This window comes from Bacillus pumilus (assembly GCF_038738535.1).
In the GTDB taxonomy this organism is placed as follows: Bacteria; Bacillota; Bacilli; order Bacillales; family Bacillaceae; genus Bacillus.
In genome coordinates, this window is record NZ_CP046128.1 from 2,122,168 (window position 1) to 2,176,735 (window position 54,568).

Consider the following 54,568-nt stretch of genomic DNA (forward strand, 5'->3'; position numbering starts at 1 on the left):
TGCACCTTCGTTTTCGTACGTAAATTCATCAATTGTAGATTCGTCAATTAATTTAATCAGTTCATGAATTTCTTCAATTTTTAACATGGATTTGCACCCCTATGTATGGATTTATCTTTTTCTTATAGGCTAGTACTAAAAGTACATACTATAACCATCTTACAGGAGGATTTCAATGAATTCAACTACTATTGTGGCGAAGCGCCTCCCGAAAGCACCTTGGAGGGGGCGCCAAACCGCATCAAAAAACGCCCTTTTCGGCAAAGGGCGCCTGTTCATTTTTTATTGATTGGAGGGCTCAAAAGTGACAGCTACGTTATCAAGACCTCTCATTTCTTTTGTGACCATATCAATAATATCGGCCGCTTGGGACTTTGATTTTTTGTCAGAACGAACCGTGATGCTCACTTTATCTCCCTCTGCACTCACTAGCGCATCTTTATATCCTTTTGTTTTAATTAAGGTTTCGAGCTGACGCTCCGTTCCTTCTGCCTCACTAAGCGCTGTCATTTGATCATACGCTTCACTTTTTTCTTGTGCTGTTGCATCATCACTGGATACGATTTCGTTGAACTCTTCGCGCTGTTTGCTTCGTTTATCTTCAAGCTCTAATCTGTATGTTGTAAAAAGCTCATCGTCTGTTTGCTCCGACACAGCCTTTCCTTCTTCACCGCTTGTTTCGATATCCTCTTGTTTGCCATTTGTTTCTTTGTCAGTGGACTTCTCATCAGTGCCTTTTTCCGTTCCTTTGTCCGTCCCTTTTTCTGTTTCAGTCTTTTTCTCTTCCGTTCCTTTTGATTTCATATCTTCTACTGTCACTGCATTTTCACCTTGTGGAGACATGATATAGTACACACTTAAGACGACAACTAAACTTAGCATCGTTAATAGCCAAACCGTTTGTTTTTTTAACATCATTCCGAATCCTCCTTGATTTTTTTAGGGGCAACAGCCACTCTATGGCTCGGTACATCAAGCACTCGTGTAACCGCTTCAATGATGGTTTTCTTTATTTGAACGTTGTCTACTCCTTGAGCAACAACGAGGACACCTCGAATATCTGGTTTTTTCGTTTGAACCACTACAGGTGTTTCTTCATTGCCATTTTTGATGATGACGATTTCTTCTTCTTTTGTTTGATCAGTGACACTTCGCACGCCGCCTTCTTTATCAGTTTCCTCGGTCGTTGTGCTTTTATTGGATTTGTTTTTTTCAAACACTTTTAAAGAAGTTGCGTCTACATTGACCACAATCGATACATCCTCAACGCCAATGATGGTCTCTAAAATTTCTTTCAGCTGATTTTCGTATTCTTGCTCCACATCCTCAATCGAATTCTTTGATTTACTTGACGATGCCGGCTTGAATACCTCCTGCTCTTGTGAGGATGTTTTTTTAGAAGCAGGAACAGCAGCCTGTTCTTTGCTTGATGGCGGTGACAAGATCTGACTGACTAACATGAAAGATACGCCGATGATGAATACAAGCAGCAAGTAATGGTGCTTCGTTAATTTTGGTTTCCCTTCACCTTTTTCAGGCGGCTGCAAGAATGATTTCAGCTTTTGTTTCCAGTCCTTGTTATTCATGATCTGCTGCGTCACCTCCCTCAATGTTCAGCGCAATGTGCTCAGGACTCGTATTCCAAACATCAGCAAGTGTCTCTTTCACCCTCGTGATCTCTTTGCTAGAAGATTCAGCGCTTTCCTCCTTTTGCGTGGAGAGATCAATGTCCACCTTTGCCACCGTTTCTACAGCATCACCTGTGAGCGGGGAAAGAACTGCTTTGATGCGAAATTGATCCGCCTCCATATTCTGATCCAGGTGCTCCTCATCTGCCAGCACTTCTACGTGTTTCATTTCATAGCTCTCCTTCTCCAGTGGCTCCTTTGCGCTTTTTTCTAGTTGGACAGCCATTTGCTTTAAAATATATGCACGCTGAGAGGCTTGTATTTCTTTTTTTTCTAAATTCATCTGATTTTTTATTTCTTCTGACTGTGCTTCTTCCTTCCCCTTCATCAATTCCGAAAAAATTTGGTCAGGGTCTGCCCGAAATAAAGCAAAGATCGGATTGAGCATCACCACAATCAGCAGCAGGCTGACGACCATTTTGGCATACTTTTGCATGCTTGAATTGGGAAGCAGAAGATCAATGACAATCGCAAATAAGATAAAGAGAATAATACTTGTGATCCATTCCGTGAGAAAACTCAAAAGGTGTCCCTCCTTACTTCATCATCATGGTCAAGTTGCCAGCAGTGATAATGACGGTAATGCTTAAAAAAAACATGAGCGACACGACAGCAAGTGCGGCAAAGATATAAAGCACACTTTTTGAAATGACATCAAGACAGCTGATGATCGGCCCGCCTCCTAATGGCTGAAGAATGGCTGCGGCAAGCTTATATATAAGGGCTAGCGAGAGCACTTTAATCGCCGGGAAGGCGGCAATTGAAATGAGAATGGCAACGCCAACAAGTCCGACCGTATTTTTGAGTAACACAGAGGCACTGATCACGGTATCCGTCGCATCTGTAAACATTCTGCCAAGGACAGGGATGAAATTTCCGGTAATAAATTTGGCTGTACGAAGAGCGATTCCATCCGTAATTGCAGCAGATGCACCTTGCACAGAAATGACGCCAAGAAAGACAGTTAAAAAAACGGCTAACCCGCCTATCGCCACATTTCTTAACAGCTGGGCAAGCTGGGTGACCTTGTATTGTTCGGTCAGCGTACTGACAATGCTCAATATCGCAGATAAAAAGATAAGGGGAAGAACGACATATTGAATAAAAACGCCGCTCGTATTCATCAAAAATAAAATAACGGGATGAAAGAATCCGGCTGAGACAAGCCCGCCTGATGAAGCAATAAGTGCTAATAAAAGAGGAATAAGAGCAAGAATAAAACTGGTCATCGTTTGAATGGCTTCTGTTGCATAAGAAATCGCCACATGAAAGCTGTTGAGTGCAATAATGATCAGCACCATATAAACAAGAGCGTATGCGACTTTACTGACGGTGCTTTGCTCAAACGCATTCTGCAAAAGCTGCAAAAGCGAACAAAAGATGGTGAGTAAAATCAGTGTACCTAGGAGCTTTCCGTTTGCTATGACCTCGTGAAAAAGATAATGAACAAAGGCTTTCAGCCATGTTTGGGGAGACAGCTCTTTATCGCCATCAATCATTTCCTTCACTGTGCCTTTTTGGCTTTCTGGCAGAAAGCCGCCATACTCGTCCAATATGGTTTCCCAAAAGTCATTGATGGATTGAAGCTCTAATGCATCAGCCTGTCCATTCGCCACTTCCTCTGCTGCTGGTTCTTCATTTGATAAAGGTACTTTCTCTTCTGCACCTGCATGCGGAGCGATCAGCCAGAAGAAAAGCATCAGTCCCATAACAGCTGTCACCCGTTTCATTGTCATCACCTCTTTTCAATTACGTCATGGACGGGATCATACCTAAGATGGTCTCAATGATGACTGTTAAAATAGGGACTGCCATGACCAAGATGAGAATTTTGCCGCCAAGCTCTATTTTTGATGCAATGGCGCCTTGTCCAGCATCTTTTGTGAGCTGGGCGCCGAATTCTGCAATATAGGCAATGCCAATAATTTTTAAAATGGTTTCAACATACTTCATATTGACGCCGGCGCTTGCCGCAATTTTTTCAATCATCGAGATAATGGCATAGATTTGATCAATTAAATAAAGAAAAATCACACATCCTGTAAAAACAACAAGCATAAAGGCGAAGGTCGGCTTTTGTTCTTTGACGATTAATGCTAAAAAAGTAGCGATTAAACCAAGTCCAACAATTTGTATGATTTCGATTTGTAAGCCCTCCCCTATCCTTGAAATAGAAATACGGCTTTAATCTTTTTAAACAAATCATCTACAATGGTTGCCACCATAAACAAAATGTAGATAAACCCAAGCAGCGTGACCCACTGAGCGTACTCCTTTTTCCCCATTTGATCTAAAATCGTATGGAGGAATGCCACAACGATGCCTACTCCCGCAATTTGAAAAATGACGTTTACATCAACGCCCATGCTCTCGACTCCCTTCCTCTCACATCAATAAAAGAATCAGTAGTAATCCGCTTAAAAATCCGAGGCTTCTGACCATTTTTTCATTTTTCGCTTGGGCGATTTCAGCTTCCTTCTCCTCCGATTCCAAATGACCTAAAGCAAGCTTGATATACTTTTGCTGAGAAGTGACATCATGCTGGCCAAGTGTTTCTCCAAAGTGCTTCAGTGCCTCATATTCGCCTTTTTTCAAAACGGTTTTTTTCCAAACATCCTCAAGACTCTCATTCCATGCATGCCGTGCCGAAAAAGTTCCGACTTTGAGTTTTTCTGCAAATTGTTCAAATAACCGATTCACAGGAGGACCTACTTGCGACGCAATTTGCTCTGCAGCCCGCGCTAGAGGTGTTTGGCCATACATAATTTCAGCTTCAAGAGACTGGAGCGCAAACCGAAGCTGCCGAATTTGTTTCGGCCGGTCGCTATATCGTTTGGCAAACTCGAACCCTCCCCAAGTCGTAGCCGCGACAATCAAGATAGCGCCAATGAGCTTTAACATACGTCCACTCCCCGCCTCCATTTCATCTCTTGTCCGTCTTGGTCATATATCCGCCCGATCGTGCCGGGACCATTCTTGCGATTTAATTCAACATATCGTTCAAACACTCGAAGCTCCCATAACGGCTTCAATGATGGACGTTTATACACATCTTCAAGTGAATAGCCATGAGCTGAGACGATAATGGTGACCCCAGCATGAATCGCTTCTAAAAGTGCCTGTACATCCTCGCTTTTTCCGATTTCATCAACAATCATGACCTCTGGACTCATAGACCGAATCATCATCATCAAACCTTCAGCCTTTGGACATGCATCGAGCACATCAACCCGGTGTCCAAACTGGTGCTGCGGCACCCCTCTTATACATCCGGCGATTTCAGAACGCTCATCTATAATGCCTGTTTTTTTAGGAGGAATTGCTCTTCTGCCAGTACTAGCCAGTCTTGCTACATCTCGCAATAATGTCGTTTTCCCTGTTTGCGGTGGACCGATGATGAGTGTATTGCACCAGTGCTCGTCATATAAATAAGGAAGAAAGGGAAGCGCAATCCCAATTTTTTCTTTTGCGATGCGGATATTAAATGAAGAGATATCTCTTAATCCTTTGACAATGCCGTTTTCAACGATCACCTTTCCTGCAAGTCCCACCCGGTGTCCGCCAGATATGGTGATGTAGCCTTGCTTTAGCTCCTCTTCAAGTGTGTACATGCTGTAATTGCTCAGCCTGCCTAATAGCTGAGACGCATCTTCTCCTGTTGTGCGATAAGAAAGAAAGCGCGGTTTTCCTCTTTGCATCAATTCAATAGGACGATCCGTGCGAATGCGGATTTCTTCTATTTGATCCCATTCTGCTTCTTTTAGCAGTCTAAGTTCTTGTCCAATCGAGTGCGGGAGAATATCCAACAAACTCCGCAACGAATTCCCCTCCTTTTTTTCTTCTCTAAAATGTATGATGGGAGTCGTTAATTATGCCAAGCCGTTTCACTTATAAATCCCAACAAGAATAAACACGACACCAATGAAAATAAAGACGAGCTTGGCATAGGATAACTGCCCTGCAATTTGATAGATTCCAATCGTCATCGTGATAATAAAAATGAGCGGCCCAATGATCGCCAATATACTATTGATGACAACCGCTTTTCGAACGTCATTTGTGACTAAAATGAGGATGGCGGCCGTCAGTTCAATCGCGGCCGATAAGAACCTCATGCCTGCCATTGCAGCTACTGATGGGTGTATGCCTGGGAGAAATTGTTTCATATAGAACCTCCAGCTTTTTTTACACTATATGCTTGTCTAGCTGGAAGTAGTCTTGTTTTTCAGAAAGGAAGAGAGATGAATGAGAGAATTGAGAGAAGGTCTGCCTTTTGAGGAGTCTTACATGTTTTACAATAAAAAAAGACTGTAAACACGACGTTTACAGTCAAAGCGTGTAGACAAACCCTCGCATTCGGTGTCAGTCCTGCGCGCCGATGCTCACGAATGGCAAATTCGCTCCGCTTCGGTGCTCGTCCTTCCTAGACTTCAAAGGTTTTCTATCACGCTGAAAAGAAGGCAAAGGGCTAAAATAAACGTCATTTTAGCCCTTTGTCAACAATCTAAAAAGACTGTAAACACGAGGTTTACAGTCTTTCTTCGTTCATTACGCTCTTGACACGTATGAACCGTCTGATGTATTAATGACTAGTTTATCTCCTTGGTTCACAAAGAAAGGAACGTTGACGATTAAACCAGTTTCAGTTTTTGCAGGTTTTGAGCCGCCTGATGTTGTGTCACCTTTAATACCAGGCTCTGTTTCTACTACTTCTAGTTCTACCGTGTTTGGAAGTTCTACTCCAAGTGTTTCAGCACCGTACATCACAATTTGAACCGACATATTTTCTAGCAAATATTTCAGCTCATCTTTAATTTGTGTTTCACTTAGTTCAAGCTGCTCATAAGAACTTGTATCCATGAAGACATGCTGGTCGCCATTTGCGTACAAGTACTGCATTGTTTTTGTTTCAATTTGAGCTTTCGCTACTTTTTCGCCTGCACGGAATGTTTTTTCTTGAATGGCACCAGTACGCAGGTTACGCAGTTTCGAACGAACAAACGCTGCGCCTTTCCCTGGCTTTACGTGTTGGAAATCCACTACACGCCAAATACCGCCGTCCACTTCAATTGTCAGGCCTGTACGAAAATCGTTTACTGAAATCATTTTGTCATCCTCCTACATTTCACCATCATAATATGATAAGTTCTTTCGGTGAGTGGGTCAATCGTTTATTGCCGTCAGCTGTCAGGACAATATCATCCTCAATTCTCACGCCGCCGACATCCGGCAAGTAAATTCCCGGCTCAACTGTCACGACCATTCCTTCTTCTAAGACGACCTCTGATCGTGAGGAAAGGCCTGGCGCTTCATGTACTTCCATCCCTAGCCCGTGGCCAGTTGAGTGCCCGAAGTATTGACCATAGCCATACTTTTCAATGATGTCACGTGTGATGCGATCAGCTTCTTTTCCTGTTAAGCCTGGCTTGATTCTATCCACACCAGCGTTTTCTGCTTCTAATACGATATGATAAATTTCCTTTAGCTTATCGCTCGGTGTGCCGACAGCAATCGTTCTTGTCATATCAGAACAATAACCTTTATAGTAAGCACCAAAATCGAGTGTGACTAAATCACCAGATTCAATCACCTTTTCACTCGCTCTTCCGTGCGGCAGGCTTGAACGAACACCTGAGGCGACAATCATATCGAATGAAGATCCTTCAGCGCCTTCTTTTCTCATGAAAAATTCAAGCTCGTTCATGACAGCAATTTCCGTCAAGCCCGGCTTGATGTAAGTGAGAATATGATCAAAGGCGTGATCTGCAATCTTCGCAGCTTCCTCTAATATCTTAATCTCTTCACTAGACTTAATCAAGCGCAACTTTTCAACTGATTCTGAGACCGGAACAAGCTCTATATCGCCTGCTTTATCTGCATACTGCTGGTACGTGGCAAATGTCATATGATGTTGTTCAAACCCAAGGCGTTTTATCCCAAATTCCTTTGCCGTTTGGACTGCGGTTTCCACGATGTTTCCTTTATGTTCAATAATGTCGTAGCCTTTTACTTGGTCCTTTGCTTGCTCTGTATAACGGAAATCCGTGATAAAAGCTGCCTGGTCCTTTGAAACAACTGCAAGACCGGCTGAGCCAGTAAAGCTGGTCATGTACTGTAAATTAAAGCTGCTCGTAATGACAAGACCATCGATCTCTAATTCAGATAAAAGTGCTTTTAACTTTTCAAGTTTCATGATACTGCTCCCCCTTCACTCACTAAATAACGAATCGCCAATTTATACCCTTCTAAACCAAGACCAACGATTTGCCCTTGGCATACTGGAGCAAGTACAGAATGATGGCGGAATTCCTCTCTCTTATGAACGTTTGAGATATGTACTTCGACGACGGATAAAGAAATACTTGCAATGGCATCTCTCAGCGCATAGCTGTAGTGTGTAAAAGCACCCGGGTTAAACACGACTCCATCGTACTGATCTTCTGCCTCGTGGAGCGCATCAATCAAATCCCCTTCGTGATTCGATTGAAAGAACGTTAACTGGATATTGGCTCTTTCTGCAAACTGGAACAAATCCGTTTCTAAATCTGTCAGCGTCTTACTTCCGTAAACAGCCGGCTCTCTTTTGCCAAGCCTATTTAAATTGGGCCCATTCAGCACAAGAAAATGAGGCATACAACCACTCCTTCACCCTAATTCAATCTATATCGAGATCTGTTTCTTTTTCCTTAGAAACCTTTCGTTTCCAAAAATATTTTATCATATGAATAGGTGATTTACACTTTATTCTGTCTTTTTCCCGAGAGCCCTTGCAAGCTTCTGACTCGTTAATTCATTATATTCAAACGAAATACTGTACCCGACAAACATGCCATATAAAATATATAGGCAAAATGTCGTGATGATGGTGCTTTGCTGCAAATCTTGGACTTGCTTTACATCTGGGAAAATCGGATTAAATACGTAAAAAACGAGCAGCCATAAAAGCGCGCCATATATCAGCCCCATCCAATAGCCTTTGATTCGTTTTAAAACCCCATAATAAATAAAGGCTGCTCCAATCGATAAAACCCCTAAAAGCACAATACTAATAAAAGTGCCAAGTCCTCCCTTTTTCCACTCTCCGAGCACAAATGGCTGAAGGAGCATATTGGGACTCACCTCTGAGAAATGAAACATATGGGTCAGAAACCCGATAAAGCCCCAAAAAACACCGCCAACAAAGCCTGTCGCAGCTGCTCTTGCCAACAGCGATGACGTTTGTACAGACTGATTTTTTTCTTCTTGGTTTTTCTTTTCATCACGTTTCATTTGTGAACACCTCCAGCAAGTAGTATGTCCAAAATGTCATAAAAAAAAGGATTTCCATCCGTGAGTGTAAAATTTTTATAACAGGGTATACTGGCTAAAAAGAGGTAGATAGAATTCTAGTAGATAATCGACCTGTGCGCTAGTGATTTCCCCTCATTTCCTGTACAATAAAGGTATAAGGAAATGCATGTAAATTACAGGAAACAGGCAGGTTGATGAAATATGTCCAATCAAACAAAACGTCCAGCATATGGAGGGCAGGCAGTTGTCGAAGGTGTCATGTTTGGAGGTAAAAAGAACTATGTGACAGCGATTCGGCGAAAGGATCAGTCCATTGAGTTTTTGAAGCTTCCCCGGACCTCCAATAAACGAACCGCCTTTCTCAAGAAAATTCCCTTTGTCAGGGGTGTTGCTGCACTTGTTGAAGCAAGCGCAAATGGCAGTAAGCACTTGAACTTCTCCAGCGAGCGCTATGACTTAGATCCTTCAGAAGATCATACTCTTGAAAAAGAACAAAAAAGCTCGAAATTATCCATGATTTTCGGCATTGCTGTAATCGGAGTTCTCTCTCTTCTCTTTAGTAAATTTGTCTTTACCCTAGTACCTGTCTTTTTAGCTGAACTGGTGCGGCCCGTCTTTTCAGGGAATTTCGCACAAATCGCAGTGGAAACATTCTTTAAACTGGTCCTGTTATTAGGCTACATTTACTTTATTTCCATGACCCCTTTAATTAAAAGGGTATTTCAATATCATGGCGCAGAACATAAAGTCATAAACTGCTATGAACAGAATCTTGACATCACAGTGGAAAATGTCCAAAAACAATCACGGCTGCATTATCGATGCGGCAGCAGCTTTATTTTATTCACTGTCATTGTCGGAATGTTCGTCTATTTACTCGTACCGACAGATCCTTTATGGGTGAGAGTTCTGAATCGCTTGGCGCTCATTCCGGTTGTTCTGGGCATTTCATTTGAAGTGCTTCAGCTCACGAACAAACTCCGAGAAGTGCCTGTGCTTAAAGTGCTTGGCTATCCTGGCCTTTGGCTGCAATTGCTCACAACAAAAGAACCCTCTGGCGATCAAGTCGAGGTAGCCATTGCAAGTTTTAATGAACTTCTTCGTTTAGAGGAAGCGTCTGAGAAACAAGCGTCAGATTCTGCTCATCAAGTGATCTAACTTATAAATCCGGTAAATTCCTTCGGAGGTGGACAGTTATGAATCGCCGAGTACATCCTGCTTTTACCATTATTTTCGCTTTAGGTATTTTGGGATTTGTGTATTTACTCACAACGAATCCAGGCAGACTTTTTACAATGCTGCTATCAGTTGTGATCATTGGAGCGGCTCTATTTTTCCTATTTAGATGGCTGATGAATCGAAGAACTGGAACAGAGGGCAATCTTTATCGTAAAGCAGTCAAACAATCAAAACGTCGCTACCAGCAGCCTAAACCAAAAACGAAAAGCCAGATGAAAAATCGGGTCACTCATTTGCGAAGCGTGCCGACTGACCACAAGTCTAAGCCCGTCCTTCTCAAAAAGAAAAGCCAAACACAGTTAACTGTGATTGAAGGCAAGAAAAACAAAAAGAAAAATCGCGCCTTGTTTTAAAATGTCCAGCTTTTTAAAAATTGCTCGGCTTTCTGTCTGCCTAGATCGACAAGCGCCTTTTTCTTTTCTGTCATCAGATGAAAATCAGTGGCAATGACGTGTTCTACAGGAATAAAAATAACATGACGTTCGTGTTTTGTGGCAATGTGTCTTTCGTCATGAGCACCACGCATCGTTTCAAAAAGAGCGCCAAACAGTTCAAACGCATTGCGGATGGAGTGTTGAGGGCGTTCTTTTTCGTTTGGGGTTAATGTGACACCGACGAACGGTCTTTTTTTCTCTTCCGCAAACAACCAAATTGGAAAATTGCTAAGCACTCCTCCATCCACAATGGTACAAATGCCTTTTGATGACCTTAGTTTGACAGGCTCGAAAAAATACGGCAGGCTGCAACTCATCCGAATCGCCCTTGCAACGGAAAAGCGCTCTGGATTTAAGCCGTATGAAGGAAGGTCGTCTGGCAGCACGAGGATTTTCCCATTTGTTAAATCAGAGGCAACAATTTTCAGCGAATCTTTTTTGAGATCTCCAAATACGGTGACCCCTTTTCGTTTCAACACATCTGTCAGCCATTTTTCCAGCCGGTCGCCTTTGTACAGACCGAGGCGCCAGTAAATGGATACCCACCTGAGCATTTTAAACGGAATGAATTGGCATCTCCTATCAAGCAAATGATGTTCATCCATTTCATCTAAAAGCTCCCGAATCTCCTGACTTGTAAAACCTGCTGCGATGAGTGAAGCAATGATCGCTCCAGCACTTGTACCAGCAAGACGGACAAATTGATATCCTCTCGCTTCAAGCGCTTCATAGGCACCCGCAAGTGCTGCCCCTTTAATGCCTCCACCTGAGAACACACCATCTATCTTCATCAAGGAGCCCCCTTTGATATCACGCTATTAATAGTGTAAGAGCATATGCTTTCAATTAGAACTTTAATCAAAAAGGACACCCATGCTGAGGGTGTCCTTTCAGCGTGTAGACAAACCCTCGCATTCGTTGTCAGGTCTGCGCTCCGGTGCTCACGAATGTCAAATTCGCTCCGCTCCGGTACTCGTCCTTCCTAGACTGCAAAGGTTTTCAAGTCACGCTGAAAAAAAAGAAGACAAAGGGCTAAAATAAAGTTCATTTTAGCCCTTTGTCAACAATATGAAAGAACACCCTTGCTGAGGGTGTCCTTTTTCTTAAGATTCTTGATTTGTTTGTTCGTTTTTCTTTTGAATCGCTTTCAGCTGAACAGATCGCTCGTCGTTTTCTTCAAAGAATTGAACGAGATCGCCGATGCGGTCAATGCTGTTCCAGCTGAGATGATGTTCAATGCCTTCTACATCATCATAAATTTTCTCTTCATCTACACCAATGATTCTTAAAAATTGCTCTAGCAGTTCATGTCTGTATACGAGACGTTTTCCAATTTTTTTGCCTTTCGGGGTTAAAATTAGACCACGATACTTCTCATAAATGAGGTATTCATCTTTATCTAGCTTCTGAACCATTTTTGTTACAGAGGAGGGATGGACAGCGAGTGCTTCTGCAATATCAGAGACTCTGGCATATCCTTTTTCTTCTATCAGCATATATATTTGTTCAATGTAATCTTCCATACTAGGTGTAGTCATAAAACCCCTCCATAATGCACCTTTACTTAATAATCATAACAATTCTACACCATCGCCCATTAAAAAACAAGGAGTGTCCACTGTCTTAACGCTTGTAATTCCACTCGTCTGAGGCATATTTCGTTTTGGCGAGATGATGAACAAACGCTAATTCTTCATCTGTCAGCTCATAAGGCACAAGCTCAATATTTAACCCTTTTTCAAATCCTCGTTTAAACGCAACACGCGCATCGTCTATTGTACAGGTTCGGTCTGAGATTTCATTGATGGCGACCGCTTTGTTTTTAAAGCTCCGCTGCATCCGCTCTCTCACACGGTCGTTTGGATAAAGAAATAAATCGAACAATTTGTCCTCATCAAGGTCAATTAAGATGGAGCCGTGCTGGAGGATCACTCCTTTTTGTCTCGTTTGAGCACTGCCTGCTACCTTTCTGCCTTCTACGACAAGCTCATACCAGGAAGGAGCATCGAAGCATACAGACGATCTTGGATTTTTTAAGCTTTCTTTTTCTTTATCTGTACGAGGAATGGCAAAATATGCATCGAGTCCCAGTTCTTTAAAGCCCTCTAAAATGCCTTCTGAAATGACGCGGTATGCCTCTGTCACCGTCGCTGGCATTTCTGGATGTTCCTCTGACACAATCACGCTGTAGGTCAGCTCCTGATCATGAAGAACCCCCCGCCCTCCAGTTGGTCTGCGGACAAACCCAAGACCATAGCGCTCGACTGCTTCCATGTTGATTTCCTTTTCAACATGCTGAAAATACCCAACAGACAATGTCGCCGGATTCCATCCATAAAAACGGATGACAGGCGGGATGAGCTTCTCACTATGCCAATAAAGCAAGGCTTCATCCATTGCCATGTTAAAGGCTGGGTCTTGATTTCCTGTATCAATGAAACACCATTTCTCTTTTTGCATATAAAAATCCCTTCTCTTTTACGTAGTCAATGTTAGATGATGGTGATGGCCACCGGTTTTCTCTCTTCATCAGTCTATCAAATAGGGAACGAATTGAAAATAATTCTTACCATTTATGATGACAAGTTTCTTTTGCTTTACTATAATAGTATTTGTCTAAAACGTACCATCAGACAGGCTACTGTGCTGATGCTCAAGAAGGAGTCGAGTTGTATTGTCAATATTCAACTATATCGTCCTCTCACTTTGTGGACTTTTCGTTCTTTATTCCATCGGCAGCTACATTTATCAGCAGCGCATTATGAAAACGCTGACGGAAGCAGAATTTATTAAAGGTTACCGCAAAGCTCAACTCATTGATGTGAGAGAGCCAAATGAGTTTGAAGGCGGACATATTTTAGGGGCAAGAAACATCCCCCTTTCCCAGCTAAAGCAGCGCAAAAATGAAATTCGTCCTGACAAGCCTGTTTATCTCTATTGCCAAAACAATTTAAGAAGCGGAAAAGCAGCTCAAACTTTACGTAAAAACGGCTGTCGTGAGATTTATAATTTAAAAGGCGGCTTTAAAAAATGGGGCGGCCGCATCAAAACAAAGAACTAACAAAAAAGACTCTGGGAGCGTGGTCCCCCTGAGTCTTTTTTTCTTTATCTTTCAAAAACGAGGACTGGATTCCGCGCGGCCTTTGTTTCGTCCATTCGTTTGACGACCGTCGTATGCGGCGCTTCCTGTACCACTTCTGGATTCTCTTCTGCTTCTTTGGCAATCTGAATCATCGCTTCGATGAAGGCATCAAGAGTTTCTTTTGATTCTGTTTCAGTTGGTTCAATCATGATACATTCCTCTACATTGAGCGGGAAGTAGATCGTTGGCGGATGATAGCCAAAATCAAGTAATCGTTTAGCAATATCGAGTGTCCGCACACCTAATTTTTTCTGACGTTTACCTGAAAGGACAAATTCATGCTTACAGTGACGGTCAAATGGCAAATCGAAATGAGCACTTAAGCGGCGCATCATATAGTTCGCATTTAACACGGCATTATCCGTTACAGCCTTTAGGCCGTCTGGACCCATAGAGCGAATGTACGCATATGCTCTGACGTTAATGCCAAAGTTGCCATAGAACGGCTTCACGCGGCCAATTGATTCTGGTCGATCATCATCAAAGTAAAAGCGGCCTTCCTTCTTCACAAGTACCGGCTTTGGCAAGTACGGAATCAAATCCTTTTTTACACCAACAGGACCTGAACCAGGGCCTCCGCCTCCGTGTGGACCTGTAAAGGTTTTATGAAGATTTAAGTGAACGACATCAAATCCCATATCCCCCGGTCTTGCTCTGCTTAAAACGGCATTCAAGTTGGCTCCGTCATAATAAAGCTTACCGCCAGCTCCATGAACGATTTCAGCCATTTCTAAAATATTTTCTTCGAATAGGCCGAGTGTATTCGGATTCGTCAGCATTAAAGCAGCTGTTTCTTCATTGACAACACGGCGCAGGTCCTCTAAATCAACAAGCCCATTCGTATCAGATGCGACGGTAATGGTTTCAAATCCGGCCACTGTCGCAGATGCCGGGTTCGTTCCATGGGCAGAATCAGGCACAATGACTTTTGTTCGCTTATGGTCTCCTCTTGCTTCATGGTACGCACGGATCATCATGAGTCCTGTCCATTCCCCGTGTGCTCCTGCCGCAGGCTGTAATGTCACAGCGTCCATCCCAGTAATTTCTTCAAGATGAGCACCCAGGTCGTGGAGTAACTCTAATGCACCTTGCACAGTGTCTGCCTCCTGTAGTGGATGGACTTGCGCGAAGCCTGCAAGGCGTGCGACCTTTTCATTAATCTTAGGATTATATTTCATCGTACAAGAGCCAAGAGGATAAAATCCGGAATCGACCCCATGATTACGTCTTGATAATGCTGTATAATGACGCATGATATCAAGCTCAGATACTTCAGGAAGCTCAGCATCCTCATGACGGATATACGTGTCATCAAATAAAGACGGGATCTCCTGTTCAGGTACATCTAAATCAGGCAGGCTATAACCAATTCTTCCTTCTTTGGATAATTCAAAAATAAGCGGCTGATCTTGTTTATTCATGGCGATCCCCCAATTCCTTAATGAACGTATCAATTTCTTCTTTCGTTCTTAGCTCTGTTACGGCGACAAGCATGTGATGTTGAAGCTCTGGGTAGTCTATCCCTAAGTCATAGCCGCCGATGATTCCTTTTTCAAGCAATCGTTTATTGGCTTCTTTCACAGGCTCTTGTAATTTGATCACAAATTCATTAAAATGGGCCCCTTCTACATCAGCAAGCAGTCCATATGTTTGAGCCTGCGTCTTAGCATAGTGCGCTTTTTGCACGTTTTGATAGGCGATGTCTTTGATGCCTGTTTTTCCGAGTGCTGTCATGGCAACGGAAGCGGCTAATGCATTTAATGCCTGATTCGAACAAATATTGGACGTCGCTTTATCTCTCCGAATATGCTGCTCACGCGCTTGAAGGGTCAGCACAAACCCACGAACACCATTTTCGTCTTCTGTCTGCCCCACTAAACGACCTGGCACTTTTCGCATCAACTTTTTCGTCACAGCAAAATATCCGCAATGCGGTCCGCCAAACGCTGCTGGAATGCCAAACGGCTGTGCATCACCAACGACAATGTCTGCCCCAAGTTTTCCTGGCGGCGTCAGTAACCCGAGTGCAAGCGGATTGCTTGAGACAATGAACAGACTTTTCCCTTTATGCGCAATAGGTTCAATGTCTTTTAACGGTTCGACGACACCAAAAAAGTTTGGATATTGCACAAGAACTGCTGCTGTATCGTCGCAGACGGCCTTCTCTAATGCTGCTAGATCCGTCTGCCCTTTTTTCGCAGGCACTTCAACAACTTCGATGTGCTGTCCTTTGGCGTATGTTTTTAGCACTGCTCTTGATTCAGGATGAACCGTTTCAGAAACAACCACTTTTTTCTTTTTTGTATGTCCCGCAGCGAGCATCGCCGCTTCAGCTAATGCCGTCCCGCCATCATACATCGAGGAGTTAGCAAGATCCATACCCGTCAGCTCAGCAATCATTGTTTGAAATTCAAAAATGGCCTGTAATTCACCTTGCGAAATCTCCGGCTGATAAGGTGTGTATGCTGTATAAAATTCAGAACGTGAGATGACATGATCAACAATAACAGGCTGGTAATGATCATATACACCGGCACCAAGAAACGATGCATAGGAAACCGTATCTTTATTCTTTGCAGCTAATCGGGATAATTCCCTTACGAGCTCTGTTTCAGATGCGGCTGGTTTAATGTTGTATGCTCCTTTAAATCTCACTTTTTCTGGGATATCTGAAAAAAGCTCATCAATCGACTGAACGCCGATGACATCCAGCATTTCTTTTTGATCTTGCTCTGTTTGCGGCAGATACCTGTGCTTCATCCTCTATTCCCCCTCATTATTTGGCTCTTTTATAAAATGGTGTCGAGACGATTTTAGCTTTTAGACGTTTTTTGCGAACTTGTACTTCCACCTCTGCCTGAAGCTGCGCCTGAGAAGATTCGATCAAAGCAAGCCCGACATTTTTCTTTAGTGTTGGGGATTGTGTGCCCGTTGTGACAACCCCAATCTGCTTTTCTCCTGAAAAGACCGGATAGTCTGTGCGCGGAATCCCTTTATCGATCATTTCAATGCCGACAAGCTTTCGCTTCGCTCCCTCTTCTTTTTGCTTTTTGAGCGCTTCTTTGCCAATAAAATTGGCTTCTTTATCCGTTTTGACAGCAAAGCCAATCCCGCCTTCTAATGGAGAGATATCCTTTGTCAGCTCCTGGCCATAAAGCGGAAGTCTTGCTTCAAATCTCAAGGTGTCACGTGCACCGAGCCCGCACGGTATTAACCCTTTTGGCTTGCCTGCTTCTAATAAAGCCGACCAGATGTGGACCGCATCTTCTGACTGGCAGTAGATTTCAAAGCCGTCCTCCCCTGTGTAGCCCGTTCTTGAAACAAGCACTTCTTTTTGAGCGACCTCAGCTTTTGATAAAAATGTAAATGGCTTGAGAGATGTCACCTCTTCATCCGCCACATCTTTCATAATGTCAGCAGCAAGAGGTCCTTGAAGGGCTAGCAAGGCGATTTGATCAGAGACATTTTGGATCAATACGTCGTTCTCATTTTGATGCTGAAGCAGCCAATCCACATCTTTTTCAATATTTGATGCATTAATGACAAGCAAATAATTGTTCTTTTCTTTTTGATAGACGAGCAGATCATCCACCGTCCCGCCATCTTCATAGCACATGGCTGTATATAGTGCCTTACCGTCTGTCAGCTTAGACACATCATTGGTTAATAACCTTTGTAAAAAAGGAAGGGCATCTTGACCTTTGATTTCCACCTCACCCATGTGAGACACATCAAAAAGCCCTGCTTTTGTTCGAACAGCTTCATGTTCTTCTTTAATGGAAGAAAATTGGACAGGTAATTCCCAGCCCCCGAAGTCAATGGTTTTTGCGCCAAACGTTTCATACGCATGAAAAAGCGGTGTTCGTTTCAACATCAATCGTTTCCCCCTTTTTTCTTTCAGTGCAGATCACAAGCTGAATTTTCAGAAAAAAATCGCAGCAAAAAAGGACAGAGCGCTCCCTTTTATCAAAAAGAAGTCTCTGTCCTTGCACCTGAAAGTTTACAGCACAACAGCATTGTGCGTTTTCCCCTTTGGTGGTTTGCTAAAAATCGATGAGCAAACACTCTCCAGAGTTGCGTCCGGTAAGAGTACTTTTGCCTGAGAGATTCACTGAAACGATTCAGCTTGCTCCTTCGGCGCCTGCCAGTGTTAAATAACCGCCAAGTCTCTCCCCATACCATCATCCGCTCATATTCTTCACATTTATTGGACATACTATCAAAATGGGTGACTTATTTTCTAGATCACTTACCAACATCCTACCATTAGAAACGGATGAAGAGCAACAGAAAAATCATTAACATTTTTTAAACAAACATTCACTATCGTTCGCTTTTATTCATATATCTAGTCTTTTAAAGACCTCTTAAAAAATGAAGCGTTTAAATACAGAACAATTTTATCCTTAACCTATTAGAAAGGCAGGCGATCACATTGAATATTCAAACGATTTTTGATCAGGAATGGGCAAGTAAATTTCAGCAGCGGCTTGCAGCAGACGGCCCCTGGGCGAACTGGGAAATGTACCGTTTAGCGACGCAGGTCCAAAAAGTCACAGCCATTGATTCATTTGAAGGACTGCAAGCTCCCGCGCACCTGCCTGCATTCACGCCTTTAAAACATCAGCTTGAAGTAGCCAGAAGAGTCGTAGAAGAGATGAACGGAAAAGCCATTTTAGCAGATGAAGTGGGACTTGGAAAAACCGTAGAAGCAGGACTCATTATCAAAGAATACATGATTCGTGGACTTGCAAAAAAAATTCTCATACTTGTCCCCGCCTCCCTTGTGTCTCAATGGGTACAGGAGCTGCGGACGAAATTTTACATTGATGCTGTCGAACAAAAAAAGAGCTACGTGTGGGAGCAGTGTGACGTCGTGGTTTCCTCCATTGATACAGCCAAAAGACAGCCGCATCGAGACACCATTTTATCAATTGCCTACGATATGGTCATTATTGATGAAGCACACAAACTGAAAAACAATAAAACGAAAAACTATGAATTTGTGAGAAATCTAAATAAGAAATTCTGCCTGCTGCTGACAGCGACACCTATCCAAAACCGTATCGGAGAAATATTTAATCTCGTTTCCCTTCTGAAGCCAGGCCACCTCGGGAATGAACATCAGTTTAAAGATGTCTTTGCCAAAAAGGATTTACAGCTTGAAGACCACGACCGATTAAAACAGCTTGTGAATAAAGTGATGATTCGTAACCGAAGGCAAGACACAGGCATCGAGTGGACAAAACGGCATGTCAAAACGATTTCCATTGATTTCTCTCCAACGGAACAAGCTTTGTATGATGAAATCTGCAAGCTGAAAGAGAACCCGTCTTATGCAAAGCACATGTTTTCCATCATGACCTTGGAACGAGAATGCTGTTCAAGCCGCGAGGCGGTCTATATGACGATTAAAAAAATGCAGGAAGATGAAAAACATATCCTTGGATCCTCTGCTATAGCGCAAATTATGGAGAAAATCAATCAAGTTCAGCAAAACACAAAGGCGCTTGAAGTCGTCAAGCTTATTCAGCAGTTAAATGAAAAGGTCATTATTTTCACCGAATACCGCGCGACACAAATTTATTTACAATGGTTTCTTCAGCAAAATGGCATCAGCTCCGTTCCTTTTCGAGGCGGCTTTAAGCGGGGCAAAAAAGATTGGATGAAAGATTTATTTAGAGAACGGGCGCAAGTGTTAATTGCGACAGAAGCGGGCGGCGAAGGAATCAACCTTCAGTTTTGTAACCAAATCATCAACTACGATCTTCCGTGGAACCCGATGCGTCTAGAACAGCGAATTGGACGTATCCACCGCCTTGGACAAGAGCGAGATGTCCACATTTACAATATGGCAACAAACGGAACCGTTGAGGAACATATCTTAAAGCTTTTATATGAAAAAATTCAGCTGTTTGAAAACGTCATTGGCGATCTAGATGATATTTTAACGCGAATAGATATCAAAGATGCCGAAACAGAACTACATCAGATTCTCTTTCAGCACGAATCAGACGGAGACATGAAAAAGAAATTAACCCAGTTTGCTTCCTATTTATCAGAAGCAAAAACACCACTTTTAGAAAAAAGACAGCAAGGCTCATAAAGGAGAGTTGATCAATGGAGCAGCGTGACATACATACCTTTCTTCTCCGTTTCTTTCAGGCAAATCAATGCGACATACTAGAAGAAAGTGCAGGACATATGACCGTACAACTAACCATCGATATGGATAAATTGATTATGAACCGCCCTTTTTATTGGCACTGGCTTGAAAAAACTGGTGGTGTACCAGAGCCGCGGCAATTGACCCTCATCACCGATCAAAAAAAAGTGGATGATACGATTGAGGGTGAATTTATCCACTTCGGCTCCCCTCGTTTATTTCAAATATTTGAAGCTGTCAAACAGCAGGGCCGTTTTATCCGTCTCTATGAACGAGTCACTCCGCTCACGAACAACCAGATCGCACTCGAGCCATGGCTTGGTCTCAATGTGAAAATTTCTTATCTCGCAGATCGAAAGAAGGATAAGCTTTTATCACTAGGACTTCATCTAATACGCGGAGAAGTCGTTGAACAATTTCAAGAAAAGCTGGAAACCCGTGAGCTGTCATCTCAAATTCCCGATTATTGCTTTACAATGAGTACAATGATCAAGCCAGAAAGCGGGGTCAAACGGCTCTATAGTCTAATGGAGCGTTACGCCCATGAGGAACCAGACAATTGGGCGGTGAGAGCTGTTCAAAAATGGAAAGAAGACACTGAACTTTTAAACCAATTTTATGAAGGGACTTCAGACACATCTGTAGAATATGAAATAGAAAGACAAGCACTCAAAACTTTATACGAACCAAAAATCAGTCTTACGATTGAAAATGGCGGACTTTTTTACTTACAGCAAAAAAGAGGAGGTTGACCCATAGGTCCCCTCCCTTTCATGTGACATACAATTTTCGATCAGCCAAAAGCAACGTTTGTCTGTTTGTATTGGGCGGAAAAATGACGCAAGCAAACTATGAGGTCTTACCACCTGTGTCTTTCCATTTCATGCGTTAAGTGCCTGAAATACATGATTCAGTATTTTAGGAGGGTATTTGTATGGAAAAGAAAACGAACATATTAGACAGTGAATGGGTTCAATTATTACTTGAAGCTCGTAAAGCAGGGCTAACAGTTGAAGAAGTCCGTCAATTCCTCAAATCAAGTGAAAAGTCCTCTGAGTCTCACCCTCTGGTAAGAAGTCATTCTATCAAACCTTTCTGAATGTGCTATAATATCGAAAGGAAGGTGATGACATTGATTGGCCAGCGTATTAAACAATACCGCAATGAAAAAGGCTACTCACTATCAGAACTGGCCGAAAAGGCTGGGGTAGCGAAGTCTTATTTAAGCTCAATAGAAAGAAACTTGCAAACAAACCCCTCCATTCAATTTCTTGAAAAAGTCTCCGCTGTTCTGGACGTCTCGGTTCATACACTGTTACACGAAAAAGATGAAACCGAATACGATGGTCAATTAGATAGTGAATGGGAAAAACTAGTTCGAGATGCAATGACATCAGGGGTTTCGAAAAAGCAATTTCGTGAATTTTTAGATTATCAAATCTGGAAAAAAAATCAAGAAGAGGAGTAAAGCGCACATTTTAGCGCATACTCCTCCAATTGCTATGCAGAGCTTGATATCAGTCTAAAGACTGGCTTTATTTTTTATCTTCGCTGTGTGCTTTTTCGTTTTCTTTCACGTAGCCTTTTTCATCCGTATGCTTTTTGGGATTGATCGTTAAACCATTCCACTGAGTCGCTTCGAAGGAAAGATCAATTTGAATCGCATCGCCTTGGTATTTATTTTGGATATAGTGACCAGCTTTATCCTTCGTCTGGTCATTGACAAATTCAATGATCATTTCCATTTTATCGTAATCAAACGGGTTCTTTGGAATGCCGTCATACTCTGGAGCCACTGTTCCATCAACAGTTGCTACATTAATCTTCCCACTTTCATGTAAAAACTTCTCATCGACGGCATGACGAAGCTTTTCAAATGCGGTCTGATCCTGTTTTGACGTTAGTTGATGCAAGTCAAGCAGGTTTGCATGGTCTAAGATAATATTTTTCGGATAACCATTTCCACCTTCGGCTCCAACCGTAAGAACACTCACCTGAAACTGGCTGAGAAATTCTTCAGCTGTATTCTTACCGCCATTCTTCGCGGAAGCTCCGTCTTGAAACTGGCTGTAATCAAGACTCATCAGCACTTGATTGATCGCAAGCGATCCTTTATTTTCAAAATGAAATTCTTTCTTGATCCGATCACCAGGTTTTAAGTTCGCAAGGTTGATGGCGCCGGAGTTCTCTTTTGCTGATAAATCCAGCTCTCCTGTCGAGTAGACCGCGTTTGCCTTTTCTACATCGTTAAACGCCGCCCATGTCCCCCCGCCGATTAATGCAAGGCCTAAAGCCCCTGATAATACACCTAAACGAATTGATCTTTTCTTTGCCATGAATGAACCCCCTAATAAATTGTTTTATTGAAACCTAATTAGGTTACAAACGAAAATTTAAGCTTGTTCCTCTGACATATGTAAATCAGCCGTGTGTCTTCGGTGTTTTGCAGCGCCCACAAAATGAAGAGTGGAATAAACGAGCAGCATCACACCTGGTATAATGAGCAGCAACGCAGTTCCAGCCGAAGTCCCTGCATACGAAAGAAGCTTTCCTGCATAAGGAATGTTCACACCCGTATACTGCGCAGCCACCTGATCCGCTTTTACTAGCGTGCCGTCCTGATACATATTGTGGTCACCTTTCGTCTCAAAGGCTTTATTTGCTCCCTTTCCTTTCACCCCAACAATTCGGTGGGTCACATAAGACTGGTCCTGCTTCGTTTGAAACGTGATAATATCTCCTTTTTTAAGTGCCTCCGGTGAAGTCACTTCTTTTACGACAATGAGTGAGCCAGTCGAAAATTCCGGTTCCATTGATCCAGATAATACTTGCTTGAATTGATAACCGAAAATCTGTGGATCTCCCCCAGTAGTTCTTGAAGACAATACGACAATAATACATGCAATCATCACCGTGAACACCACCAGATAAAGAATACTTCCAGACATCTTCATCCATTTTTTCATGACCTCTTCTCCCCTTCGCCTATCATTGTTTCCTTTAGAAGACAGCTCCATTTAGGATGCCTTTTCTTGACACTTTGCGAGCTGCATATGTTTAGACCATATGAATGCTTCTTCAGATCCACCAAAACCTTTAGGATAATAGATTTTAAACGCATAGATTCCATTCGTTTTTGCTTTATCTGTCGTGACAGTCGTTGTTTCTTGTGAAAGAAGGGACTGTATAGAGCCTTTTTCAAGAATATGACCATCTTGTAACGGCTTCTGCTCACTTTTTACTTTATGTAATTCCCATTTCCATTCAGAGTGTGCAATAGGTTGTCCACTATTTTTTAGTGTCATGCTCAGCTTTTGAGGCGCGCAGACTGTTCCTTTGTTCATCGTTTGATCGATGAGTTCCAAATGACTTCTATCCCATTTGGTAGGCTGACAATGCTGATCCGTCTGTTCAAAATTTTCGCATGTTTTCATGACAAAGTTTGAGTGCTCAACATCGTTAAAAGAAGCGTTCGTTGTTGAGATCAAAAGAGATGTGAAAATCAAACAAATGGCACAAAAGAGTACAAAGAGCGACTGTTTCATTCATTCTCCAACTCCTTGAACGATTGTTCTTTAATAAGAACGATTACATACAGTATAAGGAAATACCTATAAAACCCAAAACGTCAAATTAGTCCATTTTGTTCGTAAACAAGAACCATTACGAGAAAATTCTTCCATTTTCTCATTCTTTCGCCGTATTCAATAATTTTTTGTGTGACATTTGTACTTCTTAAAAATTTACATAAAAGTGCAGCATTTGGTCAGAATAATAACAGGTGAGGTGATGTGAAGTGAAATATGGAAAGATGATAATCATGCTCAGTTTACTGTTGAGCCCTATGATACACGACGCCAATCCTGCGGATGCGAAAGGTTTCACTGCCGCCGCAGATCAATGGGAAACACGGGCAGTCAAAGAAGCAAAGAAACGATATCCGCTGGCACAAGTCTTATTCAAACAAAAAGTATGGGACCGTCATCGTGAGAAGGAATCTGTGAAACAGTATCATATTACGTTAAAAGACCACACCAAAGAATTTGGGGTATTTGTCACTATTTCTTATAACCCTTACTCAAACAAGGTCAATAAAGTGATTGTTGTGGAAGAATACAGCTAAAGGGGCATAAAAAAACCGCCTGTTGGCGGCTTTTTACTTTCGTCGATGTCGCTGACGTTTTTTTAACATCATTGAAAACCCAAACGGCAGAACCCCAAATAAACGCTGTGAAAATGGCGGTTTCGTTTCCATTTTCTCTTGTTTATGTTCCTTCCGTTCGTCACGTGGTGTATTCATATATTTAATGATTTCCTGCGTCATATATTTTACATAGTCATTGGTTTTCAACACATTCACCTCTTCTTTCTTCAAGTGTTACCTAGAAGAGGATCATTTTATACACTGGCTATTCAGGGTTTGCCCATTTCATGATTTCACGGGTCTTCCAATCCAGCACCAGTTCCCGCTCATCTGATAAACCATCCTTTGCTTTCACACTGACTAACATGAGGATACGCTTTTTCTTTTGATCGCATGTCATCTGCTTCAATGTCACGCGGCCTTCTTCAGTGTCAATATGGGTATGCTGCTTTTCACACAAACGATGTAATGTACGGGCAGCTTCACTCGCCCCCACCCTGAAAAGCTGCTGTTTTTTATAAAAAGAAATCGTCAGCTCTGCACTTCTCAGCTCTTTTTGAAACCCTATCGTCATTGATCCTAGGATCAAGAGAAAAAATAGAATCGCAGCCAGTACATGCGGATAGATAAATCCTCCTTCTCTTTTCACGATGTAGGAACCACCCCTTTATATATGAAAAAAACGGCTTCATACACCTTACCAGATTCATCTGTGACTTTCAGGATGGCTCTATATTGATTCGTTCTGACACGAAATTCTTTCACCTTTTGCAATAAAGGAAGATGGCCTGCTTGATCCATTCGCTTCCGAAGCATCTCTTGATATGGCTCAATCGTTACCACTCGCCCTTGACTAGATACATACTCTAACGCTTTACCTCCTTGCACCGATCTAACAGCCGTTGCACGGCTTAATTCCTCATCTAATTGCAGGACAGTCTGTTTCCACTCCATTTGTGAAAATCGGTTAATCTCTTCAAAAGGACGGGCTTTCTCAGCTGTAGAAAAGATTAGTACACAGCCAAAAGAAAGGAACAAAAATAGCTGTAATTGCCACAAAGCCTGGACAAGGGTAAAACCTTGTTCACCGTTCAGCAACATGGTGAAAGCATATGGTCTGCTTTTTTTGTATTTTGTATGATACACATCCCTTCTCTTTACTCCAATTGAATACATATGTGACGTCGCCTCGTTTCTTTTTGACAGAAGGTTTTGTACCATCTATGAACGATTCATTCATCTGTTCATGCAAGATTTGGTAAGCTTCAAGTTTGGCTCTTACTTCATTTTTCCCTATCATGATTTTTTCATAGGCTGGCATGAGCACAAGGGCTGCAAATAGGAAGATATGACAAGCAAACAGCGCCTCAATCGTACTAAACCCTCTATTGTTTTTGAACATGGATTCGCCCGCTTCCTAAATAGATCGTGAGTTTATACGTTTGACTGCCAAATTGAATGATGAGAGACCCGCCGCTGCTTGGATGTCCGTTTACATTAAAATAGATACCTTGTGGAAATGTAGAAGCCTTAATGCTTCCCTTTTGATGCTGAAAAGAAGCAATGACTTCGCCATCCTTTTGATCGATTACCTGATACGATACATGTGGCGGATGGAATTCAACATACACACGTGTTTTTTTGATAAATGCAGTATAAGCAGCCAATTGAAAATCTTGTTTCATGATGTCCACTTGTCTTTTGGCTTCAGCGCCTTCTATTAAATTTGGGATTTTTCCTCCTATGATCGACAATAGAATCGATAGAACAAGTAAGATCATTAGCTGTTCAATGAGGGTAAAACCCTTCTCATGAAAAATCAATTTATTCATGCTTCACATGGCCGTTTTGAATGACAATCGCTTTTCCATTAGGACACGTTAATCCCTTTTTGACATAGCCTTCTTTTTCTAATTCAGCTAAAGATGGTGTCTTGCCATCATGCTCTAATTCATATGCCATCACCTGTGTGCTCACCATTGATTTAAGCCCTTCACAGCCCTTTGCTTGAATCGTTTGGTGGTGACGAGTGATATTCGGAATGGTAATAAGTAAAAGAATCGAAATCACGAGCATGACAATTAACATTTCTAACAGGGTAAATCCTTTATCATTCATGTCTTTGTCCTCCTTCTTACACTTGCTCCATGAGTTGATACATTGGTAAAAGAATAGATAGATACACAATGAGTATAAGAAGTGCTGTCACACCATAGATAACCGGCTGCAGCCACGAAATCCATTTTTCAATTTTCAGCTCTGCATTCTCTAATAGAAATTGGCTGTACGTGTACATTTCTCTTGCAAGCATCCCGCTCGCTTCACCATGCTCGATGACGGCTGCAAAATGTTTCTCGAAAAAAGGAGACGAGCTTACTTGATGTGCCATGCTTTCTCCTTTTCTTAGCTCTTCAATCATCTGTTCTGATATTTCTTGAAGAAAGGGTAAGTAGCTTTGCTGTTTAAAAGCTAGCAAGCTCTCGTACATCGATAATCCAGCTTGAAGCAGTCCGCTTAACTGAAGAGAGAAAAGGTACGTATGCAACAGCCGCATTCCTTTATATAAAAAAGGAAACCTGCTTATCACCCTCAGCTTCTCAAGGGTGGACTTTTTCCTAAAAAAGACAGCATAGTATCCGGTCAAACAGATACACACACAGCCGATGAGGAGGAGAGAAACATGCAGCAATTGAAAAAGTCCAAACATACCTTGAATCAGCCATGACATTCGGGTATCCATCGAGGAGTACAAGAGAGAAAATTGAGGAATGATCATTTGCTGAACGAGTATGAGCACGACCAAAACCGTAAAGATGAGGAAGATCGGGTAACGTAACATGCGTTTAAACGTGTCTACCTGTTTGATTTTTTTCTCTAAAAACCGCGCGCTTTGTTCAAGTGCTTGTGCTAGACTGCCATGCTTTTCGGAGAAACTTAATATGGCAATGACTTCCCGCTGAAATTGGAGTCTCTCCAGCACCACATAAAAAGGCTCCCCTTCGAGCAGCCACTGAATGCCCGGTGTTAATTGCTGCTGCTGCTCATTCGACAACTGGATATTCACCATCGTTAATGCCTCAATCACTGTATATCCAGCCTGAATCAATTGAGCAAGTTTTGATAGACATTCCGCTTGGTCCTTTTTCGACCATGCTTTAGAGGCTTGCTTCTTCATAAACCCAGCGATGATAGGTATTTTTCGATAAATAGCCTAGTGCCACTCCTTTACGAATTAATCTTTGCAGTGTTTCATATGACGAGTGAGCATATTCTCCTTTAGCCTCCTTGATACACTCACCAAGCTCCTTTCCGAACAGCAGTTCAAATACATTTGTTCGTCTGACCGGTCGATTTAATTTACAGTAAAGCTGACATGTTTCTCCGCAAAAAGGACAGGTGAGCTCGATTAATCGCTGCGCAGCAATCGCAACCATCGTTTGTTCGAGTTCATTCATTGTGACACCAAATTCAAGCATACGATAAAGGGCTCCTTTTGCATTTTTCGCATGGAGCGTACTCATCACTAAATGGCCTGTCAGTGCTGCTCTAATTGCCGTTCGGGCCGTTTCGGCATCTCTTATTTCTCCTAGCACAATCAGATCTGGATCATGTCTTAAAATAGCACGTAATCCTGCGGCATATGTGATGCCGGCTTTTTCATTCACTTGAACCTGTAACACTTCTTCATTTCTTGTTTCCACAGGATCTTCAAGTGTAATAATATTTCGGTTGAAATTCTTTTTTGCAAACTGGATTAATGAATAAAGGGTTGTTGTTTTCCCTGAATTTGTTGGACCGGTAAATAAAATCAGCCCATGCGAATGATTCAAAAATGATAATAACCTGGTGGAGGCTTTCGGAAATAGTGACAGATGTTTTATTTTTGGAACATGATCCTGCGGCAATATTCTAATCACTAAGCTCTCATCATTTACAGTTGGTAAGGTAGACATCCGAATAAACACCTGGCCGCTTCTTAGCATCACAGCTAGTGACCCATTTTGCGGCCTCCTTTTTTCCCCTATATCCATGGATGGAAAATTTAAAATGAGCAATGAGCCGCTCGCCGCTTTTTTTATCAATGGTTCGCTGCTGAATTAAATCTGAGTCTACGCGGAAAGATACCGACGCTTCCTTTTCTTTTGGAACAATATGCACATCAGATGCTCTCATGCGGCATGCTTCTTCTAGCAGCTCTTGTCCCAAATATTCAATACCATACAAATGGTTCACTCCCTTCTCTGACCATATTGTAAGTTGGAGGAACCTGTCTGACAAAAGAGCATTTTATCATTTTAACGACTAATCATGCGAAAAAATCATCAGCTTGCGATGGAAAACGTGGTTTTTTAAAAAAGAGCATATAAAAAAACCTGACTTTTACAAGTGCAGGTTTTTTGGTCATGTTGCTTCTTGCGGCTGTTCTTCAAAAATACGAAATCCTCTTTTTTCTAAAGCTTTTGCAAGGCTGTGTTCAGTATTTACTTTTGAGAAATCAATGCCCAATTTCACGACGGTTTGAGCAATTTCTGGGCGGATGCCTGAAATAATCGTCTCGATTCCTAGAAGCTTCGCACTATCCACCACTTTAAAGAGCTGATAAGCAACCATCGTATCAACGACCGGTACGCCTGATATATCAATAAACAAATGCGTTAGACGCAGTCTTGAAGCCTGTTCTAGTACGGATTCTAGAATAATTTTGGCCCGGTACGTATCAATCTCTCCGATGAGCGGCAAAATCCCAATTTCCTTTGAAACTGGAATAACAGGAGCACTCAGTTCCTGAATCATCTCTCTTTGTGCATTTAGCTGACTCAGTGTCACACGGTCGTATTCTTCTGATAAACGCTCGATCATATTATCAAACGTGGAATGAAAATGCTGATTCCACCCGCACACATCTTGGAGCGTCACTTCAAGCTCGGTTTCTAGTATGAATTTCTCGATTCTCGAACAGAAAATCTGACGGAATATCTTAAATTGTCCAATGATTTCATATAAAGGCACCTCGTGAACGGCTCGATCACGTGCAATATCAACAGACCATTTTTTTAAATGATTTTCTACTTTGTCTGACAGCGTCACAAGCGTTGCTGCAATGGTTTGAATAAACGCTGTGTTCTGTTCCTTCAGCTTCATTTCCGTTTCCTCTGAAGCATGTTTGGAATATAATGAGCCTTCTTCTGTTCTTGTTTTCAGCCATTCTTCGGTCATGATAGGGGCTTCTTTTAGGATAAATTCATATAATTGCTTAGATTTTTCATTTTTCATTTACTTCTTCCGCTCCTTTTTCACTTAAAACTAGTGACATACAACTTTTATGTATAAATGACCGCAGATGGTGAACAATATCATTACACGTTTGATATTGGGCTATAGCCAAGTGGTAAGGCAATGGACTTTGACTCCGTGATCGTTGGTTCGAACCCAGCTAGCCCAGTTCAGCACAAAAACGAAGACGGCTGAAGAATGTTTCAGCTGATCTTCGTTTTTTATTAGGAAACCGATTGATGAATCGCTTTCTTTTTTGATATTTTCATGAGTTCCCCGGGATTATAGCCTACTACCAATTTATTTCCATCAAGGATAATTGGTCTCCGGAGCAGTTTTGGTTTTTCAATGAGAAGCTGAAGAACCTCGTTTACTTTTAAATCATTAATATTTAAATTTAAGCTTTTAAAAGCCTGGCTTCGTGTGGCTAAAATTTCATCCATTCCTTCTGTTGTTAAGGAAAGAATCTTTTTTAATTCATCTAGGGTTGGCGTTTCTCTGAAAAGGTGACGCTCTTTAAAATCAATTTGATTCGCCTTTAGCCAATGTTTTGTTTTGCGGCAAGACGTGCAGCTCGGGTATGAATAAAAAGTAATGTCACTCATTAGTCTTCCTCCTTAGGTCGTTAACCTTTTCTCTTATGGAGTAAGTACCCTCATGTATTTCGGCATAAACACGTTTTGATCACTTTTTCAAAAAAATTTTTTCTACTTGTAAAATAAATGTTCACACGTTGTCAAAAATGTAAATGTTTACATAACAAGTGGTGATCAGCTATAATATGAATCAAAGGGGTTTTTTTAAGGGGAGGGAAAGAAATGAATCGCATGTTCCGCGTGCTTGGCTTTTGGACGGGTATTTTTGCTGTCATGTTCTATTTAGGGCATATGAAAGATGCATCGTTGCTGTTCTTCGGTCAAACCGTTCTTTTTGTATTTTTATCCTACTTGAATTTATCCGAAAGAATGTATATTTACATTTTCGGAGCGTACTTGACGATTTTCTTTGCCGGATTTACATATTATTCGATCTTCATCATGGTTCCCGGTACCGGACATTAATTGAAAAAAGCGTCTCTTTAAAAAGAGATGCTTTTTTCATACCTGTGTTTAAAGAGAAAAACCATTGATAAACGGATTTTGCTCCTGCTCTGTGAGTACAGTGGTTTCACCGCCATGTCCACTTAAAATAAGAGTTGATTCTGGTAATGACAACAATTTGTTATGAATCGATTGAAGCAGCACTTCTTGACTGCCCCCTACTAAATCTGTTCTCCCGATGCCACCTTCGAATAACGTGTCACCAGAAATCACAAATCCTTCTTCCGCCGAATAGTAAGACACACTGCCTGGTGAATGCCCAGGTGTATGGAACATCTCTAATGTAAACGATCCAATTTGAAGAGTTCCTTCTGACGTAATTAATTTTTCTGCTTCTTTGACCGTAATTCCATTCCCAATCAATCGAGCTGAACCGTTTAATTCAGCGTTCGTCAGCCATTCCTTTTCATTCTCGTGTACATAGAGTGGCACTCCCCACTCTGCACGCACCTCATCTGCCGCACCGATATGATCAAAATGAGCATGTGTCAGTAAGACAGCAAGCGGTGTGAGCTGTTTTTCTTTTATATAGGAAATCAGCTTTTGTGCTTCACCGCCTGGATCAAAGATTAAGCATTCTCCGTGCTCATTTTTCCAAATATACGCATTCGCTTGTACATAGCCTAGTGGCATTCTTCTCCAATTCATTTTCATCACCTACTTTATTCATTCTTTTTTATTATGAAGGCTACACAATAAAAATTCAAACAATCGTCAACTGGAATCTACTCGACAAGCTTTATGAAAACGGTTAAAATGAAAAGAAAGGAAATCAAGGGGATTGATGACAAAGGGGGACTTTCACATGATGCTCGTCATTATTTTTGGTCTAGTCACGATTTTAGCTGCACTCGGGATCTATCGCTCACTTAAAAAAGTGAACGTACTTGCGATCGCTTTTGCTGGCGCGACATTTTTGGTTTTTGGATGGTTTACTGTCATGACCATCATCTATAGCGGTTATCCAACCGCACATTAAAAGCCTGCAATAGCAGGCTTTTTTTATTGATTCAAGTGCTTATTCACGCTTTCTATTTTACTTGTAAGCGTTGTGGTTTGATCCCGCCTGTCATCAATGCGGATATTGGTGGCTACGCGGTGCAATCCCTTTTCAAAAGGTGCTTCATGAATGCGCTGAATGACTTCAAATAAAACAGATAATTCACCTTCAATTAACGTATTCATTGGTGTTAATTGATAATTAATTTTCCCTTCTTTTTGAAAGCCTTCTAAAATTCTTTGTACATCTGCTACATAAGCACTGACACTTGGTGTTTCAGTACCTATTGGAATGATGGTCACATCTGCTATGGCCATGTTTCTTGCCCCTTTCCATTGAATCCTCATGTTTTCTCGTCCTCATTGTAACCTATTCACAATCAATCATGCCATGCTCACGTTGCATTTAAAGAAGGTTTGTCTCGTTCTATCGTCAAATCCGCCCTTTCTACCTTCCCAATCTTTGTGAATAGAAGCAGGCATATCCCTGACACAGCTTCAATGATGCCGCCAGCCGCAATGACATACCCAGACCCAAATAGTGTCGCCATATAGCCGCCAATGAGAGCGCCTAACGGAATCATGAAGAAGGAGATCATGTTGATAATCGCATACACTTGCGGCTGATCCTCTGCTTTTACTGACAATTGAATCATTGTATGTTCAGGCACGTTGACTGCACTAATGGCAGCCCCTAAAGCAAAGGCTGATATAAACACAAGTGGTAAAAATGCGTTCATGCCTGTGATGAAGAACGAGATTCCATCAACGATCCCGGCACCTATAAACAGCAGCCCATACCGGTTCACTTTTACCTTTGTCAAAACAAACCCCATCAAGAAGGCACCTAGTGCCGTTGTGACTTTAATAAATGAATAGATAACTGGTCCACTATGTAAATCCTCTGTTAAATAAATAACAGACAATGCTTCCCATGGTGCTGCAGCGAAGTTTGAACAGACACAAAAAATCGCCAATGGAAACAAAATATGATGCCTTTTAACAAGTGAAAATCCCCGAATTAATCTTTTTCCATATGATAACCCTTTTTTGGCTTTATCGATGATGACTTCTGTTTCATATGTAATGATTAATACCAATAAAGCGGACAAGAGATAAAGAGGAATGATCACAAGCATTGTATATCCTACCCCTACAAATGCAATCATGACACCACAAATCGTTACCGTCACAAGCCTGACCACATGACTTGCTGATTGGATGGTTGCATTCGCTTTTTGTATGAGGTCCTCATGGACAAGCTTTGGAATAATTGATACGGACGCCGGTTCGTAGGAGCCACCAGTCGCCGAATGAAGCAGCATACAGCCAATCACAAGTGCTAATGGCGTGAAATCATAAAAGTAACTGACCACGATCACAAGGATTATCGCTCCTCTTGTTAAATCAGCAAAACACATCCAAAATTTCAATTGATGCGGCTTCATCATTGGGGTAATCAGCGGCCCAACAATGGCTTGCGGAACAAAGCTGACCGCAATAAAAAAAGCTGTTCCAATTGCCCCTTTCCCGCCTAGTACTAAAAGCCACAAGATGGTGTTGAAAGATAAACTATCAGCTGTTATTTTGCACATTTTAGAAATAAATAAGTAAGTGAAATTCCTTTTCCACAGGCTTTGAGCACTCAATGTTCGACATCTCCCTAAAACATATCCTTTTTTTTACATCCGTACTTTTCACAATAGCTCACAAGGCGGCCTCCGTCAATTGCTCTAACATTATTTTTATTGACAATAAGAAATTGATTCACGTTCAAATGTAAAAAGCACCTGACAGGTGCTTTTTAACACTTACATGCTTCCCATAACAGCCGCTTTGTTTTCTCATAGATGGTGTCAAATTGATTCATGGAAAGAGGATTTTTTCCTAGACCAAGCTCGACTGTATAGCCCTCATTGTGAAATTGATAAATAAACCAATCGCGATAGCCTGCATAGCTGTCAAGATATTGAACCGGTTTATAGCCGCTTACTTGCTCGAATCGTTTGACCGTTTCTTTTGAGATGGCAGGTTCGTGGCCAAGAAAGCCCCAGTATATCTCTTCTCCTTGTGTATGGAGAGCGATCAGCCGGTCAAAGCGTTTTCGTAACGCTAGATTTGCCATCGCTTTCGCTTCTGGTTCTGTTAACGGCTCGCGCCCTGGAAAATCCCGATAGGCCGGTGCCTTAGGCTGATGACGATAGTATTCGATCTCCCAATAAGCAGGAAATTGATTGTTCAAATCCACACCTCGTATATTTGCTTTCCACTCCTGATAATCAGCATATCCACCATGTAGCGATGTGAATTCTTCACTGCTGAGACCTAGTGACTCAGGTCCATTCCGAACGAGGTCTACGCCATCTGGATTCACCATTGGCACGATGGAGAGAGCTGTGGTTCGCAGAATATGAACGGCTTCATGATGTCTTGCTTGCACAGGATCAGATGCAGCCAAACACAGCGATTTCAGCCATTTTATTAAAACAGACGTCGTGATCCATTCATTTGCATGAAAAGAGGCATTCAAATGAATAGAATGTAAATGCTGAACAGGCTCTGTTCGGATTTCATAAATAGGTGTATCAAGCACTGAATGACCTATTATGCTGATTTGAAGAAAAGGAAATGCGGCTTTCAAGCGGCTCAGCTCTTCTTCTAATTGAGCACTATCATATTCAAAGGTTCCATTGATCCAATCATCGGATTGCTGCAGGCTGTAAGGCGCAATAAATTTCTGCAGCTCACCTATGGAAGAAAATGAATGGATGCCTTCCGGAAGTCTATATCCCGGTAAAAGAAGGTGATCAGTGCTTGTTTGATTGGATAAATGAAAAGCCGCATTCCCTATCCCTAACTGTTTTGCCACATTATCCTTTCCCGCTTCATCCAGCTGCCATTCAATTTTCCCAAACGACGTTGTCTTCATTTACATCCCTCCTCTCATACTATATGAGCCGGCAGACAAAAAAAGAAAACCTCTGCATCTAAAAATAGCAGAGGTTTTCTCATATGTTAGGACGCCTTTTTCAGCTTCGTTTCATCTTCTTTTTTGGATGGAGAATGGTCCGGGCTGTTCCGGTCATAAAATCTAAGGAGATCACCGTAGATGATTTGATCAGAGAATTGGAGCTCTTGCTTTGCCTTCTCTTCATAAGACTGACAAACGGTCTCATCTTCTCTTGGCTCACCCGTTTCTTTATTGTAGCAAACTCCATCTGTGAAAACACTGTCCTTCGTAATAAAGCTGCCATCACGAAGCACGGTAAAGTCATTCTTATCTTTTGATAAAAGATCATGACCAAATTGAATCTGTTTACTTGTATCAATTCCTAAAAGATTGAGTATAGTTGGACGGATATCGACTTGACCGCCTACCGTGTTAATTTCTTTTGGATGTTGATCTGTGATCCCTGGAATGTGTACAACAAACGGGACTTTTTGAAGCTGCACTTCTTCAAATGGCGTAATCTCTTTATTTAAAAATTGTCCCATTGCTTCGTTATGGTTTTCTGAAATTCCATAGTGATCCCCATATAAAACAAAGATGGAATTTTCGTACAAACCTGTTTCCTTCATCTTTTCAAAGAAAATCTTCAGCGCCTCATCTTGATAACGCACTGTAGGAAAGAACTTGTTTAACGTTTTGCTCTTAGAATCATATTCATCAATGAGCTTATCTTCTTCATCTAGATCAAATGGAAAGTGATTCGTTAATGTAATCAATCTCGTATAGAAAGGCTGCGGGATCGATTTCATCAATTCCGCTGACTGTTCAAAGAACGGACCATCTTTCAAGCCCCAGCCAACTGAGTTCTCTTCATTCACATCAAATGATTTAATATCAAAAAACTTATCGTAGCCGAAGCTATCGTAGATCAGGTCACGATTCCAGAAACTTTTGTTATTCGCATGAATAACAGAAGAGTGATACCCCTCATCCTTTAACAACTCAGGTGTGGCTGTATACTCATTGCTTGGGTTTGTGAAGAACACAGCCCCTCTTCCAAGTGGATAGAGAGAGTTATCAACAATAAACTCTGAGTCCGATGTTTTCCCTTGACCTGTTTGATGATAGAAATTAGTAAAGTTGTAGCTTTTCTTGATTAGTTTGTTTAAAAATGGGGTAATTTCTTTCCCATTTAATTTTTCATTGACCACAAAGCTCTGAGTAGACTCTAGGGAGACAAGAATGACATTTCGCCCTTTCGCTTGACCAAACGTCTTTTCATTACGGTCGGTTTGATTTGCGCTTACATAGTTTTCAATTTCCGTTAAGCTATTACTGTCAGCAAGGGCTCGTTGAGCAGACTGCTTCGATTGCAACACTCCATCATAAATATGGAAATTATATAAGCTAATATTTTTCACCAGCATCTCACGGTCAAATGAGCGAGTGAGCAGTTCTGGTCTTTCTGTTTCAGCCAAACCAAGGTTAAAGAAGAAAGTGGCTGCCACAAATAAATAATAAGCTGCTCGTTCTTTTCGTGAAATGGTGACATCCGTTCTAAAGGAAGGCTGCTTTTTATAGAGCCACATTAAAATCATAATATCAACGAACATCAGAAAATCGACTGGTTCAATTAAAGAGGTAATACTTGACCCGAGGTCACCCATATTGTTTGTTTGAAATAGGACGGGGATGGTTAGAAAGTCACTATAGAATCGATAAAACACAATGTTAGCTAACAAAATGAATGTCAGGATAAAGCTCATCACGATGATATATCGATTGCGATTTTTTTCTTTCATAAATAAACCGATACCGAAGATAAACAAGAGAAAGCTAAGCGGATTAATAAACAGGATAAACTCCTGCATGAAATTTTCTATTTTAATATTAAAGCTAGATTTATAGATAACATAGGTTTTGACCCACATTAACAATGTCGCAATCAGTAAAAATGAAATCGCCTTTAATCTTTTCTTTCGCATTGTAACCTCCTTATGCTCTAAGCATGCACTCAAGTTAGGGAATACCCTAATTATTGGTGCTTCTTCAAAAATAACTAAACTATATCTTATCCTGTATGTGCTGGAAAATCAATGTCTTTTTCCTCATGACAAACTTATGAATATGCTAAACATTTCATTTCATGCCCATCTATCGCTTTTTTTAATAAAAATGACATCATGATGACTTTTTTGTTTAAGACAGCCATTTGTTTTTTGCCATCCATGCACCACCGATGACTCCTGCATCGTTTCCGAGTGAAGCAATCACGACTTCGACATCATCAGCGCAAGGCGGAAATGCGTGATGTTTAACAACGCGCTCTACTTTACTGCGAAGAAGCTCCCCTGCTTTTGAAACACCGCCGCCAATCACGATTTTTGTTGGGTTTAACGCACTGGCAAGATTCGCTAAGACTAGTCCAAGATGAGTCGTCACTTCTTCTACGACACGAATGGCAAGATCATCTCCACTTTCAGCAGCCCTAAACACATCCTTTGCAGACAGCGAAGTGAGCGTGCCAAGTGAAGATGTATGCTGCTCCCTTTCTAATTTATCCTTTGCAAGCCGAACGATGCCAGTCGCAGATGCAATGGTTTCAATACAGCCTGTTCTTCCGCAGTTACACGGTGCTCCTTGGAATGGAACGGCACAAATATGGCCAATTTCTCCGCCAGCCCCAGTCTCACCTTGAACAACTTCACCATTTACAATAATACCGCCGCCAACACCCGTGCCAAGTGTGACCATCAGGATATTTTTTGCGCCATCTCCTGCACCCTTCCACATTTCACCGAGTGCAGCAATATTCGCATCATTTTCTATGACAGATGGAAGTCCTGTCTCTGCCTCCAGGTGATCTTTGAGTGGATAGTTTGTCCAGCCGAGATTCGTTGTTTTATAGACAATCCCAGATACTTTATCTACAGGCCCAGGTGCACCCATTCCAATCCCAATAAGCGCTGATTTTGGCATACTGATTTCGATCAGTTTGTGGTCAATTGATTTGGCAATATCGACTGTGATCGTCTGCCCTGATTTATCCGTAGGAATCTCCCACTTATGCTGAATTTCACCATATAGATTAATGAACGCAAGCTTAATTGTCGTACCGCCAAGATCAACTCCTACAAACCAATCCCCTGTCATATGCCCTCCACCTTCACATTGTTTTTCGATTTAATTTGGCTAGTTCCATTTGAAGAATAGTCATTGCGTTTGACCATTCGGTCCGGTCAATAATGCCCGATGCATACATTTCCTTCAGTTCATCTGCCATAAATTCTAATTCCACTTCACGATCTCCGAAATACACATAATTTCCAAATCTCATGAGCAGCTGCTGTACATCATATAACGTTTTCATTATTTCCACCATTTCTTCTCATCAACGGATAGGATAAGCGTATTCATAAATGCGCTTTCAGTCAAGTCATTCAATGTGTTTGCGTGCTTTCAATATATTGTTTCAGTTTTAAAAATTGATCATTTTTTGGATCTTGGTCTAACCCTTTCTCGATTAGATCCTCCGCTTTCGCTGTCTCTCCTTTTTCTACGTACAACAACGATAAATGATACAGTTTATTTGGATCATCAGGATCTTTTTTAAGCGACTTTTGTAAAAATTCAATCGCTTTGTCAAGGTGGCCGAGCTGCGCTTCCGATAGTGCATATATATGGAGAGCATCAGCTGATGCATCCTTTTGGTGTACATATTCCTCTAATCGTTTACTTGCTTCGTTATAGTTCTTCTCATCAAATAGACTTGCTGCCTCACTTACTGCCGCCGCTTCCTTTTGATCGTCTGGATGAAACCCTGTATACAGTCCAAAACCGCCAATCAACAGCAGAACAGCACTAGCAAGAAACATTTTGACAGGCTGCACCTGTTTAGGGAGCCGGACAGCTAAAGCGGCTAAAAAACCGCCAACCAGACCGCCAAGGTGCCCTGCGTTATCAATACCTGATACGGTGAAGCCTATCCCTAAATTGATAAGGATGATCACAATAATATTTGTCCCCATCGTTCGAAAGAATAGCTTGCGGTTAGAAATTGCTAAATATAATAGCGCACCTAAGCAGCCAAAGATCGCACCTGATGCACCGGCTGCGATGGCCGTATTAAAGACAAAGCTCGCAATGGAGCCAAAAATGCCGGAAATGAAATAGATGAGCAAAAATCTCCATGAGCCATAAATTCTCTCAACAGCCGCTCCGACAGACCAAAGAGCAAATGTATTAAAGAGTAAGTGCGTCAAGCCAATGTGCAAAAACATTGGTGTAATCAGGCGCCACCATTCTCCATCTAAGATCAGCCCATTATTTTTAGCACCAAACGCTGTTAAAGTTGCCGTATTGGTACTTCCGCCAGATAGTTCAAGCAAAAGAAACATCACCACTTGAACAGCGATGAGCAAGTAGGTGAAAATCGGTCTGCCATTTTGAAAAACGGCCCGTTCTCGTTCACGCTGCTTTTCCTGATCATCAAATGCCTGAAGTACGTTCACTTTAAGCCGCATGACATCTTCAGCTGTGTCTCTCTTCGCCTCTTCTACATCCACTGTCAGCGAGGTGTTCAGCCATTTTTGCAGCTCGTTTACGTCGTGTTGAAGAGTGTCTTCATTCAGTAATACAGGTGTAACCGTCACCTTTTGTTTTTTTTGCGGCTGACCGTTTAAGTCTTCCCAATCATCTACAGGATTGTCAGCTGTAAATTGGAGCTGCAAGAGATGAAGAGACCGTTTACGCATCGCCTCTCTCAGCTGATTCATCCGATACGTCTGCTCTTCGATATCTCGAACGATCTCCTGTCTAAAATTCACATCTTTTCTATATAGACGGATGAGATCATACCCTGAGTTTCGTGGTGCTTCAAAAAATATTTCATCTTCTGGATACGGACTTTGAATCATCTCGTACCCTTTTTGTCTTAATTCATCAACAACTCGCCAAAATAGACTATCTATGACATTCATTCATTCGCGCTCCATTTTTTACATTATTATAACAAGAATCGTTCTTATCCGCATTTCTGAACAAAAAAAATCCCGGCTTCTGCGGGATTAGAATGCTTGGCGAATAAATTTCGTCCGAAAATATGGGATTTTCATCAGCCACTTAATAAAAAAGTGACGCACTTGATTTTGACCTAAGATCAAATTCATCAGCCGATAACGATTTTGCACGAGAACGAATGCAAACAATGTGAACACAACGCTCCAAATCATTTTATTCATCATATTCCCTCCTATGTTCGTATCGTGGCTTAAATAGGATTTGTTTATGCATGAACCATCATTTTTATCACTTTCAATGGTTCTTTTCATTAGCCGGCTTTCACAATCTAATCCCTTGTTCTTTTGATTGAATATAATAGACCTCTTCACACTCTGATTGATCATAAGAAACGTCATTATTCACTTCCTCCCACATATTACGGAAGTATCTTTTCTTTCCACGAAATTTTTTCAAAACGGACCTCCTAGCAAAATGCCATTACATGCTGGTTTTTAATCAATGTGAAATCATATTGCGTTTCACCCTACCGTACCTGCAACTCTGATGAAACGATCTCAACACAAAAAGCCCGATCTTTGGACAATCAGCGGACTTTTACTTTTGATATAACGTACCTTTTTCACTGACAATCATAGACACCGGTATGTCGTGTGCTTCAGCCGGCACATGCTCGATTTGCTGTAACGACAGACAAAGGGCAATGGTTACGCCGTGGTAGTCAGCTAAGTAGCGGTCATAATAGCCGCCACCAAATCCAATCCGGTAGCCTTTTTGATCGAAGCATACCCCAGGCACGATGATTAAATCAATGGCTTCTTTATGTACAGCTGCCGACGCCCGTGGGTCTGGCTCCAATAGCCCAAAGTAGCTGGATGTCATCTTTGTTTCGGGTGTATATTCATAAAACATCATCTCTTTTGTTTCCGGAAAACAGGTGGGTATACATACTGTTTTTCCTTCTTCCCACGCTTTTTCAATCAGAGGCATTGTCGGTATCTCTTTTCCTCTAGACATTGTCAAAGCGATCGTTTTCGCCTGTTTCCATGCTGGCAGCTGCAATAAGTGCTCATGAAGTAAAGCGGTGCTGCACTCAAATTCTTCAGCGCTTATCTGATCAAGCTTGGCTAATGTTTGAAGGCGAAGCTCCTTTTTCATACAGATCATCTCCCATCATAAAAAAACAGCAGGAAAATTCCCTGCTGCTTACTTTGTTTCACGATGTAAAGTTTGTTTTTTATCACGTGAGCAATACTTTTTGAATTCAACGCGATCTGGATTGTTTCGCTTATTCTTTTTAGTAATATAGTTACGCTCACCGCATTCAGTGCAAGCTAGAGTAATATTTACGCGCATATTTTTCCCTCCAAACTAAAATCAATTCACATTCAGACCTAACTATAATACCACTTCTAGCTTAGGAATGCTAGAATGTTTTTTCACCAATTTCATTTTGAGTGCATTCACTTACATATCGCATGGTTATGTCATGAAAAATCGTCTGCTCCCCTATAAAACCTTATCCTTTGTCGTACTGTATACATGAGACCCCCTCTTCTCCCCGCCGCTCTCTTTTATTTTGACAGCGAGCAAGGTTTTCATACTCGTTTTACATATAAAAAGAAAAAAGATGAAAAAAAGGTGATTTTCTTCAGCAATTCCTTTTGAAACTAGCTTTTTTATGGTATAAAAAAGAAGGGTCGAAAACTGTCTGAAACAATCTTGAAAGCCTTTTATGGCTTTCAGCATTAAAATATGAATAAAAGGTGATGAAACATGGAAATTGCAATTATCGGATTGCTTGTTGTCAGTATTGTACTGATCGCATTCTCATATTTTCAAAGAGAGCCGATTAAAGAAGTCGAGCAGGAACTTGAAACACTTCAACTATCTGCAATGCAAGAAATCTATAAACTGAAAAAGAAAATGAAAGTGCTTGAAGAAGAATTACTTGAAACAAACATCGTCGTTCGCAAGCATTCAGAAATTGATCCATCCATCGCAAGACAGATCATTTCAAAGCACCAAAATGGCATGTCTCCTGAGGCCATTGCGCGCGCTGAGCATGTATCTGTAGAAGATGTCAACATGATCATTAAAGACAACGAGAGGGTGCTTGTATGACGAAAAAAAGCATCCAAACGTTTGCAGCAGGTATGATTCTTGCAACTGGGGTTCTTGCGATTGTCTTTTTTCTCACTGGGAAAGACGAGGCAGCAGCTGATACAACAACAAAAGAAACCCTCGCACAGAAAGTAACAGACACTGACGTGAAAAACTATTTAGACTCCAAAAAAGAAGTCACTGTCAGCCGTGAAACGTACCAGCAGCTTCTTGACTATAAAGAAAAAGCGCTGAAGGCAAATGAAGACGGCGATTCTAAGAGTGATAAACAAAAGCCTAAAGGCAAATCGATCAAATTCGTGATTAAAAACGGTATGAGTACAAGTGATGTTTCAGACATGCTGGAAAAGGACGGCATCATCAACTCGTCTAAAGATTTTAATGATTACGTGATTGACGCCGGCTACCATAAAGAAATTCGTGCAGGCAAGTTCAATTTAAAAACAGGGATGACGTTCAAACAAATCGTCAAAGCCTTAACAAAATAACAATAAAAACCCCCTGGCGGCACTGACTTCCAGGGGATTTTTATTATCCAAATCGACCAGATATATAATCATTCGTTCTTTGATCGTTTGGCTCAGAAAACATCACATTCGTATCATTAACCTCAACAAGCTCCCCCATTAAGAAGAATGCCGTTCGGTCTGATACCCTAGCCGCTTGCTGCATGTTATGCGTCACAATGGCAATTGTATATTTCTCTTTCAATTTCATAATCAATTCTTCAATCTTTAATGTTGAGACAGGATCAAGCGCTGATGTTGGTTCATCCATTAATAAGATGTCTGGGCTTGTGGCAATGGCTCTTGCGATACAAAGACGCTGCTGCTGACCGCCAGAAAGGCCTAGAGCGGGAGCACTTAATCGATCTTTCACTTCATCCCATAGGGCAACATCTCGAAGCGCTTTTTCAGCGATTTCTTTCAATTGCTGCTTGCTCTTAACTCCGTGAATTCTTGGTCCGTATACGACATTATCAAAAATTGACTGAGGGAATGGATTCCCTTTTTGAAACACCATACCGACATTTTTACGCAACTCGACTAAATCGACACGACCTTTTAAAATGTTGTCATCTTTATACATCATATCCCCAGTGATTTTCACACCTGGCACTGTTTTGACCATAAGATTTAACGTTTTAATAAACGTTGACTTTCCGCAGCCGGATGGGCCGATAATCGCTGTGACTTCATGCTCTCTAATCGCTAAGTCAATATGCTTCAATGCATGATGCTGTCCATACCAAAGGTTCATATCATTCACACGAAACACTTCTTTTTTTGCTGTTTCAGTTGCTACTGCATTCATCAAATCCACCCGCCTTATCCAAATCGACCATTGATATAGTCTTCTGTTTTTTGCTGCGCAGGACGTGTAAAGATACGTTCTGTGGCATCATATTCTACTAGATCTCCGTTTAAGAAAAAGGCCGTACGATCAGATACACGGAGCGCTTGCTGCATGTTGTGTGTCACAATGACGATTGAATAATCATTTTTCAATTCGCCTAATAGCTCTTCAATTTTCGCATTTGAGATAGGGTCTAGAGCAGAAGCTGGTTCATCTAATAGCAAGACACTAGGTTTCATCGCAAGTGTACGTGCAATACAAAGGCGCTGCTGCTGACCGCCTGACAATGACAAAGCGGATCGGTGCAAACGATCTTTGACCTCATCCCATAACGCCGCCTTTGTTAAGCTTTCTTCAACCGCATCATCAAGCACAGATTTTCTTTTTTCGCCTGCATACTTTAACGCATGGGTGATGTTATTGTAGATCGATTTAGGAAATGGATTTGGTTTTTGGAAGACCATGCCGATTTCTCTTCTTAAATTCACCACATTAATACGGTCATCCAAAATATTTAATCCTTCGTACATGATCGCCCCTTCACTTCTCGCACCTGGAATTAAGTCGTTCATGCGGTTAATACTGCGTAAAAAGGTAGACTTCCCGCAGCCGGATGGACCGATTAATGCGGTGATTGCATTCTTCTCAATCTCGAATGAAATGTGATTGACCGCTCTTTTTTCACCATAATAAATGCTTAAATCCTGCACTTGTAAAATCTGTTCCGCTTGAAGTGGAGCCTTTTTCGCTGCAATCTCTTTTTTTTCTGCCAGCATTTGAACCATATCCCCTTCACACCTCTCTCACATTATTTTGACGTAAGCTTTTTATGAATAAATGAACCAAGCCATCTAGCTGCTAAATTGAACAATAAGACTGAAAGCACAAGTACAGCTGATGCACCATTTGCAATGGCTTCTGCATCTGGAATGATTCCTTGTGTATTGACGTTCCATATATGAACGGCTAATGTTTCTGCCGGTCTAAACACATTCAGCGGTGACGTATCAGAAAAAGGACTCCAGTTTGTGAAATCAAGGCGCGGTGTGGAGAGACCTGCTGTAAAAAGAAGGGCAGCCGCCTCACCAAAGACTCTTCCTGATGCTAAAATCGCACCAGTGATTATAGACGGAAGCGCACCTGGAATAAGGACCGTTTTGACTGTGTGCCACTTCGTTACACCAAGCGCAAGTGATGCTTCCTTTTGATCCTTCGGTACAGAGCGCAGCGCATCTTCTGTCACCCTGACCATCACCGGCAGGTTAAACACAGTGAGCGCAAGAGCTCCTCCAATGATCGTATAGCCCCAGCCTGTTAAATTCACAAACATGAGTAAACCAAACATCCCAATGACGATAGACGGAAGTGAAGACAGCACTTCAATACATGTACGAATAAAATCTGTGACTTTGTTTTGAGGTGCATACTCTGCCATATACACTCCCCCGCCGACGCCAAGCGGGACTGTGATCAGCATCGTAATAAACAAAATATAAAACGAGTTAAACAGCTGATCCCTGATGCCGCCGCCAGAGCCAATCGCACTTGAGCGAGTGGTCAAAAAGTCAAAGTTTAATTCTTTTGCACCATTGAAAATGATATAAGAAAACAAACCAACGAGGATTGCCGTAATAATGGCAGCACATAATCCAAAAACAAACGTGGCAAAACGATCGGTCATTTTGCTATTCATTAAATCTTCCTCCTAGACGACAAGTATCTAATAATAAGTATGAACATAAATGATACAACTAGAAGGACAAGTCCCATTGACCAAAGTGTATTGTTTTCAACACTTCCATACGTTGTGTGACCCATGTTTAACGTAATAATGGTTGTTAATGTACCAGCTGTATCCATAATGCTCTCTGGTAAATTACGCGTGTTTCCAATGACCATCTGTACAGCAAGGGCTTCTCCAAATGCTCTAGCCATGCCGAGCACGACCGCTGTCATTAATGTTGGCAGAGCTGCCGGGACAAGCACACGTCTAATCGTTTGCCATCTTGTTGCGCCTAATGCGTACGATCCCTCACGTAAACTTTTTGGTAGTGAACCCATTGCATCAGTCGCAATGGATGTAACGGTTGGCAGGATCATAATAGACAGGACAATCGTTCCTGCTAGCACGCTATGTCCTGAGCCGCTTGACTTGAAATGTCCGATAAACGGCACCAATACTGTAAGACCTATGAATCCGTAAACAACGGATGGAATCCCTACAAGCAATTCAATGACTGGCTGGAGGATTTTACGTCCCCAAGCAGGTGCAATTTCTGTCATAAAGATGGCGCCTGCGATGCCTAGCGGCGCTGCAATGAGTGCCGATAGGAGCGTGACGGCGATTGATCCAAAGATAAACGGAAATGCACCGTACTGCGGGTTTTCTGCTGTTGGGTTCCAATTGATACTGGTTAAGAACTCAATTGGGCTTACACCATTTACGATGAAAGATTGTAAACCCTTAATGCCAAGGAAGATGGTAATGGCGATTGATACAGCAATCATTAAGAATGCGCAAAATCTCACCAAAATACTTCCTCTTACTTCATCCATTTGCCTATTTTTCTTCGAGCTGATCAGTCGATCGCTCGCTTCTGTATGTTCTATCTGCTTCATCTTTTTCTACACTCCTATGAATGTCATAAAAGGAAAAGTGAAAAGCTCCACTTTTCCTTCATCAGCAATTCAAGACCTCTTACTTATCTGTTTGTTTGCCTGTTGCGTCTCTTTCTACTTTCATATTAGAAACTGAGATGTAACCTTGGTCTTTGACGATTTCTTTTTGTACTTCATCACTCATGAGGTAATCTAAGAATTGTTTTGCTAGACCATCCGGCTCACCTTTTGTATAAGAATGCTCGTAAGCCCAAATTGTATATTTACCGCTTTCTACATTGCTTTCTTCCGGTTTCACACCATCAATGCTAAGCGGTGTTATTTTGTCATCTGTTAAATAAGAGAATGCTAGGTATCCAATCGCACCTGGTGTTTCTGCAATCAGTTTTTTCACTGTGTTTGAAGAATCTTCTGTGATTCCTTCTGCAGGTGTTGCACCATCAAGTGCATACTTCACAAATGTTGCACGAGTTCCTGAAGAGTCAGGTCTGTTCACAAGAGTGATTTTTTGGTCTTTCCCGCCAAGCTCTTTCCAGTTTTTGATTTTACCAGTGAAGATTTTTTTCAATTCGTCCTTTGTGATGTCTTTGACACCAACTTCAGGGTTTACAGCTGCGGCCATTCCAACAACTGCTACTTTGTGGTCTGTTAAAGCTTTTGCGTCGATTCCGTCTTTCTCTTCTGCGAATACATCTGAGTTACCAATTTGTACAGATCCTTCTGAAACTTGAGAAAGTCCAGTTCCTGAACCGCCGGCTTGCACTTGAATATCGGCTTTTGGATGTTTATCCATGAATTTTTCTGCTGCCGCAAGAACTAAAGGCTGCATCGCAGATGATCCTGAGATGGTAATGGAACCTGATGCCTCATCTTTGTTTGAAGCATTTCCTTTACTGTCTTTTGAATCTCCGCTTGAGCTGCTGTTTCCGCATGCTGTGACGAATGCTAACAATGCGATAGTAAGGAAAGTAAGCAGCCATAATTTGTTCTTTTTCATTTCAAGAATACCCCCTGAATAATTTGTCCTACGAGTAATACATTAAAGGTTCTTTATTAATTTCGTTTAAATGGAATGTTAAGGTTTTGTAAATGTCGAAGTTTTGTAGAGATCTTGCGATGTTTTTTATGCATTTTGTCAATTTATCTCGAAAAATTTGAAGAAAACGTAAAAAAAACGCCCACAAAAAGTGAGCGTTTTTACCTAGAAAAGGTCTAGTCATTTGTTTCTGCTTCATTTTCAATTTTATTTTTGTTCTTCGCTTGTGTATCATTGCTTTCCTGTTTTGATTTCAGCTCAAAGTACTTGTCTAATACTTGTTCACCGATATCATTTGTAATTGGATAGCGCTGGTTGTAGTCTTGATACACCCACGGTACAACGACGGAAATGGCCACTTCTGGATTATCAGCAGGCGCATACGCAACAAGAGTGGTGTTATACGTTGGTGTGCCGCGTTTGCTTTTAATTGGGCCGTCATAGAATGATTGAGCGGTCCCTGTTTTGCCAGCCGGGTTGTATTTTTTGTTGCCAAAGTTCGAATAGGCTGTCCCTCGTGGGTTCTGCATAACAAGCTTGAAGCCTTGCTGAACACGCTTGATCTCATCACTCGTCATGTCTAGCTTATTCAATACGTCCGGTTTGACGGATTCTGTTACAGCACCAATGCCGCGCTGCGGATCTGGCTCTCTCACTTCTTTAACAAGCTGCGGACGTAAACGATATCCGCCATTTGCAACCGTTGAAACGTATTGCGCCATTTGCAGCGGTGTAAACGTATCATACTGTCCAATTGCATAGTCAAGCAGGAGACCAGATTGTGTAGACGTTCCCCGGTAGCCTGTCGCTTCGTTTGGCAGGTCAATCCCTGTTTTGACACCGAGACCAAATTTACTGAAATTATAACGGAATGTATCAAAAGCTTTCGGATCGATTGGGAGCGGCTGGTTCTTACGATACTCCCCTTTTCCAACGGCAATCGCTGTTTTAAACATATACACGTTAGATGAACGCTCGAGTGCCGTTAAATCATTAATGAGTCCCATATTTTGATAGGATTTCTTTGGCGGTGACTGCGCGATATATAGCGGTTCATCGTACTGGGTACTTCCTATGTGAAGCACGCCTGTTTTATATCCCGTCAGTACAGTTGCCCCTTTGACAGCTGAGCCCATCGCATAGGATGATGTCATCGTTCCTAATGCGTAGTCATCAAATTTATATTTTCCGTTTTTATTTGAAATCTGTTTCCCCGCTACGGAGAGAACTTCTCCATTTCTCGGGTCCATCATGACAACAAATGCGCGATCAAGAAGCTCTGTGCCGCCTCTTTGTTTCGCACTTCTCAAGTTCTTTTCAACGATTTTTTCAACCGCTTTTTGCAGCTGAATATCGATGGTGAGCACAAGGTCTTTCCCGCTCTTTCCTTCTGTTAGCACTTTAGAGCTTGTCACATTGCCCTCTTTATCAGTTGTGCTCTGTTCTTTTTCCTTTTGGCCTTGCAGGACATCTTCATATTGATATTCTAGATAGCTTTTTCCTACACGATCATTTCGGCTGTAGCCGAGCGATAAATAATGTTCAAGAAGTGACTGCGGAAGTCCTTCATCACTTGAGGACACACTGCCGAGCATACTGCGGAGCAGTCCTTTATACGGATAGCTGCGTGACCAGTCTGTTGTGACATCCACACCTGGCAGCTCGTCCAAATGCTCAGAGACGTAAGCAATTTCGCTTGGCTTCACATCATCATTTTTAATGAATTGAGGCGTAAGTGCATAACCTGCATCCATCTGTCTTTTAATCGCAAGCACTTGTAAGTCTTTTTTCGTCAGTTGATTTAATTCCTTGTCCGTGATGCGTTTCAGCTGAAGCTCATATAATTTATCATCAGCGACCTTATCGTCACCCTTTAATTTCGATTCCTTTTGAACAAGCTTTTTCGCTTCATTCGGATGCGTTAAAATCCAGAAATCTTTTTTGTCACGATCTGTGATTTTTTTCGTACTCACATGAATCATATCCGCTAATTTTGTAGCCACTTTGAGCCGCTCTTCTTGTGAAGTCGTCGAGGTTCTCGTATATGTAATGGCATTTAGCGCTTTATTACTGACAATCGTATTATAGTTTCGATCGTAAATTTTTCCGCGTGGAGCAGATGAGCTGACATTCACATCTTCTTGTTTTTCTGCCTGCTTTTTATAATCTTCTCCATTGACAATTTGTACAAATCCGAGTCTCACAACAACACCGGTAAAAATAATAAACGCAGCTAAAAATAGTAAATTCAGCCGGAGTGGAAGTGTTTTGCGCCCTTCCTTTGCGTCTTTTTTGTTTTTCTTGTTTCTCATCACATCACCTTTTCTATCAAGAAAGAAATGGCACCCCTTTTTGTGTATAAAAGGTGCCATCATCATTTTAGCGGTTTTTCTATTATTTATCTAGAAATTTGATGTTCCATTGGTAAGAAATTTTACCTTTCTCCCTTAATAAGGTTCGTGTGAGAAACTGGCTTTTGACCGTCAGTCTCTTTCATATCAGCTGTTTTTTCTTTTAAATGAATATCTTTTACAAAATAATAAATGAGTGTGTGTCCCGCTCCAAGCACAACAAGAGAAGCAGGAATTCCGAGCTCATCACCCAGTAAGGTGACAGACAGAAGAAACAACACAATGGAACAAATACGGCCAGCATTTAAAAACAGCTCCCTGACCACAATATATTCAATTCGGGCTTTCCTTGCATACCTTGCATGACCGATAACATCGTATGTTAAGGATACATATGGAACAAGCAGAAGCGGGTATCCTATCGCAATGGCTACCGCATACATGAGAAGTGATACATAGGACAAGTGAAAGACGATTAAGAACAAGGCGCCGTATAAAATCAGCCCGCCAAGCATAATGGCTTTCTTTCGCCATTTTTTCTTAATCAAACGTGTAGCGAAGAAATAAGCGAAAAAGGCAACACCTGAGTTCACTAAACCAAACGTCCCGAGAGCAAGCTCACTGTTTGTTGCAATAAACACAAAGACACTGATTAAGAAGACAAAGACCCCTTCACGAAGCCCTTGAAAAAAGTGAGCTGTTGTAATCTTACGCCAATTCTCGTCGGCATGGCGTTCTTTCCATATTTGCTTGATGATAAATTTCCCTTTTGACTGCCTTCTCTTGAGGAAAAAGCTCATCACAACCGCTAGTGAAAACAAAAAAAGCGATAACGTGAAAATCACCGTATAGCCTGTATCATCCGTTAATTGAGAAATGACAATCCCCGCAATGAGAGGACCGATCATGCCAGCAGTAGATGACAGCACTCCGAGAAACCCATTAAAGAAATCTCTTGTTTCAGGCTCAGTGATCTCAAAGGTAAGTACGTTAAAAGCAAGCCAGTAAAAACCATAGCCGATCCCAAGGACACTCCCTAATAAAACAAGCCGCGCGGCCGCTTGCTCTCCTGCCATTAAGACAATTAAGTAAAAAGCGGCTAAAAAGATAACGCCGAAACGAAGGACAAAAGCCCGGTCTATTTTTTTAGCGAGCCGGCCTGCGAATAAAAACGTAATGGGCTGAAGCACAACAATAGCCAGATTGTAAATTGCAAGATCCGTGAATTTCCCAGACTGTTTCCATAAATACACGTTTACAAACGTATTTGAAAGCGCAATGGCAAGTGCATATAATCCGCCAATCGTGAGGAGGAGCATTAAATCTTTTGTAACATCCATGTCCCCGAACATTTTCTTTAATCTGCTCATATATTTCATTCTCCTTTTCTACACAATAGTCTGTCTCATCAAAAGGCAGATATGTAAAAAAAGGAGGGAAAATATAAAAAGACCTGCTTCTCTAAAGAGCAGGTCTTTTCAAATCGAATGATTTATTTAGCTTCGCTGTAAAGGCGAGCCACTTCATCCCAGTTCACAACATTCCAGAAAGCTGAAATGTAATCAGGACGACGGTTTTGGTAGTTTAGGTAGTAAGCATGCTCCCAAACGTCAAGTCCTAGAATTGGTGTTTTTCCTTCAGTTAAAGGAGAATCTTGGTTTGGCGTGCTTGTGATTTCAAGTTTGCCATTGTTCACAACAAGCCATGCCCAACCAGAACCAAAGCGTCCTGCAGCTGCTGCAGCGAAATCAGATTTGAATTTTTCAAATCCGCCTAATTCTTTTTCGATTGCATCTGCAAGTTCACCAGTCGGTGCGCCGCCACCGTTTGGTGAAAGAAGCGTCCAGAATAATGAGTGGTTAGCATGTCCTCCGCCATTGTTACGTACAGCTGTACGAATGTTTTCAGGCACAGAGTTTAGGTTAGCCACTAGCTCTTCGATTGATTGATCTTCAAGAGCTGATACACCTTCGATTGCTTTGTTTAAGTTTGTTACGTATGTGTTGTGGTGTTTTGTGTGGTGAATCGTCATTGTTTCCTTGTCGATATGTGGTTCTAATGCATCGTAAGCATATGGTAATTCTGGAAGTTTAAAAGCCATGGTTAAATTCCTCCTTAGAAATGTATGTACTGAAATGCTTCCTTAGGTCGTAAGCAAGCAATTCAACCTACTCAAAGAGTATCAAAAGAATGGGCTTGTTTCAATGTTATTGCTCATGATCTGAAACATTTCAGTGTTTATTTTGTATTTAGCCCTTTAGAAAAAGTTTTAAACTCCCTTTTTCTATTTAGCGAAGGACATAAAATAAAAAGATGCCCAGCATCAGCGCTTGAATCAATCCTTTGGCAAATACACCTGATATAAACCCGATTAATGAGCCTAATCCCACTTTCACACTCGTCTTCACATCTTTTTGATGAACAAGGAGCTCTGCAATGACACTTCCGATAAATGGACCAATGATAATTCCTGCAATGGGAATCACAAAAGGACCGGTTAATAACCCAATGGTGCTTCCCCAAATAGCTGCACGACTGCCGCCAAAACGCTTGACCCCAATGAGGTTTGAGACATAATCTGCCGCAAATAATACCGCGGTAAACACGGCTTGAATGAGCCAGAACGTCAGTGTAAGCGGCTCGAAGCTGAAAAAGAAACCATATAGAATAAATCCGAGAACCATAAAGACCACGCTAGGGATAATTGGATAAACAAGTCCAACAAACGCAATGATAAATGCACAGATAACCAGAATCCAATACAGCACGTCCAAGTTACTGCCGCCTCCTTTTTATATGCTGTATACATTATGCCTCATTCCATCTATCTTAACCAGCGATGAAGGCCATACTTGTACTTGATAGATAGACATTGATACAATATGAGAAATAGAAAAGAATGTAGGAAGTGAATTGATTGAACGTATTTAAACTATTGTTAAAAGGCATTTATTCACCAAAAGATATTGCTAAAGCACGGTTTACAGGGATTGGCAAAGCGATTTTATTCATTTTTATCCTTTCGATCATCGCAGCAGTTCCTCAGGGTTATCATATGAGTCAAGAGATCTCGAATGCGATGTCAGGATTTCAGCATGTGATCAAAAAAGATTTACCTGATTTCTCAATCGAAAAAGGAAAGCTTCAAGCGGATCAAAGTGCACCGATAGAAAAAGAAGAAAACGGCATTACGATCATCTTTGATCCTGCTGAAAAAATAAAAGCAAGTGAGCTTGAATCAAAGCAAACGGCCATCGCATTATTAAAAGAAAAAGCAGTGATCGCCATTGATGGCCAAATGACAGATATCCCATACCAGCTGCTTGGCGGAACGCTGACAAAAGACGAACTCGCCCGCGTCACAAATCAGAATCAAGCGATTATTATCCCAGTTATCTGGGTGCTGCTGTATCTATCAACTGCGGCTCTCATGTTCATTAGCGCAACATTCCTTGCGATGCTTGGTACATTTATTAAACGCATGCAGCAAAAAGAGCTGTCTTTCCAAATGCTATGGAAGCTCTCCGCTTATTCACTCACATTAACAACGGTCTTTTTCGCTATCATGAGTGCATTAAACACGCCTGTTGCGAACTCATTTTTATTAAATTGGATCATTAACTTTATCTTCTTATATCTCGTCGTAAAGGAAATACCCGCTAAACATAAACCACTTGTCAAAAGTTAATGAGTAAATGAAAGCTCCCCCAACTTGGAGGAGCTTTTTATGTATGTTCATGCTCTATGATTCATCTGGATGAATGATCGCAAACAAATAATGATCTTCCCACACACCATTAATCTTTACTTTTTTACGATTCAATCCCTCATTTTCAAAACCTGTCTTTTCAAGTACACGAATAGAACCTATATTACTCGGCTTTACTCCAGCTCCAATACGATGAAGGTGCAGTTCATCAAAGGCATAATCAATGATTAAACGAATGGCTTCTGTCATATACCCTTTACCGCCATGCTTTTCATCAAGTACATACCCTAGCCAAGCTCCTTCTACCGGGCCTCTAACGACAGAACTTAATGAGATTGTCCCAATTAAGTCATCTGTTTCATTTAAGAAAATACCGTGCATGTAGGCTTCATCCTTTGAGCACCTTTCCACACTGCGCTGAATTCGTTCAATTTGACGAGATAACGTGAAAAAATCGTCTTTAACCAAAGGTGTAAATTGCTGAAAATAGGAGCGATTCTCAAGCTCAAGTGTAAGTAGTGGCTGTGCATCTTCTTCTGTTAGCGCTCTCACATATATCTGCTGACTGATTTTCTTCATAAACTTTCCCCCTGTTTTTATTTTATCATAATGGTGATAGAAGCTTGAAAAAGCATCGCCGAGCGTAAATTCAATACAAGACTCACTAGAACGAACTAGAACCTCCCTTTTCACCTTTTCTCCTCATGTTGGTTCTATCATTTCAGGACATGCATAGACTGAAGTAAACTCTTAAAAGCGGTGAGTGAAATGCGGCGTATTATTTTTTTGCTAATCAGTTTGTTTGTCCTTTTTATTATCTTTTTTGATTTAAAAAATGGCACCATCCCTGTTGAAGAAGGTCCAGCTGTCCCTGCAAATGCCTTTCAAACACCTGAGAAAAAAGCATATAAGAAGGTCACGGTGAAACAAGGTGAAACCGTCGTCTCTATCGTCCATACAAGCAAGCCACTTGATGAAGTCATTGAGGATTTTGAAGAGCTGAATCAAGGCGTCAAAGCAAACGAAATTCGGGCAGGCAGCACATATAAGTTTCCGGTATATAAGAGATAAAACGTTAATTCCTTGTCATTCATACAAAGAGACTGTTACAATATGAACTGTAAAACAAGACGTACATGGCAAATGATTGCTTGTACACTAAGGAGCGATTGACAAGTGAGTGAAGTCACACATCGTACTAAAACGCGTCCCGTCAAAGTGGGACCTTTAACTATAGGTGGAAATAATGAGGTTGTCATTCAAAGTATGGCAACAACCAAAACACATGATGTCGAAGCGACAGTAGCTGAAATTAAGCGTCTTGAAGAAGCAGGCTGTCAAATCGTGCGTGTCGCATGCCCAGACGAGCGTGCAGCAAATGCGATTGCAGACATAAAAAAACAAATCAACATCCCGCTTGTTGTCGATATTCATTTTGACTACAAGCTTGCACTGAAGGCCATTGAAGCAGGTGCAGACAAAATTCGAATCAACCCAGGAAACATCGGAAGACGAGAAAAAGTCGAAGCGGTTGTAAAAGCAGCAAAAGAAAAAGGCATTCCAATCCGTATTGGGGTAAACGCTGGTTCATTAGAGAAAAAAATTCTTGATAAATACGGCTACCCAACAGCAGATGGTATGGTCGAAAGTGCACTGCACCACATTAAAATTCTAGAAGATCTAGATTTTCATGATATCATCGTCAGCATGAAAGCATCTGATGTCAACCTAGCTATTGAGGCGTACGAAAAAGCAGCAAAAGCGTTTGACTACCCTCTTCACCTTGGAATTACAGAATCAGGTACATTATTTGCAGGTACGGTCAAAAGTGCAGCTGGTCTCGGCGCTATTTTGAATATGGGGATTGGGAATACACTCCGCATTTCATTAAGTGCTGATCCAGTTGAGGAAGTAAAAGTAGCACGTGA

69 protein-coding genes, 1 tRNA gene, 1 pseudogene and 2 riboswitches (2 of these 73 running past the window's edge) are annotated in these 54,568 nt (G+C 41.5%); of the genes and pseudogenes, 16 read left to right on the forward strand and 55 right to left on the reverse strand.

What is annotated here, in order from left to right; translation table 11 throughout:
• From accB to GKC25_RS10710, 14 genes are all read right to left on the reverse strand, one after another.
• Positions 1-87, reverse strand: partial view of an acetyl-CoA carboxylase biotin carboxyl carrier protein gene (accB, locus tag GKC25_RS10645; RefSeq protein ID WP_034661259.1) — the beginning only. Its footprint begins 390 nt before the window's first position; the window shows 87 of its 477 coding nt (coding positions 1-87); its start codon is at positions 85-87; the stop codon falls past the left edge of the window.
• A gap of 195 nt (positions 88-282) precedes the next feature.
• Positions 283-915, reverse strand: a complete 633-nt coding sequence (locus GKC25_RS10650; RefSeq protein WP_034661997.1) for a SpoIIIAH-like family protein — start codon at positions 913-915, stop codon at positions 283-285.
• Complete coding sequence (spoIIIAG, locus tag GKC25_RS10655; protein ID WP_034661260.1) at positions 915-1,586, reverse strand: stage III sporulation protein AG; 672 nt, start codon at positions 1,584-1,586, stop codon at positions 915-917. Before spoIIIAG ends, GKC25_RS10650 begins: the two co-directional genes overlap by 1 nt.
• Positions 1,579-2,211, reverse strand: coding sequence for a stage III sporulation protein AF (gene spoIIIAF, locus GKC25_RS10660; protein WP_034661262.1), 633 nt, complete (start codon positions 2,209-2,211; stop codon positions 1,579-1,581). The genes spoIIIAG and spoIIIAF overlap by 8 nt, the downstream gene beginning before the upstream one ends.
• Before the next feature lie 13 nt (positions 2,212-2,224).
• Positions 2,225-3,418 (reverse strand): stage III sporulation protein AE, encoded by a 1,194-nt coding sequence (spoIIIAE, locus tag GKC25_RS10665; protein WP_034661263.1) that lies wholly within the window; start codon positions 3,416-3,418, stop codon positions 2,225-2,227.
• 19 nt (positions 3,419-3,437) lie between these two features.
• Positions 3,438-3,851, reverse strand: a complete 414-nt coding sequence (gene spoIIIAD / locus GKC25_RS10670) for a stage III sporulation protein AD (RefSeq protein WP_087978339.1) — start codon at positions 3,849-3,851, stop codon at positions 3,438-3,440.
• Entirely contained in the window at positions 3,848-4,054 is a 207-nt protein-coding gene (gene spoIIIAC / locus GKC25_RS10675; RefSeq protein ID WP_003153142.1) for a stage III sporulation protein AC, read from the reverse strand. The genes spoIIIAD and spoIIIAC overlap by 4 nt, the downstream gene beginning before the upstream one ends.
• 19 nt (positions 4,055-4,073) lie before the next feature.
• Entirely contained in the window at positions 4,074-4,589 is a 516-nt protein-coding gene (spoIIIAB, locus tag GKC25_RS10680; RefSeq protein WP_034661265.1) for a stage III sporulation protein SpoIIIAB, read from the reverse strand.
• Positions 4,583-5,506, reverse strand: a complete 924-nt coding sequence (spoIIIAA, locus tag GKC25_RS10685; RefSeq protein ID WP_309415614.1) for a stage III sporulation protein AA — start codon at positions 5,504-5,506, stop codon at positions 4,583-4,585. Before spoIIIAA ends, spoIIIAB begins: the two co-directional genes overlap by 7 nt.
• A gap of 66 nt (positions 5,507-5,572) precedes the next feature.
• Entirely contained in the window at positions 5,573-5,854 is a 282-nt protein-coding gene (locus GKC25_RS10690; protein ID WP_017367580.1) for a YqhV family protein, read from the reverse strand.
• Between the two features lie 382 nt (positions 5,855-6,236).
• Positions 6,237-6,794, reverse strand: a complete 558-nt coding sequence (gene efp / locus GKC25_RS10695) for an elongation factor P (RefSeq protein WP_012010541.1) — start codon at positions 6,792-6,794, stop codon at positions 6,237-6,239.
• 25 nt (positions 6,795-6,819) lie between these two features.
• Positions 6,820-7,881, reverse strand: coding sequence for a M24 family metallopeptidase (locus tag GKC25_RS10700; RefSeq protein WP_106037978.1), 1,062 nt, complete (start codon positions 7,879-7,881; stop codon positions 6,820-6,822).
• Positions 7,878-8,321, reverse strand: coding sequence for a type II 3-dehydroquinate dehydratase (gene aroQ, locus GKC25_RS10705; RefSeq protein WP_003215787.1), 444 nt, complete (start codon positions 8,319-8,321; stop codon positions 7,878-7,880). The genes GKC25_RS10700 and aroQ overlap by 4 nt, the downstream gene beginning before the upstream one ends.
• 108 nt (positions 8,322-8,429) lie before the next feature.
• Positions 8,430-8,957 carry a YqhR family membrane protein gene (locus GKC25_RS10710; RefSeq protein WP_106037979.1) on the reverse strand — a complete coding sequence of 176 codons (528 nt, stop codon included), beginning with the start codon at positions 8,955-8,957 and terminating at the stop codon, positions 8,430-8,432.
• Between the two features lie 222 nt (positions 8,958-9,179).
• Here GKC25_RS10710 and GKC25_RS10715 point away from each other — a divergent pair, with 222 nt between their 5' ends.
• Positions 9,180-10,136 carry a DUF1385 domain-containing protein gene (locus GKC25_RS10715; RefSeq protein WP_034661270.1) on the forward strand — a complete coding sequence of 319 codons (957 nt, stop codon included), beginning with the start codon at positions 9,180-9,182 and terminating at the stop codon, positions 10,134-10,136.
• Between the two features lie 38 nt (positions 10,137-10,174).
• Complete coding sequence (locus tag GKC25_RS10720) at positions 10,175-10,570, forward strand: SA1362 family protein (protein WP_034661271.1); 396 nt, start codon at positions 10,175-10,177, stop codon at positions 10,568-10,570.
• Here the strand turns inward: GKC25_RS10720 and GKC25_RS10725 are convergent.
• The 3 genes from GKC25_RS10725 to GKC25_RS10735 form a co-directional block, all read right to left on the reverse strand.
• Positions 10,567-11,442, reverse strand: coding sequence for a patatin-like phospholipase family protein (locus tag GKC25_RS10725; RefSeq protein WP_034661272.1), 876 nt, complete (start codon positions 11,440-11,442; stop codon positions 10,567-10,569). The two genes, GKC25_RS10720 and GKC25_RS10725, sit on opposite strands and share 4 nt — an antisense overlap.
• Positions 11,443-11,754: 312 nt before the next feature.
• Positions 11,755-12,189: a transcriptional regulator MntR gene (gene mntR / locus GKC25_RS10730; protein WP_003215946.1), complete on the reverse strand. Its 435-nt coding sequence runs from the start codon at positions 12,187-12,189 to the stop codon at positions 11,755-11,757.
• Positions 12,190-12,274: 85 nt separating this feature from the next.
• Positions 12,275-13,111: a lipoate--protein ligase family protein gene (locus GKC25_RS10735; RefSeq protein ID WP_003216009.1), complete on the reverse strand. Its 837-nt coding sequence runs from the start codon at positions 13,109-13,111 to the stop codon at positions 12,275-12,277.
• Positions 13,112-13,331: 220 nt separating this feature from the next.
• Between GKC25_RS10735 and GKC25_RS10740 the strand changes: the two genes are divergently transcribed.
• Positions 13,332-13,712 carry a rhodanese-like domain-containing protein gene (locus GKC25_RS10740; protein WP_024718853.1) on the forward strand — a complete coding sequence of 127 codons (381 nt, stop codon included), beginning with the start codon at positions 13,332-13,334 and terminating at the stop codon, positions 13,710-13,712.
• A 44-nt stretch (positions 13,713-13,756) separates the two neighbouring features.
• Here GKC25_RS10740 and gcvPB read toward each other — a convergent pair whose 3' ends face one another.
• The 3 genes from gcvPB to gcvT are packed head-to-tail and all read right to left on the reverse strand — an operon-like array spanning position 13,757 to position 17,667.
• A complete protein-coding gene (gene gcvPB, locus GKC25_RS10745; protein ID WP_034661274.1) occupies positions 13,757-15,214 on the reverse strand; it encodes an aminomethyl-transferring glycine dehydrogenase subunit GcvPB in 1,458 nt (485 codons plus the stop codon).
• Positions 15,207-16,553 carry an aminomethyl-transferring glycine dehydrogenase subunit GcvPA gene (gene gcvPA, locus GKC25_RS10750; protein WP_034661275.1) on the reverse strand — a complete coding sequence of 449 codons (1,347 nt, stop codon included), beginning with the start codon at positions 16,551-16,553 and terminating at the stop codon, positions 15,207-15,209. The genes gcvPB and gcvPA overlap by 8 nt, the downstream gene beginning before the upstream one ends.
• Before the next feature lie 16 nt (positions 16,554-16,569).
• Positions 16,570-17,667: a glycine cleavage system aminomethyltransferase GcvT gene (gene gcvT, locus GKC25_RS10755; protein ID WP_034661277.1), complete on the reverse strand. Its 1,098-nt coding sequence runs from the start codon at positions 17,665-17,667 to the stop codon at positions 16,570-16,572.
• A 104-nt stretch (positions 17,668-17,771) separates the two neighbouring features.
• Positions 17,772-17,867, reverse strand: a riboswitch (glycine riboswitch).
• A 3-nt stretch (positions 17,868-17,870) separates the two neighbouring features.
• Positions 17,871-17,978: riboswitch (glycine riboswitch) on the reverse strand.
• 250 nt (positions 17,979-18,228) lie between these two features.
• Between gcvT and GKC25_RS10760 the strand changes: the two genes are divergently transcribed.
• The 4 genes from GKC25_RS10760 to sinR all read left to right on the forward strand — a co-directional run bounded on the left by GKC25_RS10760 (position 18,229) and on the right by sinR (position 21,427).
• Positions 18,229-19,899 carry a DEAD/DEAH box helicase gene (locus GKC25_RS10760; RefSeq protein WP_187703963.1) on the forward strand — a complete coding sequence of 557 codons (1,671 nt, stop codon included), beginning with the start codon at positions 18,229-18,231 and terminating at the stop codon, positions 19,897-19,899.
• Between the two features lie 14 nt (positions 19,900-19,913).
• Positions 19,914-20,711, forward strand: coding sequence for a YqhG family protein (locus GKC25_RS10765; protein ID WP_034661279.1), 798 nt, complete (start codon positions 19,914-19,916; stop codon positions 20,709-20,711).
• Between the two features lie 182 nt (positions 20,712-20,893).
• Positions 20,894-21,058 carry an anti-repressor SinI family protein gene (locus tag GKC25_RS10770; protein WP_003217357.1) on the forward strand — a complete coding sequence of 55 codons (165 nt, stop codon included), beginning with the start codon at positions 20,894-20,896 and terminating at the stop codon, positions 21,056-21,058.
• A gap of 33 nt (positions 21,059-21,091) precedes the next feature.
• On the forward strand, positions 21,092-21,427 hold the full coding sequence (gene sinR, locus GKC25_RS10775; RefSeq protein WP_095285385.1) for a transcriptional regulator SinR: 336 nt from the start codon (positions 21,092-21,094) through the stop codon (positions 21,425-21,427).
• Between the two features lie 67 nt (positions 21,428-21,494).
• On the opposite strand, the gene tasA is transcribed toward sinR, so the two are convergent.
• The 3 genes from tasA to tapA are packed head-to-tail and all read right to left on the reverse strand — an operon-like array spanning position 21,495 to position 23,504.
• Positions 21,495-22,295, reverse strand: a complete 801-nt coding sequence (gene tasA, locus GKC25_RS10780) for a biofilm matrix protein TasA (RefSeq protein ID WP_034661283.1) — start codon at positions 22,293-22,295, stop codon at positions 21,495-21,497.
• A 57-nt stretch (positions 22,296-22,352) separates the two neighbouring features.
• A complete protein-coding gene (gene sipW / locus GKC25_RS10785; protein WP_034662000.1) occupies positions 22,353-22,925 on the reverse strand; it encodes a signal peptidase I SipW in 573 nt (190 codons plus the stop codon).
• Positions 22,926-22,976: 51 nt separating this feature from the next.
• On the reverse strand, positions 22,977-23,504 hold the full coding sequence (gene tapA, locus GKC25_RS10790) for an amyloid fiber anchoring/assembly protein TapA (RefSeq protein WP_034661284.1): 528 nt from the start codon (positions 23,502-23,504) through the stop codon (positions 22,977-22,979).
• Between the two features lie 299 nt (positions 23,505-23,803).
• Here tapA and GKC25_RS10795 point away from each other — a divergent pair, with 299 nt between their 5' ends.
• Positions 23,804-24,082 (forward strand): DUF3889 domain-containing protein, encoded by a 279-nt coding sequence (locus GKC25_RS10795; RefSeq protein WP_223249903.1) that lies wholly within the window; start codon positions 23,804-23,806, stop codon positions 24,080-24,082.
• Between the two features lie 33 nt (positions 24,083-24,115).
• Here the strand turns inward: GKC25_RS10795 and GKC25_RS10800 are convergent, their stop codons facing one another.
• From GKC25_RS10800 to GKC25_RS10840, 9 genes and pseudogenes are all read right to left on the reverse strand, one after another.
• Positions 24,116-24,310: a YqzE family protein gene (locus tag GKC25_RS10800; RefSeq protein WP_024718846.1), complete on the reverse strand. Its 195-nt coding sequence runs from the start codon at positions 24,308-24,310 to the stop codon at positions 24,116-24,118.
• A gap of 58 nt (positions 24,311-24,368) precedes the next feature.
• Positions 24,369-24,752, reverse strand: coding sequence for a competence type IV pilus minor pilin ComGG (locus GKC25_RS10805; RefSeq protein ID WP_095285386.1), 384 nt, complete (start codon positions 24,750-24,752; stop codon positions 24,369-24,371).
• Entirely contained in the window at positions 24,749-25,249 is a 501-nt protein-coding gene (gene comGF / locus GKC25_RS10810) for a competence type IV pilus minor pilin ComGF (RefSeq protein ID WP_095285387.1), read from the reverse strand. Before comGF ends, GKC25_RS10805 begins: the two co-directional genes overlap by 4 nt.
• Complete coding sequence (gene comGE / locus GKC25_RS10815) at positions 25,188-25,505, reverse strand: competence type IV pilus minor pilin ComGE (RefSeq protein ID WP_034661291.1); 318 nt, start codon at positions 25,503-25,505, stop codon at positions 25,188-25,190. Before comGE ends, comGF begins: the two co-directional genes overlap by 62 nt.
• Positions 25,489-25,935, reverse strand: coding sequence for a competence type IV pilus minor pilin ComGD (gene comGD, locus GKC25_RS10820; protein ID WP_095285388.1), 447 nt, complete (start codon positions 25,933-25,935; stop codon positions 25,489-25,491). Before comGD ends, comGE begins: the two co-directional genes overlap by 17 nt.
• The gene (gene comGC, locus GKC25_RS10825) at positions 25,928-26,221 is read right to left on the reverse strand and encodes a competence type IV pilus major pilin ComGC (RefSeq protein WP_003217322.1); all 294 of its coding nucleotides are present in this window, start codon (positions 26,219-26,221) and stop codon (positions 25,928-25,930) included. Before comGC ends, comGD begins: the two co-directional genes overlap by 8 nt.
• Positions 26,222-26,237: 16 nt before the next feature.
• Positions 26,238-27,278 carry a competence type IV pilus assembly protein ComGB gene (gene comGB, locus GKC25_RS10830; RefSeq protein WP_034661294.1) on the reverse strand — a complete coding sequence of 347 codons (1,041 nt, stop codon included), beginning with the start codon at positions 27,276-27,278 and terminating at the stop codon, positions 26,238-26,240.
• A pseudogene (gene comGA / locus GKC25_RS10835) lies at positions 27,259-28,327 on the reverse strand (competence type IV pilus ATPase ComGA). Before comGA ends, comGB begins: the two are co-directional and overlap by 20 nt.
• Positions 28,328-28,504: 177 nt before the next feature.
• Positions 28,505-29,377: an STAS domain-containing protein gene (locus tag GKC25_RS10840; RefSeq protein ID WP_341031810.1), complete on the reverse strand. Its 873-nt coding sequence runs from the start codon at positions 29,375-29,377 to the stop codon at positions 28,505-28,507.
• A 98-nt stretch (positions 29,378-29,475) separates the two neighbouring features.
• Here GKC25_RS10840 and GKC25_RS10845 point away from each other — a divergent pair.
• A tRNA-Gln gene (locus GKC25_RS10845) sits at positions 29,476-29,546 on the forward strand.
• Between the two features lie 55 nt (positions 29,547-29,601).
• Here the strand turns inward: GKC25_RS10845 and GKC25_RS10850 are convergent.
• On the reverse strand, positions 29,602-29,982 hold the full coding sequence (locus GKC25_RS10850; protein ID WP_034661298.1) for a Spx/MgsR family RNA polymerase-binding regulatory protein: 381 nt from the start codon (positions 29,980-29,982) through the stop codon (positions 29,602-29,604).
• Positions 29,983-30,195: 213 nt separating this feature from the next.
• Here GKC25_RS10850 and GKC25_RS10855 point away from each other — a divergent pair, with 213 nt between their 5' ends.
• Entirely contained in the window at positions 30,196-30,438 is a 243-nt protein-coding gene (locus GKC25_RS10855; RefSeq protein WP_003217440.1) for a DUF2626 domain-containing protein, read from the forward strand.
• A gap of 48 nt (positions 30,439-30,486) precedes the next feature.
• Here the strand turns inward: GKC25_RS10855 and GKC25_RS10860 are convergent, their stop codons facing one another.
• Complete coding sequence (locus GKC25_RS10860; RefSeq protein ID WP_095285390.1) at positions 30,487-31,125, reverse strand: MBL fold metallo-hydrolase; 639 nt, start codon at positions 31,123-31,125, stop codon at positions 30,487-30,489.
• A 157-nt stretch (positions 31,126-31,282) separates the two neighbouring features.
• On the opposite strand from GKC25_RS10860, the gene GKC25_RS10865 reads away from it, so the two are divergent.
• The gene (locus tag GKC25_RS10865) at positions 31,283-31,456 is read left to right on the forward strand and encodes a DUF2759 domain-containing protein (protein WP_003217333.1); all 174 of its coding nucleotides are present in this window, start codon (positions 31,283-31,285) and stop codon (positions 31,454-31,456) included.
• Between the two features lie 23 nt (positions 31,457-31,479).
• On the opposite strand, the gene GKC25_RS10870 is transcribed toward GKC25_RS10865, so the two are convergent.
• The 11 genes from GKC25_RS10870 to rpmG form a co-directional block, all read right to left on the reverse strand.
• Entirely contained in the window at positions 31,480-31,794 is a 315-nt protein-coding gene (locus GKC25_RS10870) for an MTH1187 family thiamine-binding protein (RefSeq protein WP_034662003.1), read from the reverse strand.
• 77 nt (positions 31,795-31,871) lie between these two features.
• A complete protein-coding gene (locus GKC25_RS10875; RefSeq protein WP_080869494.1) occupies positions 31,872-33,125 on the reverse strand; it encodes an MFS transporter in 1,254 nt (417 codons plus the stop codon).
• Positions 33,126-33,280: 155 nt separating this feature from the next.
• Positions 33,281-34,405 carry a M14 family metallocarboxypeptidase gene (locus GKC25_RS10880; protein ID WP_342689791.1) on the reverse strand — a complete coding sequence of 375 codons (1,125 nt, stop codon included), beginning with the start codon at positions 34,403-34,405 and terminating at the stop codon, positions 33,281-33,283.
• Positions 34,406-34,491: 86 nt separating this feature from the next.
• Positions 34,492-36,411, reverse strand: coding sequence for an LTA synthase family protein (locus GKC25_RS10885; protein WP_034661301.1), 1,920 nt, complete (start codon positions 36,409-36,411; stop codon positions 34,492-34,494).
• Positions 36,412-36,625: 214 nt separating this feature from the next.
• Positions 36,626-37,579, reverse strand: a complete 954-nt coding sequence (locus GKC25_RS10890) for an ROK family glucokinase (RefSeq protein WP_034661302.1) — start codon at positions 37,577-37,579, stop codon at positions 36,626-36,628.
• 13 nt (positions 37,580-37,592) lie between these two features.
• Complete coding sequence (locus GKC25_RS10895; RefSeq protein ID WP_034661303.1) at positions 37,593-37,796, reverse strand: YqgQ family protein; 204 nt, start codon at positions 37,794-37,796, stop codon at positions 37,593-37,595.
• A gap of 70 nt (positions 37,797-37,866) precedes the next feature.
• Positions 37,867-39,405 (reverse strand): rhomboid family intramembrane serine protease, encoded by a 1,539-nt coding sequence (locus GKC25_RS10900; RefSeq protein WP_342689792.1) that lies wholly within the window; start codon positions 39,403-39,405, stop codon positions 37,867-37,869.
• 87 nt (positions 39,406-39,492) lie between these two features.
• The gene (locus GKC25_RS10905; RefSeq protein ID WP_162531857.1) at positions 39,493-39,666 is read right to left on the reverse strand and encodes a hypothetical protein; all 174 of its coding nucleotides are present in this window, start codon (positions 39,664-39,666) and stop codon (positions 39,493-39,495) included.
• Between the two features lie 100 nt (positions 39,667-39,766).
• Positions 39,767-39,901 carry a hypothetical protein gene (locus GKC25_RS10910; protein ID WP_258182066.1) on the reverse strand — a complete coding sequence of 45 codons (135 nt, stop codon included), beginning with the start codon at positions 39,899-39,901 and terminating at the stop codon, positions 39,767-39,769.
• Positions 39,902-40,042: 141 nt separating this feature from the next.
• Positions 40,043-40,603, reverse strand: coding sequence for a 5-formyltetrahydrofolate cyclo-ligase (locus tag GKC25_RS10915; protein WP_034661305.1), 561 nt, complete (start codon positions 40,601-40,603; stop codon positions 40,043-40,045).
• Between the two features lie 48 nt (positions 40,604-40,651).
• Entirely contained in the window at positions 40,652-40,801 is a 150-nt protein-coding gene (rpmG, locus tag GKC25_RS10920) for a 50S ribosomal protein L33 (protein ID WP_008360061.1), read from the reverse strand.
• A gap of 420 nt (positions 40,802-41,221) precedes the next feature.
• Here rpmG and GKC25_RS10925 point away from each other — a divergent pair, with 420 nt between their 5' ends.
• Positions 41,222-41,569: a hypothetical protein gene (locus tag GKC25_RS10925; RefSeq protein ID WP_003217285.1), complete on the forward strand. Its 348-nt coding sequence runs from the start codon at positions 41,222-41,224 to the stop codon at positions 41,567-41,569.
• Positions 41,566-42,057 carry an endolytic transglycosylase MltG gene (locus GKC25_RS10930; RefSeq protein ID WP_034661306.1) on the forward strand — a complete coding sequence of 164 codons (492 nt, stop codon included), beginning with the start codon at positions 41,566-41,568 and terminating at the stop codon, positions 42,055-42,057. The genes GKC25_RS10925 and GKC25_RS10930 overlap by 4 nt, the downstream gene beginning before the upstream one ends.
• A gap of 43 nt (positions 42,058-42,100) precedes the next feature.
• On the opposite strand, the gene pstB (GKC25_RS10935) is transcribed toward GKC25_RS10930, so the two are convergent.
• From pstB (GKC25_RS10935) to GKC25_RS10975, 9 genes are all read right to left on the reverse strand, one after another.
• Complete coding sequence (gene pstB / locus GKC25_RS10935; RefSeq protein ID WP_034661307.1) at positions 42,101-42,883, reverse strand: phosphate ABC transporter ATP-binding protein PstB; 783 nt, start codon at positions 42,881-42,883, stop codon at positions 42,101-42,103.
• Between the two features lie 14 nt (positions 42,884-42,897).
• Positions 42,898-43,710, reverse strand: coding sequence for a phosphate ABC transporter ATP-binding protein PstB (gene pstB, locus GKC25_RS10940; RefSeq protein ID WP_034661308.1), 813 nt, complete (start codon positions 43,708-43,710; stop codon positions 42,898-42,900).
• A 23-nt stretch (positions 43,711-43,733) separates the two neighbouring features.
• Entirely contained in the window at positions 43,734-44,618 is an 885-nt protein-coding gene (pstA, locus tag GKC25_RS10945; RefSeq protein WP_034661309.1) for a phosphate ABC transporter permease PstA, read from the reverse strand.
• Positions 44,618-45,544 (reverse strand): phosphate ABC transporter permease subunit PstC, encoded by a 927-nt coding sequence (gene pstC, locus GKC25_RS10950; protein WP_003217329.1) that lies wholly within the window; start codon positions 45,542-45,544, stop codon positions 44,618-44,620. Before pstC ends, pstA begins: the two co-directional genes overlap by 1 nt.
• A 79-nt stretch (positions 45,545-45,623) precedes the next feature.
• Positions 45,624-46,541, reverse strand: coding sequence for a phosphate ABC transporter substrate-binding protein (locus GKC25_RS10955; RefSeq protein ID WP_034661310.1), 918 nt, complete (start codon positions 46,539-46,541; stop codon positions 45,624-45,626).
• A 215-nt stretch (positions 46,542-46,756) separates the two neighbouring features.
• A complete protein-coding gene (locus GKC25_RS10960; protein ID WP_034661311.1) occupies positions 46,757-48,892 on the reverse strand; it encodes a peptidoglycan D,D-transpeptidase FtsI family protein in 2,136 nt (711 codons plus the stop codon).
• A gap of 122 nt (positions 48,893-49,014) precedes the next feature.
• Complete coding sequence (locus GKC25_RS10965; protein ID WP_034661312.1) at positions 49,015-50,301, reverse strand: MFS transporter; 1,287 nt, start codon at positions 50,299-50,301, stop codon at positions 49,015-49,017.
• A 122-nt stretch (positions 50,302-50,423) separates the two neighbouring features.
• Positions 50,424-51,032, reverse strand: coding sequence for a superoxide dismutase SodA (gene sodA, locus GKC25_RS10970; RefSeq protein WP_007501264.1), 609 nt, complete (start codon positions 51,030-51,032; stop codon positions 50,424-50,426).
• A gap of 187 nt (positions 51,033-51,219) precedes the next feature.
• Positions 51,220-51,705 (reverse strand): DUF456 domain-containing protein, encoded by a 486-nt coding sequence (locus tag GKC25_RS10975; protein ID WP_034661313.1) that lies wholly within the window; start codon positions 51,703-51,705, stop codon positions 51,220-51,222.
• 143 nt (positions 51,706-51,848) lie between these two features.
• On the opposite strand from GKC25_RS10975, the gene GKC25_RS10980 reads away from it, so the two are divergent.
• Entirely contained in the window at positions 51,849-52,619 is a 771-nt protein-coding gene (locus GKC25_RS10980; RefSeq protein ID WP_034661315.1) for a DUF1189 domain-containing protein, read from the forward strand.
• 54 nt (positions 52,620-52,673) lie between these two features.
• Here the strand turns inward: GKC25_RS10980 and GKC25_RS10985 are convergent, their stop codons facing one another.
• Positions 52,674-53,219 (reverse strand): GNAT family protein, encoded by a 546-nt coding sequence (locus tag GKC25_RS10985; protein WP_342689793.1) that lies wholly within the window; start codon positions 53,217-53,219, stop codon positions 52,674-52,676.
• A 189-nt stretch (positions 53,220-53,408) separates the two neighbouring features.
• Here GKC25_RS10985 and GKC25_RS10990 point away from each other — a divergent pair, with 189 nt between their 5' ends.
• Positions 53,409-53,711: a hypothetical protein gene (locus GKC25_RS10990; protein WP_034661318.1), complete on the forward strand. Its 303-nt coding sequence runs from the start codon at positions 53,409-53,411 to the stop codon at positions 53,709-53,711.
• 105 nt (positions 53,712-53,816) lie between these two features.
• Positions 53,817-54,568 carry the 5' portion of a flavodoxin-dependent (E)-4-hydroxy-3-methylbut-2-enyl-diphosphate synthase gene (ispG, locus tag GKC25_RS10995; RefSeq protein WP_034661319.1) on the forward strand. Its footprint extends 361 nt past the window's final position, so 752 of the gene's 1,113 nt are visible here — the first part of the coding sequence; its start codon is at positions 53,817-53,819; its stop codon lies off the right edge, out of view.

Excerpts from the sequence above, each read along its gene's own strand:
- GKC25_RS10650 (WP_034661997.1), bottom strand. The coding sequence starts at position 915 with ATGTTAAAAAAACAAACGGTTTGGCTATTAACGATGCTAAGTTTAGTT.
- spoIIIAG (WP_034661260.1), bottom strand. The coding sequence starts at position 1,586 with ATGAATAACAAGGACTGGAAACAAAAGCTGAAATCATTCTTGCAGCCG.
- spoIIIAE (WP_034661263.1), bottom strand. The coding sequence starts at position 3,418 with ATGAAACGGGTGACAGCTGTTATGGGACTGATGCTTTTCTTCTGGCTG.
- spoIIIAC (WP_003153142.1), bottom strand. The coding sequence starts at position 4,054 with ATGGGCGTTGATGTAAACGTCATTTTTCAAATTGCGGGAGTAGGCATC.
- spoIIIAB (WP_034661265.1), bottom strand. The coding sequence starts at position 4,589 with ATGTTAAAGCTCATTGGCGCTATCTTGATTGTCGCGGCTACGACTTGG.
- GKC25_RS10690 (WP_017367580.1), bottom strand. The coding sequence starts at position 5,854 with ATGAAACAATTTCTCCCAGGCATACACCCATCAGTAGCTGCAATGGCA.
- efp (WP_012010541.1), bottom strand. The coding sequence starts at position 6,794 with ATGATTTCAGTAAACGATTTTCGTACAGGCCTGACAATTGAAGTGGAC.
- GKC25_RS10700 (WP_106037978.1), bottom strand. The coding sequence starts at position 7,881 with ATGAAACTTGAAAAGTTAAAAGCACTTTTATCTGAATTAGAGATCGAT.
- aroQ (WP_003215787.1), bottom strand. The coding sequence starts at position 8,321 with ATGCCTCATTTTCTTGTGCTGAATGGGCCCAATTTAAATAGGCTTGGC.
- GKC25_RS10710 (WP_106037979.1), bottom strand. The coding sequence starts at position 8,957 with ATGAAACGTGATGAAAAGAAAAACCAAGAAGAAAAAAATCAGTCTGTA.
- GKC25_RS10715 (WP_034661270.1), top strand. The coding sequence starts at position 9,180 with ATGTCCAATCAAACAAAACGTCCAGCATATGGAGGGCAGGCAGTTGTC.
- GKC25_RS10720 (WP_034661271.1), top strand. The coding sequence starts at position 10,175 with ATGAATCGCCGAGTACATCCTGCTTTTACCATTATTTTCGCTTTAGGT.
- GKC25_RS10725 (WP_034661272.1), bottom strand. The coding sequence starts at position 11,442 with ATGAAGATAGATGGTGTGTTCTCAGGTGGAGGCATTAAAGGGGCAGCA.
- mntR (WP_003215946.1), bottom strand. The coding sequence starts at position 12,189 with ATGACTACACCTAGTATGGAAGATTACATTGAACAAATATATATGCTG.
- GKC25_RS10735 (WP_003216009.1), bottom strand. The coding sequence starts at position 13,111 with ATGCAAAAAGAGAAATGGTGTTTCATTGATACAGGAAATCAAGACCCA.
- gcvPB (WP_034661274.1), bottom strand. The coding sequence starts at position 15,214 with ATGAATAAACAAGATCAGCCGCTTATTTTTGAATTATCCAAAGAAGGA.
- gcvPA (WP_034661275.1), bottom strand. The coding sequence starts at position 16,553 with ATGAAGCACAGGTATCTGCCGCAAACAGAGCAAGATCAAAAAGAAATG.
- gcvT (WP_034661277.1), bottom strand. The coding sequence starts at position 17,667 with ATGTTGAAACGAACACCGCTTTTTCATGCGTATGAAACGTTTGGCGCA.
- GKC25_RS10765 (WP_034661279.1), top strand. The coding sequence starts at position 19,914 with ATGGAGCAGCGTGACATACATACCTTTCTTCTCCGTTTCTTTCAGGCA.
- GKC25_RS10770 (WP_003217357.1), top strand. The coding sequence starts at position 20,894 with ATGGAAAAGAAAACGAACATATTAGACAGTGAATGGGTTCAATTATTA.
- tasA (WP_034661283.1), bottom strand. The coding sequence starts at position 22,295 with ATGGCAAAGAAAAGATCAATTCGTTTAGGTGTATTATCAGGGGCTTTA.
- sipW (WP_034662000.1), bottom strand. The coding sequence starts at position 22,925 with ATGAAAAAATGGATGAAGATGTCTGGAAGTATTCTTTATCTGGTGGTG.
- tapA (WP_034661284.1), bottom strand. The coding sequence starts at position 23,504 with ATGAAACAGTCGCTCTTTGTACTCTTTTGTGCCATTTGTTTGATTTTC.
- GKC25_RS10795 (WP_223249903.1), top strand. The coding sequence starts at position 23,804 with ATGATACACGACGCCAATCCTGCGGATGCGAAAGGTTTCACTGCCGCC.
- comGE (WP_034661291.1), bottom strand. The coding sequence starts at position 25,505 with ATGTTCAAAAACAATAGAGGGTTTAGTACGATTGAGGCGCTGTTTGCT.
- comGD (WP_095285388.1), bottom strand. The coding sequence starts at position 25,935 with ATGAATAAATTGATTTTTCATGAGAAGGGTTTTACCCTCATTGAACAG.
- comGC (WP_003217322.1), bottom strand. The coding sequence starts at position 26,221 with ATGAATGATAAAGGATTTACCCTGTTAGAAATGTTAATTGTCATGCTC.
- comGB (WP_034661294.1), bottom strand. The coding sequence starts at position 27,278 with ATGAAGAAGCAAGCCTCTAAAGCATGGTCGAAAAAGGACCAAGCGGAA.
- GKC25_RS10840 (WP_341031810.1), bottom strand. The coding sequence starts at position 29,377 with ATGAAAAATGAAAAATCTAAGCAATTATATGAATTTATCCTAAAAGAA.
- GKC25_RS10850 (WP_034661298.1), bottom strand. The coding sequence starts at position 29,982 with ATGAGTGACATTACTTTTTATTCATACCCGAGCTGCACGTCTTGCCGC.
- GKC25_RS10855 (WP_003217440.1), top strand. The coding sequence starts at position 30,196 with ATGAATCGCATGTTCCGCGTGCTTGGCTTTTGGACGGGTATTTTTGCT.
- GKC25_RS10860 (WP_095285390.1), bottom strand. The coding sequence starts at position 31,125 with ATGAATTGGAGAAGAATGCCACTAGGCTATGTACAAGCGAATGCGTAT.
- GKC25_RS10865 (WP_003217333.1), top strand. The coding sequence starts at position 31,283 with ATGATGCTCGTCATTATTTTTGGTCTAGTCACGATTTTAGCTGCACTC.
- GKC25_RS10870 (WP_034662003.1), bottom strand. The coding sequence starts at position 31,794 with ATGGCCATAGCAGATGTGACCATCATTCCAATAGGTACTGAAACACCA.
- GKC25_RS10880 (WP_342689791.1), bottom strand. The coding sequence starts at position 34,405 with ATGAAGACAACGTCGTTTGGGAAAATTGAATGGCAGCTGGATGAAGCG.
- GKC25_RS10885 (WP_034661301.1), bottom strand. The coding sequence starts at position 36,411 with ATGCGAAAGAAAAGATTAAAGGCGATTTCATTTTTACTGATTGCGACA.
- GKC25_RS10890 (WP_034661302.1), bottom strand. The coding sequence starts at position 37,579 with ATGACAGGGGATTGGTTTGTAGGAGTTGATCTTGGCGGTACGACAATT.
- GKC25_RS10895 (WP_034661303.1), bottom strand. The coding sequence starts at position 37,796 with ATGAAAACGTTATATGATGTACAGCAGCTGCTCATGAGATTTGGAAAT.
- GKC25_RS10900 (WP_342689792.1), bottom strand. The coding sequence starts at position 39,405 with ATGAATGTCATAGATAGTCTATTTTGGCGAGTTGTTGATGAATTAAGA.
- GKC25_RS10905 (WP_162531857.1), bottom strand. The coding sequence starts at position 39,666 with ATGAATAAAATGATTTGGAGCGTTGTGTTCACATTGTTTGCATTCGTT.
- GKC25_RS10915 (WP_034661305.1), bottom strand. The coding sequence starts at position 40,603 with ATGAAAAAGGAGCTTCGCCTTCAAACATTAGCCAAGCTTGATCAGATA.
- rpmG (WP_008360061.1), bottom strand. The coding sequence starts at position 40,801 with ATGCGCGTAAATATTACTCTAGCTTGCACTGAATGCGGTGAGCGTAAC.
- GKC25_RS10925 (WP_003217285.1), top strand. The coding sequence starts at position 41,222 with ATGGAAATTGCAATTATCGGATTGCTTGTTGTCAGTATTGTACTGATC.
- GKC25_RS10930 (WP_034661306.1), top strand. The coding sequence starts at position 41,566 with ATGACGAAAAAAAGCATCCAAACGTTTGCAGCAGGTATGATTCTTGCA.
- pstB (WP_034661307.1), bottom strand. The coding sequence starts at position 42,883 with ATGAATGCAGTAGCAACTGAAACAGCAAAAAAAGAAGTGTTTCGTGTG.
- pstB (WP_034661308.1), bottom strand. The coding sequence starts at position 43,710 with ATGGTTCAAATGCTGGCAGAAAAAAAAGAGATTGCAGCGAAAAAGGCT.
- pstA (WP_034661309.1), bottom strand. The coding sequence starts at position 44,618 with ATGAATAGCAAAATGACCGATCGTTTTGCCACGTTTGTTTTTGGATTA.
- pstC (WP_003217329.1), bottom strand. The coding sequence starts at position 45,544 with ATGAAGCAGATAGAACATACAGAAGCGAGCGATCGACTGATCAGCTCG.
- GKC25_RS10955 (WP_034661310.1), bottom strand. The coding sequence starts at position 46,541 with ATGAAAAAGAACAAATTATGGCTGCTTACTTTCCTTACTATCGCATTG.
- GKC25_RS10960 (WP_034661311.1), bottom strand. The coding sequence starts at position 48,892 with ATGAGAAACAAGAAAAACAAAAAAGACGCAAAGGAAGGGCGCAAAACA.
- GKC25_RS10965 (WP_034661312.1), bottom strand. The coding sequence starts at position 50,301 with ATGAGCAGATTAAAGAAAATGTTCGGGGACATGGATGTTACAAAAGAT.
- sodA (WP_007501264.1), bottom strand. The coding sequence starts at position 51,032 with ATGGCTTTTAAACTTCCAGAATTACCATATGCTTACGATGCATTAGAA.
- GKC25_RS10985 (WP_342689793.1), bottom strand. The coding sequence starts at position 53,219 with ATGAAGAAAATCAGTCAGCAGATATATGTGAGAGCGCTAACAGAAGAA.
- GKC25_RS10990 (WP_034661318.1), top strand. The coding sequence starts at position 53,409 with ATGCGGCGTATTATTTTTTTGCTAATCAGTTTGTTTGTCCTTTTTATT.